The organism is Oceanobacillus sp. CAU 1775, from assembly GCF_054482815.1.
This window is the reverse complement of sequence record NZ_JBTLRO010000004.1, coordinates 56,977-114,647: the sequence shown is the minus strand read 5'-3', so window position 1 is coordinate 114,647 and position 57,671 is coordinate 56,977. Positions and strand designations below refer to the sequence as shown.

Below are 57,671 nucleotides of genomic sequence, written 5' to 3'. Positions count from 1 at the left end.
GAATTGTTTAAGATAGAGAAGATTGAATATTCGGAGGTGCTAGTTTGATGGAACTTACAGTTTATTTAGCTGGTCAAATTCATGATGATTGGCGTGAACAAGTAAAAACAAAAGCAAAAGAAAAAAACCTACCACTAACATTTGTGGGACCACAAGAAAGTCATGACCTTTCAGATGATATCGGAGAAAACATACTAGGGGAACAGCCTGGTAAATTCTATAAAGATGATGCTGCTTCAGCAGTAAACAACTTAAGAACTCAAGTTTTAATGCAAAAATCAGATGTCGTTATCGCTCTATTTGGAGAAAAGTATAAACAGTGGAATACAGCAATGGACGCTTCTGCAGCAATTACGATGAATAAACCGACTATTATCGTTCGTCCAGTGGAATTAATTCATCCACTAAAAGAACTTTCTAATAAGGCAAATATCACTGTTGAAACGGTGGACCAAGCCCTAGAAGTTTTGGCTTACATTTACGAATAATAATGAAGGAGCACAGTTCAAATCTGCGCTCCTTTTCTATTATACTCCCACTGGCCTCGAAGTAATTTTACAACGTGCGTGAACATTTCACTTCGATCAACAACGTCATTCGTAAATATTCCAACGGCTCCTTCTTTCGACCTTACATTTTCTTTTTGAGCAAACACTGTCATTAGATCTCCAAGCTCTTTCCCATACTTTAAATCTTTAAGAAAAGCCTGGGGTAAAACAATTCTTGCACCACTCGCTGTATATATTTTTCCTTTTGGAGAAACCAATGCTCCCCAATTACAGAGATAAAGTTCATTCTCAACTATCATAACTCCTCCCTCGAGACCAATGCCTAAACCATTATCGTTTAACTTTGCAGAAGCTACCGCTCGGTTGATCGCACCTTGCCTCGTTTCTTCATCCGATAATGGTTGGGGAGATACGTTTGATGCAACAGATGCACGTCTCACGTCGAATTCAGGAAATACTACTTCACAAGCATTTAACTTTGTCGGGTTATTTGAACCAACTACAATCTCTATGACAATCACCTCAAATTAGAAAAATTGCTGCCACTTTTATAGTAGCAGCAATTTTCTTTAACTATTTTTACGAATCGAGTCAACTGTGCTTTGGTCTGTTGATTTTACTAGTTTAACCAATAGTTCCTTAGCAGCAGCGTAATCATCTACATGAATAATTGATGCAGAAGTGTGAATATAACGTGAGCAGATGCCAATTACAGCACTTGGAACCCCATCATTGGAAATATGAATTTGACCTGCATCTGTTCCACCTTGTGAAATAAAGTACTGGTATGGAATGTTATTGGTTTCAGCTGTATCAAGAATAAATTCTTTCATTCCGCGATGCGTAATCATCGAACGATCTAAAATTCGAACGAGAGCACCTTTACCTAATTGTCCAAAAGCATCTTTATCTCCTGAAGCATCGTTAGCTGGAGAAGCATCAAGAACATATGCGATATCAGGCTGAATCATATTAGCTGCAACTTGAGCGCCGCGTAAGCCAACTTCTTCTTGAACAGTAGCACCAGAATATAACATATTTGGAGTTGTTTCATTTTGTAATTCCTTTAATAATTCGATGGATAGCCCACAGCCGTAACGGTTGTCCCAAGCCTTAGCTAGGATTTTCTTCTCATTTGCCATCGGCTCAAATGGAGTATTTGGCACAATAGAATCACCTGGCTTAACACCAATTTTTTCTACATCTGCTCGATCATCTGCACCAATATCAATTAACATATTTGTAATTTCCATTGGTTTTTTCCGTTGAGCTTCTGTTAATAGATGTGGTGGGATAGAAGAAATCACTCCAATAACTGGACCATTATCCGTCATCACTTGTACACGCTGTGCCAACATAACTTGGTTCCACCAGCCACCAAGTGGTTGAAAACGAAGCATTCCGTTTTTAGTAACCTGAGTGACCATAAAACCAACTTCATCCATATGGCCAGCTACCATAACTTTTGGACCGTCACCTTTTTTTACACCAAATATTCCACCAAGATTATCTTGGACAATCTCATCAGCATATTTTTCTAACTCTTTTTTCATAAATGCTCGGACTTTATGTTCGTTTCCTGGAGCACCTTGTAACTCTGTTAAATTCTTGAATAAATCTAAAGTATCCGTATTCAAATCGATTCCCTCCACCAAATTGTATTTATATTATATCAATTGAAAACAATCCGTTTATAGTATAACGGATAATTAGGGTAACTTTCCAGTTTACAGTTGTAAGCTCTTGTTTTAAATTTAAGCTTAAGTAAGGTATACTAAACTTAGTTGAATAGATATTTCATTTGATAAGGAGTGTTAATGGTGAAGAAGAGAAACCTCGTTCTTGCAGTAGGTATTGGACTTGCAGTAGGTTATTTAGTTAAATCACAGTTAGATTCAGAGAAGAAAATTACGCCAGAAAAGGCATTGAGCAATGCAAAAGAAGCATTTAAAAAGAATGGTCCTATAAGTGGTTCCTGGATTTACATGAAACCTGAGGAGATCGAAAAGAATGGCCTCATTTTCAACGCTTATCGCGGTGGAATTACAAGAAATGTAGACGGTACGAATAAACAATATGAATTCTATGTAGATATTGAAACTGGTGGCGTAGTCTCCAGTATTCAAACAGCATAGAACTTACTTGAATTTTATCTTATAACACATTTTCAGGTTTTACCTTTTAGCAAGTGAATGAATAAAAAATTCGCTTGCTTTTTTTGTTATTGGCTATGTTAAAGCCTATTCTTGATATATCAACCAGTAAGAAATAAGAAGTGTAAATTGAGCTTCGGAAATATACGAAGACTCCTGCGGGAAGAAAGGCATAGGTGAGACCCCACAGCATCGCGAAGCGTGCGAGGAGGCTCACCAGCCGCCCGCGGAAAGCGTAGTATATTTCCGAAGCGGGGTTATCCTCAAAACAACATTAAGCTTTAACTGCGCCTTATTATTAAAAAAGTTCCATCAAGCAATTTGACGGAACTCGTGTTTATTAAATGATTTGTACAGCGAAAGAACTAAACCTTGAAAGGCAGTCTTTTTTAGACTTTACTTTAATCCTCATATTCATAACGTTCTCTTTTAACTTCTGCAATTTTCTCGCCCGTTTCATTGAAGCGCACTGCCCGATAATATGCATCATGGTAAAATGTGTACCAAACTTGTTTTTCATATCCAAAATTCATCCAAGCTTCTTTTTCGTGGACAGATACCACAGGATAATCATCATACGCCAAAGCCCATAGCTTATTTTGGTGAGCATGTGTTGGCATTAAATCACCCATATGCACAAATGAATCATCGCCATCTTCAAATACAATAATAGAATGGCCCTCACTATGACCGCCAGTATGAATCATTCGCAGTCCTTTGACTATTTCAATTTCATCTACAAATGTTTCAATCTGATGTTTAATTGGACGCCAATTTATCTCCCAATATGTATTGACCGATCGAATATTGGGATTGCGCATTTCTTCCCATTCTAGTGCACTCGTATAGATGACCGCATTAGGGAAAATGGATTTATAATCATCTCCATTATATTTAGACAGTCCACTTGCATGGTCAAAGTGAAGATGTGTCATTAGAACACCTTCAATCGATTCAAGTGAGATATCAAGCTGCTTTAGTGAATCCTCTAAGAAAGAAAGCTCTTTTACTCCAAAATTTCGAATTTGTTTTTCATTTAATTTATCTGTCCCCAAACCAGAATCAATTAAAAAGTTTTTTCCATCGACTTGTAAAAGGATTGGATCTGTTCTTAATTCTATTTGATTTTTTTCATTAAAAGGATATTTTTTTGACCAAAGTGCTTTTGGTACAACTCCAAACATTGCCCCACCATCTAGAAAGTTCACGCCACCCTTTAGCCAAGTTAATTTTACCCTACCAACTTCTAATGTTTCCATGCCCTACTCCCCTTTGAACAATAATAAATAACTGCCTTTATTCTATCATCATCAAAGGGATAGTCAAAAACCAAATCATTTTTTCGGCGTATGGTTATTTATATCTGATTCTCTTTTCCATTTCTTCCTAGTAGCTAAATAGATAAACACCCCTGCCAAACCGATGATGAATAATACAGGGAAATTCCCTCCAACAAAAATGATGATACTAGAGAATGCTGTGACTAGAAAATTAATACTTCTCTTGAATTGTTTCTTCGTTTCTTCCCACGTGTTCAATTCGTCATCGCCGATTGTTGATAACGTAATATTATCTTCACTGATAGAGATTGTGACTGTTGCATAATCAGCTCTATTTTGTAAATAATTCATTCGTCCAATTATCACTTCAATTTCTTCTTGAACATTTGCTAAGTCCTTTGAAATTGTTAACAGATCCTCTGTTTTTTCAGCCGATTCCATGAAGCTTAATAGTCTCTCTTCTACTGTCCGTTTAGAGGTTAATCTAGACTCTAAGTCAATAAACTCCTCTGTTACGTCTTGCCCTGCTATATTTTTCTCAATAACTTTTTCACTTTCTGATTCTACTAGCTGAATAAAACGATTGAAATCTTCTTGCGGAATTCGAACAATAATCATGCCACTCCGACTATTTTCTGTACTGCCGTTATACATAGAGGATTCAACAACATACCCGCCTAGCTTAGCAGTCTCGCCTTGAATACTTTTTAAAGTTTTTTGGTAATCATTCGTTTCTATATATAAATCGGCAGTATAGATAATTTTACGATTTTCATCAGAAATAGTTGTGTCTTCATTTGTCATGCTTTCAGAATCTGTATCAGCATCCTCAGTTCCCTCATTACCTCCCGACCAGCTCTCTTCCTCACTGTCTTCAAAGCTCATTTCACCTCTGTCTTCCGTTACAACTACAGAATCATTAGAAGCAAAGTCTTCACCTGCATCTTGATTACTACATGCACCTAACATTATGATACTAATTAAAAGTAAAAAGATTTTCATTTTCATAATTGACCCTCCAATTTTAAACTTATCTATATAACTAACTGTCGAATACTTTAAATGAAAGTTTCATCAATTTTATAATTATTGTGGATTAAACATAATTATTCTGGTAATATAAGTTCTGTGTTTTAAAAAAATAAGTATAAACACTATTCTCTTTTATGTGATTTTTTTCACAATAATAGGAGAATAATCTTTAGGAGGAGTTTCATGAGAAGGAATGAAGGGGTATTTGCAGTCATTATTGGTCTTTGTATTTTAGCAGCATTTGTGATTCCTTTCACTGCACTTACTAACGTAGAAAAATGGTATGGTAGCTTTTTATTTTGGACTGTACTAACAATGATTGTGATTGGTATTAACTATCTACTAATTAAGAATTGGGGTAAAGAGGAATGAGTACATCTTTTGTTTGGTGGGCAATCGCGATTTATACAGTAGTGTCATTAATTATTGCTTTTATGTCGCGTAAAGGTAAACAGAGGGATATGGTGGGTTATTTTCTTGGAGATCGTAAGCTAGGAGGTATCGTATCTGCACTTAGTTACAGCGCAACAACGTTTAGTGCATTTATGCTCGTTGGATTGGCAGGGCTTACATATAACGGTGGAGTTGGAGCACTGGGGTTTGAATTAATTTACCTGATGGGAGTTACACTTATTGTCTTTTTTGGACCAAGGTTTTGGGTTGTTGGAAAAAGATATGGATATGTCACACCATCTGAAATGCTAGGGGATCGATATCAAAATAAAAAAGTAGCTGTAGTTGTAGCTATTACTAGCTGTCTATTTCTCATCCCATACAGTGCCGTTCAATTAACAGGTATTGGTTATCTACTTTCAGGTGTTACAAATAACGGAATTACATTTACAACTGGTGTTATTTTTGCAACAATCTTAGCAGTATTATTCTCTTATATAGCAGGAATTCGGTCGGTCGCTTGGACAGATTCTCTTCAGGCACTATTTATGATTGTAACTGCTACAATTGTAATTCTTGTGTTAATAAATGGACTTGGTGGTTTTAGTGGCTTCTTTCACACTTTAGAAACAGAACACCCCCAGTCATTAACTGTCCCAGGAAATGGATTCTTTAGCTTTTTAACCTTTATTGGATTGACAATTCCTTGGTTATTTTTCAGTCTTTCCAATCCACAGGTTAGTCAACGATTATTTATGCCTTCTTCATTGAAAAATTTAAAAATTATGATTATGGGCTTTATGGTTTTTGGTCTTATTTATACATTAGTAGCAATCTTATGGGGATTCTCAGCAACAATTATGTTTCCTAACCTAGAGAATGTTGATTTAGCAACACCAATGATTTTATCATCTGACCTTGTACCGCCAATTCTTGGTGTGATAGTGATGGTTGGAATTATGGCTGCTGCTATCTCCACAATCGATTCGATTCTTTTAACACTTGCTTCTATGTTCGCAAAAGATGTATACGGTAACTTAAAAAAACGTCCGAGCGATCGCATGCAACTGCAGATTGGTAAAATTGTTATTCCGATTATCGCTATATTAGCTTATCTCTTTGCTGAACTACAATTAGATCTAATTGCAGTATTATCTGTTGCTTCATCTGCAGGACTTATCATTGTTGTACCAGCAATCTTCGGAACATTTTTCTGGAAACGGGGTACAGCAACTGGAGTGTTATCGAGTGTCATCATCACAGGGACTATCGTAATTGCACTAGAATTATTCCAAGTGAAACCTTTAGGACTAGCTTCTGGTATCTGGGGTATCGTTTTATCAACGGTGATATTTGTCAGTGTTAGCTTAATGACTAAACCTCCTAAAGAAAAAGCGGATGAATTCTTTGATGTAGTTAAAACAGCATTAAAAGCTGAAAGAAGAAAATAAAAAATTGCCTCCTTCAACTTACAGGAGGCAATTTTTTATAGTTTTTTAGATTATTCTTTCGTCATTCTAACTGCTTCGTCAAATTCTGCTTCGATTTCAGGATCAGGTTTGTAAGTTAATTTACTTACAACCACACCAACAATCATTGCTAAAACAAAGCCTGGTACGATTTCGTAAAGTGTACTTGTAAGAACATCAATATTACCCCAAGTAAATACTGTTACTGCCCCTACAATCATTGCCCAGAGAGCACCTTGACTAGTGAACTTCTTCCAGTAAAGTGAAAGTAGAATTACAGGTCCGAATGATGCACCGAATCCTGCCCATGCAAATGCCACAAGACCAAGAATTGTATCGTTTTGCTCCCATGCAAAGTAGATTGCAATTAAAGCAACTAGAAGTACTGCAAGACGACCTAAGTTAACATAGCTTGAATCTTTTGCTTCTTTTTTGAAAACTACTTTATAAATATCTTCAACTAAAGCTGATGAAGTTACTAGTAATTGAGATGAAACGGTACTCATAATTGCTGCAAGAACTGCTGCTAACATAATCCCAGCAATAAATGGATGGAATAGAATTTGTCCTAAAGCTAGGAAAACTGTTTCTGGGTTTTCTAGTGTTACACCTGGGTTCTGTTGGAAATACGCTGCCCCTACAAGACCTGTTGCAATTGCTCCACCAAGTGAAAGTACTACCCAACCAAAACCAATTCGTCTAGCTGCTTTCGTTTCTTTAGCAGATTTAATCGCCATGAAACGTACAACAATATGTGGCTGACCAAAATAACCTAGCCCCCATGCGAGTAGAGATATAACCCCAGCAAATGTCGCTGTTGAAAGAACACTAAACGCATCAGGGTTAAATTCTAAAGCGCTGTTTATAGTTGCTTCAATTCCGCCTGTTGCAAAAAGTCCGATTAATGGTACAAGTATTAGCGCAAGGAACATCAATGTTCCTTGGATAACATCTGTTAACGTAACCGCAAAGAAACCACCAATGAACGTGTATAGTATCGTTATTCCACCTACAACTAGTAATCCAGTCGAATAATCATAACCGAATGCACTTTGGAAGAATACTCCCCCTGCAACCATTCCTGAAGATACATAGAAAGTAAAGTATAGTAAGATTACTGCCCCTGAGACTACTCTTAATAACTTAGCATTCCTTTTGAAACGGTTATCAAAGAAACTCGGTAGTGTGATTGAATTATTCGCAACTTGTGTATATGTGCGAAGTCTTGGCGCCACGATTTTCCAGTTTAACCAAGTACCCGCTGCTAAACCAATCGGCATCCAGATTTCAACTAACCCTGCCACATATAATGCACCAGGTAGACCCATTAAGAGCCACTGTGACATATCTGAGGCTCCTGCACTTAATGCAGATGTTACTGGACCTAATGACCGACCTCCAAGCATATAGTCATCGAAGTCTTTCGTTTTACGGTAGGATAGGACACCAATTAAAATCATCCCAAGAAAATAAAGAATAATTGCCAGTAACTGATACGTATGATCTGACATGAAACTCTCCCCTTTTATTTATATATATTTAAAAACCTGCAAGCAAGTTTTTATTTCTCTATTATACATGAACAAGTTTAAAATACAGTTAAATGTTTTATTTCTTTTTAGTCTTACGCCCTATTAGGAAAGCAGCAGAAGCTAATGCGGCAACACCAGCAACTAATGGACCTTTTTTAATTGTATTATCTTCTGTATAGAATGTATCTTTCAATACAAGATTAACGTTTTGCGGTCTTTCTGCTAAACGACGCATGAAGTAACCAAACCAATCGTCACCAAATGGAATATAAGTACAGAAGTTGAATCCTTCTTCAGCTAAACCATACTGCATTTCTATACGGAAGCCATAAAGCATTTGAAATTCGAATTTGTCTTTATCAATATTATTCTCTTCGACGAATTTCTTCACTTCATTGATAATATTGTGGTCGTGAGTTGCGATTGATGTGAAAGCATCTCCTAGCAACCTAGTTTTTACTACTTCAAGATAGTTTGCATCAATATCTTCTTTTAACTGGTAAGCAACCTCTTCTGATTCTTTATAAGCCCCTTTTGTAATTCGTAATCTAACATCTTTTAAATCTTCTAAATCATCAAGTGTACGGTATAAGTAGCTTTGCATAACAGTTCCAACATTATCAAAGTCTTTGCGTAGTTCTTGTAAAACATCTAAAGTTTTTTGATAATGAATGTATTTTTCCATATCAAGATTAACAAATACGTTATTCTCTTTCGCTTTTTGTAAAATCTCTCTCATATTATCTAAACAAAATTCTGTATCTATATCTAATCCTAATTGTGTTAGCTTTACAGAGATATGACTATTTAAGTTTTCTGTCTCTATTTTTTCAAGTACTTCTAATACTTGGTCCTTCGCTTCGGTAGCTTCCGCACGATCCTCTACAAACTCCCCTAGATTATCAAGTGTTGTGCTAATGCCATGTGCATTTAATTCTTTAATTACATTTACAGCCTCTGTAATGTTCGTACCAGCTACAAACTTCTCTGCACCTAAACGAAAACCATATTTCTTAGCATTCGTATTTAATATTTTATTATTTGATAATGCGATGAAAAAATCTCTTGTTAAATTTGCCATTAAGTTGACTCTCCTTTTCCCTCTAGTTCTTATGTTGTTTGAAATGTAATGTTTCTAAATAGTAATATGAGTAGGTGAAAGGGCTTTCATTATATATAAAACATTACTTCTCTTACTATATTATAGCAAATACTGTGCCAACTATTAGATTATATGCTTGTTTTCTAATAAAATGTTGAATTAGCAAGATGAAAAAAGTTTTCTTATCGGTAGATGAACTTGTCTCCTAAGCGGAAAATACAATTCGTTTTACAAAAGTGTTTAATAATTATACAATTGCTTTACAGTATGTTTACAGATTAGAGGTTTAATGAGATGGACTTAAATAAATATATTTTGGAAGCTGTTTTAAACACGGAAGATGATGCAATAACCGTAATTAATACAAAGAAAGAAGTTGTTTACTGGAGCAATGCAGCAGCTTCTACATATAATATACCTAGCTCTGAAATTGTTAACCAACCAATTACAGACTTTTTTGAAACGGAAAATTTAATGGTACTAACCGTTCTAGAAAAGAAAGAGGCCGTAAGAAACATCTATCATAAGCCAAGGCCTGATATGCATGTACTAGTTAACTCTTCACCTATATTCGACAACCACAATAACTTAATTGGAAGTGTTTCTATTGAAAGAGACATTACACATATTGTAAAGTTAAACGCTAATTTAGAAACAACTTCAAAAGAGTTAGACGAACTTCGTATGAAAGTTAAAACAGTTAATGAAGAATCCCCTTTCTCTAGTTTGCAGGGAAAGAGTCAAGAATTATTAGATACCATTCAAACCGCAAGAAAAGCGGCAAAGACAGATGCTACTACATTAGTCCTTGGTGAAAGCGGTACTGGTAAGGAAGTTGTTGCACGGGCAATCCACGAAGCTAGTAATCGCAATCACAAATCATTTATTCCAGTTAACTGTGGCGCTATTCCGCCAGCATTGTTTGAAAGTGAGTTATTCGGATATGAAGCAGGTGCATTTACTGGCGCTTCAAAAGAAGGAAAAATTGGGAAGATTGAAGCTGCTAATGGAGGTACTTTATTTCTAGATGAGATCGGAGAATTACCACTAGACATGCAGGTAAAATTATTACGCGTTTTACAGGAAAACAAAGTTTATCGTATTGGAGACTCTGTAGGGCGGGAATTAAATGTTCGCTTTATCGCTGCTACAAATCAAAATTTAGTAGAAATGATGTACAATAATAAGTTTCGTTCAGATTTGTATTATCGGTTAAACGTTATTCAATTAACAATGCCTCCTCTCCGAAATCGAGTAGACGATATTCCATTCTTAGCTAAGTTCTTTCTCGATCAGTTTGCATTGAAGTATCAAATACCAGTACCTGAAATTGATCCAACCGCCTTCTATTTTTTATTAAAATACGAATGGCCGGGAAATGTTAGAGAACTAAAAAACATGATGGAAAGATTGATTATTCTTGCGGAAAAATCCTTCATTACAACAGAAGACCTTGAACAATACTTTCCAAACCTATTTCATTCCATCCCTCAACAGCCTGTATCTACAACTACACTTGCTGATGAAAAAGAAAACGTAGAAAAGATATTGATTCGCGACACGCTGAAACTTACAAACGGAAACAAGTCTGATGCAGCAAGAAGGTTAGGTATCTCAAGAGTAACACTGTACAATCGAATGAAAAAATATGATTTATCATAGATCCATTTAAAAACCCGCTGACAAAAGATTGTCAGCGGGTTTTTATACGTTATGTAAGTTTTACATTTAAAACATGCGGTAACCACTTTTTCTTAATAATTTTATAACAAAACCTGACACTACTGTACCAAGAAACCCCGCACCCATGATGATATAGTCAACAAGCGTTAACTTTGAAAATGTTTCACCTAGCATTTGGAAAGATTCGCTTGTGTTTGTAAAGTAATCAAAAAACGGTATACCATCAATAATTATAATTGCAACAAATGGGTATAAGACAGACATTAACCACGTTCTACGTAGGAGCATGTTAAGAATAAATGCTACTCCAAAGAACATGACGAAATATAATATGACAGAAACTACTAATTGTATCACTGAGGTGACTCCCTTCGCTCTCACTAAAATATATCCAAAATCTATTTTATATGAAATGCAACGAAAAGCAAAGGTAAACAGCCTTCCCTCCATCTTTTCATTGCTAGCCCTCATCAATATGTATAGAAAAATCAAGCTAGATTCTTAACGAATGAAGGTGATTTATGATAGGATTAGTACTGGATGCATATATACTGAGCGAAAAGAGGGAATTTCTGTGTCAGAAGAACTTTATGATATTACGATTATAGGTGCTGGGCCGGCTGGTCTTTTTACCGCTTTTTACGGTGGTATGAGACAAGCAAAGGTAAAATTAATTGAAAGTCTACCCCAAATAGGTGGCCAATTAGCAGCACTTTATCCAGAGAAATATATATATGATGTTGCAGGTTTTACTAAAGTTAAAGCAGTAGATCTGGTTAAGAATTTAGAAAAACAGGCGAAATATTTTGATCCAACAATAGTACTTGAACAAGCTATCGAAACGGTTGAGCGTCAAGATGACGATACATTTAAAATGATCGCAAACAATGGTGAAATTCACTATACAAAAACGATTATTATTACAGCGGGTAATGGTGCATTCACACCACGCCGTTTAAATATCGATAATAGCGAATCATTTGAAGGCATAAATTTACATTATCATGTTACAGACATGAATCGTTTTAAAGATAAAAATGTCGTGCTTTTAGGTGGCGGAGATTCTGCTGTAGATTGGGCTTTAATGCTTGAAAAAATCGCCAAAAAGGTGACACTTATCCATCGTAGAGATCAATTTAGAGCGCATGAGCATAGTGTAGAACAGTTAAAGAATTCAACTGTCGATTTACTTACACCTTATGCAGCTTCTGGGATTACAAGTTCAGATAAAATTAACCAGCTTTTAATCCAAGAAGTTAAAGGTGAAAAGCAAATCACTGTTGAAGTAGATGATATCATTTGTAACTACGGCTTCATCTCTTCTCTTGGTCCAATTAAAGACTGGGGACTCGAGATTGAAAAGAATAGTATTGTCGTTAACACAAAGATGGAAACAAATATCCCGGGGATTTATGCAGCTGGTGATATAACAACATATGATGGTAAAGTTAAATTAATTGCCATTGGATTCGGTGAAGGTCCAACGGCTGTGAATAACGCCATGCGTTACATGGATCCCAAAGCAAGAGTACAACCTAGACATTCCACAGATATGGATATGTTCTAGAATACAAGACAGACTAAAAAGCTAAGAGAATCTTATTCTCTTAGCTTTTTAATATATTATGATAAACATAATTCTTAGAGACAAATTTCTATCTCTTGGTAAAGCATCAAATCAAAATACAAAATCCCTACAACTAATAAAAGCTGTAGGGATTACTTTATAAGTCTTAGACAATTGCGGATTCACCTTATGAGATGGTTCATAGCGGGTGAAAAAAGAGGTCAATATTTTTTAAAAAATAATATCAGATGGATTTCTTAAATAGGGGACACCTTTCATCGAACAAACCTATAAAAAGTTTGAATGATTTAGGATAATACTATTCGTTTCTCAGTGAGAATTGACATAAATTTGCCCTTTAATGTTTCATTCATTCCTTCAACTACTTTTAATTCACTTAGAAGAAACTCTTTTGATTGATTTAACAACGTTTTTTCAGTGGAATTAAGTTTGTCCTCTTTTTGCATGCGGAATAAACTATGCACAACTTCTACACAAGCTTTCAGTTTACCAGATTTAATCTTGTCCACATTTGCTGTGTTTCGCTTTTTCCACGTTAAATTTTTGTCTGATTCTTGAACCTCAAAACTCTTTGCAACTTCCTCTACTTCATCTAAATCCATAATAGGACGAATATTCGAGTTTGCTATTTTGTTCATAGGAATCATCACTTGCATATTACCGATCAACATATTAATAATATAATATGCTTGAGTTTCTCCTCGAATTTCTTTCTCTTCTATCGCTTTAATCTTGCCCGCTCCATGCATTGGATAAAAAATATAATCATCAACTTTATACAATCTATCGCCTCCACTTTTCATTATATTAAGTATAACACAAAGACCAAATTTAGTCAAATATAATATTATAACATGAAATAAAATATGTTGTCAACACTTTATTTTATATGATTCAATATTCCGTTAATTGTGGGTTTTCGATTTTATTTCTTTTTATTAATTCTATATTTGAACCTACTCTACGGGTATAAAAATTAAATATCGCCATGCATTCTAATTGAATGGCATAGCGATAGAAAATCAAATAACTTATTTATTCTGCAATACTTGCTTCTTTTAATGCTTCCATGTTTAAAATATTTATGTTGCGATGACCGATCTGCTCTATCCATCCTTTTGATTGGAAGGTAGACAGTCTTCTACTAATGGTTTCTTGAGTCGTTCCCAAGAAAGATGCCAACTCTTTCTTGCTCATCGGTAAAACAATCTCAGATACTTCACTTTTTTCAGCGAGTTCTACAAGATATGTTGCGGTTCGCATTTCTACGTCTTTCGAGCTTAATTCTCCAACAAGTTTTTCTGTCATATCCAGACGATTACTAAACTGCTCTAGAATCTTAATTGCAATTGTTGGATATTCATTCATCAAATCTTGCATGTCATCTCGGTGAATCGCACAGATTTGTGTTTTTTCCATTGCTTCAGCATAGCTATCCATATCTTTTTTCGTAAATAACGCCATTTCACCCAAGAACTCTCCTGGATCAAGAATGCGTAATAATTGTTCTTTTCCCGAACTAAAAATTTGATATATTTTAACCCTGCCTTGATGAACAATATACAAATAATCTAGTGGATCTCCATCATGAATGATGATTTCACCTTTTTTAAAGTTTTTATGTGTACTTTTCATGGTGATTTTCATCATTTCATCGTAATCTAGGTGATTAAAAAACGGGACTTTGGCTACACATAAGTGATTAATATCAATTCTTTCTGTTTCTTCCAACACCTTCACCCTTCTCAAATTACAATGTGCTTTATTTCTTTAGCATTTTTCTATAGGGCCTGAGTAATCTTTTGGACGGAAAGATGATCCACAACCACATGATACGATAGCATTCGGATTGTCTATACTAAACCCTCCACCCATCATGTTCTGTTTGGTCAAACGCCCTTAAAGGTTAGTGTATCAATGTTAAACGAGGTATTATTATTAGTTGATAGCGATTGTTAATCACGTTGAGGATTGTTATTCTTGACCTTCTTAGTCAATAATGTAATTAACTAAATCATACCCAACATTTGAGTATAATGCAAGAGATTTAAGCTTAATTAAGCAGGATTTGGAATCCAACCCATAGTAATTATACGTATACCTGACTGCAACAAATCAATACCTTCCACTTTATAACGGTTATTTAATATTTGATGTTCACTCATCATTTCAATTGATTGAGTTGCTTCATTATCTTGGACAATAACAGTGAGTTCATCTTGTAGAGTTACAATTTGATTGGTAGATAATGCTGTAGTGTTCTGATAAGCAATACAAGGAACTTCAACAGTAACCTCAGTAGGTTCTTCAATCCACACTTTATTGCCTAACCTATCATACTCATAGACGCCTTCTGTCATATAAGTAGATGTAATAATATTCTCCATAGGACGTATCAATGACTGATATTCATGACCACGCTTATTCTTAACATCAGAATATACAAGATATTTAATATCATCATAAGTGAATATATCCCCACGCTTAATTGGGAAATCAGTATGTGCTACTCTATCATCAAAGTTTACTTCCATTTTAGATATGCCACGACTAGATAACAATACTTTTCGTGGTGTAGTTTCAGCATTAAGATACATTGACGTACCAAATTCCTCTATCATTTCAATGAATGATTCTTCTATCATGTAATCACCACCCTTATTTATCAAACAACATGAATGTATTAGAGTTTAATTGTGCTTGTTCGTCTGTCCTTAACATTCTTATCTTATATTCCAATTGGTCAATCCTATTCTGAATGTTAGTAGCAAAGTCAGTCACAGACATATCCTCATGCTTTACATTCTTGAGTGTTTTAGGTGAGTTAGCAATTGATTCTAATACAGACAATGCAGAACGATATATATTACGCTTATTTGTAGCCGATTGAGGATTGTATTGTTCATGTGGAGATAGTTCATTCTCCTGTAAGTAGATAACCAATTCTGATTGATCTAGCTTCATTCCTTTTGTTTCCATTTCTAATCTTTGGATATTATTAATTGTGAAAACCTCCTTATTTTAGCCAATAAAAAAAGCCACCAATTATAGATGACTTAGGTTTGAAACGTATCATTATTTCACTTTATTATTTATACATTCTAAAATCGTCGCTTGTACCGTACATATTTACAATTATAAAAAATCCTAAGAATAATACGACGGGGATAATTGCTAATATAGTAGCTACCCAATTCATATTTTCATTCTTCTTTTTAGCGTCACTATAAGACGCTAGAATAATTAACGTTACTATTATTAAAAGGACAAAGATTAAGAATGAAGTCATAACACCCCTCCTATATTTTGCAAAGTTTCATAAAGGATAGTATGTCTATGGTGTCATGACTATTTTACCACAAACAACAATTTATTGATAGAATACTAAACAGATATAGTCATTATTGTTTTTTTCTGGGCGATACAAATTTGGTATGCTAGGGGTCAAACTTGCAATAGGGGGTTAGAATGTTATATAATCACTACAACCTATCTAATAGCCCCATATAGCTGTTTCCATGCGTTTACTCCACTTTCCCTACTACATATTCTCAACATGTGCATAACAGAACTCCCTAAATATCGCTGGCTTTTTCCAATCATCATAAAAATAAATTGGAAAATCAGATAATTAACTGCCCATAATCGTGGTTATGTTTACTAACTAATAGTAACCATGTATTTTTACCTAATTTATGGTAAATATCACTGTGATAATAAATAAATATATGTCCATATAATTACTCTTATATAGACATTGCTAAATTGTACCTAAATTACACTAGAATACAATGGCTCTTGTGTAAAATTATATTTTTCTAATTGAGAATCATTATCACTAACGTAACAGGCAAAAAAGTTTCAACATTACTTTTCCATCACTCTATCCTTGATAACTCTACACTTATCTTTAATTCAATACATTCAAATATCCATTAACAGCAAGCATGAAATATCGCTAGGTTTATTCCCCACTATCCTCTGGCTTACCACCCTCACTTGCCAAGCGTTCCAACTCACTCACCTTGTCAATGAAGCTTACATTATCCAATATAGATTCCTTACTGATTGAATCCATAGCATATAACTCTTTCATAATCTCAGTTAATTCCTTCATGTTCTTAGGCATGTTAGGACTGAATACGAACGACACTGATTCAAAGTCCTCATCATCAAACGTAACACCTTCCATCTCTAACACATCTCTCATTTTTTCTAATCTTAATTCAAATCCATCTTTAAGATACTTACTGTTCAAATTAGCTTTGATCAATGCCAAGTAGAAGATACTCTCAATGGCTACATCACCAACGTTACTGATTGTACTGCCACCATTCATCAACACGTTAGGTAAACTACTTATATCTCCCAATGCTGATTTTAACGTCCCATAGAGCTCCTTGAATGCTGAATGACTGAATGGATTGGTAACATACTTGAAGTCCCCGTCGTCATCTAATGCTAATCCTACACCATTATTTCCATGTTTCGGAATATTTACATTTGTGAGATTCTGACCAATACTAACAGGTGTACCCATGATATGTCTGTAATAGCCATCTACAGCTTTACTGAGTAAATGCTCCATTGAATCAATAATTGTTATGTAATCATTCAACTCACTGAACCCACGTGTACTATCCATTTCATTCTCTGTTTTATAGTGAATAGGTAATCCAGTAAAGTTAGGATATTGACTAACTAATGCTATATCTTCCCCTTGTGAATTATTGTATTTTCTGACCAATTCATCTGTATACACAACATAGTAGTCCGTATAATCACTATGATAGTATTGAATAAAGGCAATCATTTCGTTTGTTTCTGGTGAATATATAGGAAAAGCTTCACTAGGATCAATAATCTGGCTTAATACCTTCCCATTTTTATAATATACGTACTCAAACGTTTCCCCATAACGAATCATGTCATTGAGAATCTTATAGTCCGTTTTACTATATTTCCCCTTCTTGTATAAGCGATTAATCTCCTTAACAACATCTTCCTTACCTGCTAATTTAACTGGACTTCCACCTAACAAGAAATTCACGCTAAAATGTATAATTGTCTTAGCATAATTAAGTGTAATCCTCTCAACCTCAATATCTTGACCGTTAAATGTTTCATTAGGACGTGTATTAACCTTATGTAGATTCTTACCTAGATACTCTTTAATACCGACAATATCTCTTATGTGTGTTTGTGCAGAAACACGATTTACTTCTTCTTCTACAAACTTCTTAAACTGTCCATCATATCTACCATTTATATACTCTTGTAATTCCACTATATCAACCCTTTCTATCAATTTATGTGTCACTAAAACGCCCTAGAGCACAATTACAAACGACTTTGCGTACAGTTGTCTGTCTTGTTTCGTTCTAGGACGCTTATATGTACCACTTGTTACTGTCTTTGGCTAAATTGGCGAGTGCAGCACTAATAACTTTGTCATCATGATTACCCTCACCTTGCTTGTTACCCATCTTATTGTTCACATTCTGGTAGATTTGCATTTGTTGTAGCGTTTCCACGTCATTAATAAGGATATAACCTAACTCAAATGCTTCTTTAAACTTCTCCAATAACACTGGTTTACTTGTATGTGACGTGGTGAATCCTAACTGGCTACGTCGCTTACCCTTTTGGTCAAATAACTTCTCCTTATACAAGTTCATGTAGTGGTATTCATCACGTAATTTCTCGATAGCCACGATTCCTACGTTGTTACGTTCAATAGCACACATGGGTTGTCCATACCACATGAGTAAGTCATAGAGAACATCAACAAACTGATAAACTGGTAATTTGTTACTTCCAAATGAAGCGACTTCCACACCTTCCTCGTTAATGATTGTGATAGTACTTGCGTCACCGTTTCCAGAACCATGTGCCACGTCCACACCTGCATAATAATATTTGATCTTAGGATTGAACTCATGGAATATCTTTAACTCTTTACCTATGTACTTCTGCAAGCTATCAGGAACAACGTCTAACTCTTTCAATGGAATATCAGGCATAACATAATCAATACGCTCTAATACCTTCTCTTGTGAGAACACTGATTTATTTGTGCTTATAAATGACTGCATATCATTACTCGGAAATTCTTGAAAAAATTCCTCAATCTTCATATCCTGTAGCTTGTAATCTCTCCACATTAATTGCCTTAAATCAGCACCTTGTTCATGCAGACGCTTATCATCACCTTCTAAATCCCTCTTAGCCAATCGTTTACCATATTTAGCTCTATACCATTGCTCAGCTTCATCATATTCACCCTTCTTACTTTCACGATAAAATGGGTGATACCAAGGAACAAAGTAACTCTTATACTTAGAATTACCACGCTTAGCTTTCTGATATAACTCATAATAATAGTTACCGATACCATTAGAAGTTGTTTCAATACTGATACGACCATTATCTACAAGTGCCTGTTCAATGGATAATAGTTGTTCTTCCTGACTACCATTCCAGAACGCAAACTCTGATAAGTGCGCCCACGTTATACTCATACCACGTCCAATATCCTTGTACCCTGCGACAGTTGATACGATTCTTGACCCATTCCAAAACAGCAATTCTGACTTATTGTCACGTCTAGTTTCTGCAAACAGATCAGGGTATTTATCCCTCGGTAAATTATCATTCATAGATTTTAGTATGTTAAATAACGCTTTAGCACTATCACCCTCATAAGATACAATAATAATAGATTGGTTTTCCTTTGTAACAGCTTCAAACAAAGCTTTTGCAAGCATTAGAGTGGATATTCCTGCTCTACGTGCCTTATTTATGATTGTATACCTATTACTATCCATCAACTCAGTAAGCTCTTGCTGTGCCAAGTTTAGCTTCATAGGAACAGTTTCATTCTGCGTATTTACGATATAAATAAAGTTCTTAGCAAAGAGTTCGAACGATTGAGTTATTTTCTTTAACTTCTGTTTTGTTGTCAATGCGACCATTAATTATCACCCGATTCTTTATAATACTAATCCGTCATCTTCCACTGTTTCTTCCTTCTTAAATATATCCTTGACAATCTTGTTGTTGTCCTTGATTTCTTTTCTTAGTTGAAGAAAAAGTTTCACGTCCTTATCCTCGCCATTTTCCTTAGCACGACTTGAAACCAAATTATAAATATCTTCAAAGTCCTGAGTAGATTTATAGTCCAAATACAACTGTAGAAGTGCCTTATATTCGTGACTTCTCTCCCATGAAATAAAGCTATTCATAGTTTTCACTTCACACATTTTCATTAATTCTTCTTCCGTTTTCTTAGGAATACGTTGGTCATAGCGAATATCAAATTTCCACTTAAAGTATTCAGATTTTTTCCAACCAATTTGTCGTAAAGCGTCCTCCAATAAAAGCATTATCTATCACCAACCATTGATATTATTTTATTAGTAAAATTATTTAACTTCTCTTTAACAGTAATTGGTTTGTTTAAGTTATGTTGTGCCTGTACATGTAATTCTTCAAGTAGCATATATCTCTCAAGTTGCTTAGACCTATCTTTTATGATAATTTCTTTTTGATTTTCCATTGATTATCTCTCCTATTTTTGATTAGTTTTTGACAATAAAAAAAGCCCCTAACCTAAGTTAAGGACTTCTCTTTTCGCTTATATCGTTTTAGAAACTTTTTGACATCATTTTCTTTTTCTTTTTTAAATATTTCAATCTGATTGTGTGAACGGACTGGTGTATGGTAGAAACTAACCTTTTTACCAAGGTGTCTAGGGTTAGTGACTAGCAAGTAGTTCTCATTCAACGTAATCAAGATGTTTATGATTGTATCATTGCTAAAACCTAACCACTCTTTCATAGTATTGATGTTAATGAACGCTTCTTTTCTACCACCATTCGATAGCTTTAACATTAACAAGTAGACGGTCATCTCCTTAGACGACAAGCCAAGATCATTGTAAATGTAATCAACCATGTTGAAGTTTACTGGAATGTACCAATCCTCATTCTCATCAACTGGCTTATCTACATCTTGACCATTTTCATTCTTACCAATGTGTGTCTGTGGAACATCTGTAGCTTGTAACACAATGATATTATCTGCTTTAACCTTTCCATCATCATCTAACAAATAGCTCCAACGTGAAGGTTTATGTAGTTTAATAACACCTGCTTTAGACAATAACTTCAACAAATCTAACACTTGATGGTTACGTAACTTACTCTTGTAACCAATCTTAGTATACTCTTTCAACTCACCAATAGTTACACGAAACACATGATTCTCATAGTTCCCCTTCTGACTACCCATCATCTGATGTTGTCTAAATCTAAACAACTGAATATACAGATTCAAACCCTCTTCTTTACCCATTTGTTGAAAAACAGATTGCTTTCCACCTTCAAACCAATTGGACTTAACCTTCATACTTGACAATGCAAAATTATTTAATAACATATTCCGATTCTCCTTCTTTTAAAATAATATATAATAGACAACAACAGACAACAGCACATTGGTCTTGAACTTGACCTACTCTTTTGACTTTGAACTAAAGGTTTACAAGTAACTAACCATTGGGTAAAGTGGTACACTTGCACCAACGAATATTACTTTCATTTATTAATCTTATTAATTTAATTAATTATATACCTATATGGACACATTTCTACAACATAAACTGTCATTAAACTAACTATTTTACACATTTCTGCAATGGCGTTTATACACTAAAATAACTATAAACCTTTATATATAAAGGTTATTGGTTAATAATGCGACTTTATCTATATATACCTATTCATGCACATTTCTGCAATGGTAAAGAATGTTTCTATACCTATATACACACATTAATGCACGAGCACTGATATGAAACTGTATAATATACACAATATAATTAACTTTACAACATAAACCTTGTTATGTCAAGGTTATCAACGTTCCTATATACACACATTTCTGCAATGATTTACTTATTACTTTCCTCTTTATACTTATCTAAGCAATTTTGTAAAAGTGGCGACTTGCTATATAACGAAAAAGTACGACCTGACTTCGGATTAATCGCTACTGTCAACGGTACGATTCCTGAATTGTGATAAATATAATCACTCAATTTTTTACTGTAACAATAGAAAAGCATTTCATTTTTTACTATCATATATATTCTCCTTAACTAACTGTATATTTATAAAAATTCTTATTGGTCAATGCGAAACTGATTACACTGTCATTCAACTTATTCCCTTCATTACCCTGTACACGTCTACCTATGTTCTTGTATTCTTCTTGTAGAGAGAATGTATCTGTAGGCAATTTCAACTCTAATTCTAGTATCTCTGACAGTTCTGTAAGTGGTAATTCTGTTTGTAACTGACCTTTATCATCTAACTCTATATGACTATACAATTTATACTCTTTTATAAGATCATAATAATCTTGTATATCTGTTTCATTCAGTAGGTTAATTAATTCGTCATACCCTAATAGTTGTAGATAACGAGAATGGACTTCCTGAAAACGTTCGTCATAGTGACCTTTAAATCCAACGTCAATGGATAGTAAAACCATCTTTCCTAAAGTGGTAGATGGTAATGGTAAATCATATAGCGACCACATCATAATAGCTGTAGACATAGTAAATTTCTTGAAGTAATTATCTCTTGACACGTTCAAGATTGAGTTTAAGTTTGCAGATTCAGGATTTACGTGTCCACCTCTTCTGATACGTGTCACATGATTGTCAAAAACCTTTCCATCTGTCCATGCTAAATCAATGCCGAGTTTCTCTAATTCATTATCCTTGTCTTGAACATACATTGCTTCAAAGTCATAGAAATAATTGACCTTGTTACCTTTAACCTGTTCTTCAATCGTACAACCTATTAAACTATCAATATCATTGGTTAATACTGTTGCATATTGCTCATCTCCTGAACACCATTCAGGGAACATACCTCTTAATTTCTTATTCATAATTTATGTGAAAGAATCAATCTTCACATTTCCAACTTACTCGGCTAACTTCTTAGTATTCTTCCTGCCATTCCATGACCTTAGTTATGTTCAGCATTGCATTTTTATTTACTGAACGGTCAAGGAAATGGTTTATGATGTATTTTTCACATCTTCACCTCTACTTTCTGATTATGTTTTTAATTATTTATTATCTATATATTGTTTATACTTCTCAATCTTGTTGTCTGACATGGTACATTCATCTTTTTCATAGCGACTAATAAGTGACTGTGAACATGACAATATTTCCGACAACTCAAATTGGCTAATTTTCTTCCGTCTACGTTTGATTAGATAAATCTCCTTTTCATTCATTTCTTAAATAGCTCCTTGATTAAATTAACTAAGAGGATACCCACAATGGATACCCTCAAAGTTATTTATTTTTAATTATGCTACTGTAACAACACCAACAGCTTTAGGTGATTTAACAGCTAGTGTACTCTCTGCAACCACTTGACCTTTAACACTGTCACCAGTTTTAGCAAGTGGCTCAAATGAAGGTTCACGTAGGTAAGCTAGGTCTACATAGCTATCATTAAATACTGCAATCTTATCAGCAGGAACGTGCTTAGAAAGAATAAAGTTTACTACACCATAGTTAGTGTTTACACTGTCTGCGATAGCACCAAAGTTAGTAGTAACATGGTTGTAGTTGTAACGATCTTTGTAGATAGCGTCAATTTGCTCTTTAATATCAGCATTTACTAATGCGTAAATCTCACCAGTAGCTAAATCTTGATTCCAAAGTTTACGTGCCATTTCCTTAATCGTATCTTCTGTAACATCACCAGTAACAGCAACGTCATTTGTTTCATCTCCTAGAGAAATCAAGCCAGCCATCTTACGAATACCTGATACTGAACCATCATCTTTAACACCGTTGATTAGTGCTCTTTCCATATTTACCTTTAATTCAAGCAATCTATCAGCTACCTCTGAATCTAATTGACCTGATTTCATAGCTTGAGCCGAACCTGAGATAGATACACCTTTTTTGAAGATTTGAAGTACGTTGTTTAACTCACGTCTTGCACTAGCTGTAAATTCAGTTGTGTCTGCACCTTCCTCAGCAGAAATATCTTCATCATGTGACAAAGCTTTCTCTCTGAATGTGTAAATTGTAGAAGTTGCTTTCTCTACGCCTTTTGCCATTAATAAGCTTGTAAATGGTGTATTTTGTTGACCAATTTTAGCGATTTCCTGAGCCAATGAAATTTGTTCTGCGTTTGTAAAGTTATTTGATGTAAACATTTATATATTCTCCTCTAGCGTTAGGTCGCTACCCAATATTTTTGTGTTTTATGTATAATCAGTGACGAATAGCCACGTATTATTTGAATAAGCTTGCTAATTTACTTCCAATCATTCCTGAAACGTTACCTTCTTTTTCAAACTTGTCATATTCGTTATCTTTCAAGTGATTGTCTGGAACATAACCAGAATCTAACTTCACTTGTTTAACGATTTGACCTAGAGCTTCAACAACAGTATTCAATTCTTCCTCATTCTCCACTTTGATAACGTCTTTGAAAGCTGTTAAGCCACTCTTTTGTAATTCAAAGTCAACTTTCTGAGTAAAGAAATCTGCTTGTTGTTGTTCAAAGGCAATCTGTTCATCAGTTTTATCCTTTGGCTTATACTGTAAAAGATCATCACGCTCAGTAATAAGTGGATTCAACTCTTGTGTTTGCCATTCTGTCTTAGCGTTCTCCAATTGCTCCTGTACCTGTTCGGCTGTAAAAGTTTCTTGTGACATAATTCAAATCTCTCCTTTGATTAATTAAATTTAATTTGTAATGTGTTTCTAACAATAATTGGGTTGCTGTTATGTATACCTTTGTACTCAAAAACCACTGTATCCTTGTCTGTAGGTGTCACATAGTCGTAAAAGTAAACACCCACCTCTGACCGATTATCTTCATTAAGTTCAAATTGCTCAATAACTTCTTCGGTAGTGTCATAAATCGTTAAGGTTACATCAGTAGGGTCAACAGATTGACCTGTGATTGATTTAAAGTACACTTTCAACCTAACCGTATCTCCCGAATAAATCATTCAATCACCTCTATACTTGTTGGATTCTTAATATAAACCGTATGTGATTTATTCTTATCAATAAATGTCATAGATGGATTCTCAATTACACTCAAATAAGCCACAACTGGAATTGTAGCCACTGAGGAATTAATATCTAATTGTGTATGAATAGGATTGACAAAACTTAGTGCTTGCCTAGTGACAAATACTGGTTGTCGTATGATTTCTGTAACAACATTGCTACTTATCACATTAATATGACTAGAAATATGACGTATCTCTTTATTAGCCCCTGTCATGCTCACTACGACGTTTGAGTAGATTCGTGAAGAATTACCCTCGACATTTACTAGAGTGGACACATGACGATTACTAGAACCCAATATTGATGATAGGTGGCTATTTACTTCAACATTTATAGATTTTGGTGGTAATAATGGTAATTCAATTTCTAATTGAGAATGAATCTCATTTACATGTGAATTGACTTCTCTTGATTCCTGTTTAGATGGAATTTCAGGAGGTGTAGGAATACCTATTACTTGCAAATAAGGATAATCATTCATTGCCCAAACAGTATCAAAATCCCAACCTGCATATGTTGATTGATCTTGCATTTCTGCTGTTGTCTTACCTGTTCCACCATGTGATGTATCCATACCACTTGTTTCAATATCCCAATAAGAATTAGTTACATTATCAGAAGTTCCACCATTACCTATCAATCCACCAAAATACGTCGAATCTCCCTCAATTACCACACTTCCAGTTGAGTAAGAGTTTTTCACACTCGTGGAATCAGAAGCTAACATTCTTCCTATTAGTCCTCCACCAATACTTGCGTTGACATTTGCGTTAGAATAGCAATTTTCTACGTTACCAGCATATATATATCCACCTAATCCACCGACGTTGTTTACCCCACTTACTGTTCCAGTGGTATAACAGTTTGAAACAACACCGTCCCTTCCATTCCAATAACTAAACAAGATACCTGTATGATTATTACTACTTTCCGATAGAGCGTTTTCTACACCTAGATTTCTAATTTTAGCGTCACTCATATAACCAAATATACTGTTATAAGAATGATTTTGAATCGTAATATTTTTAATACTGTACCCTTTACCGTCAAAATCTCCACTAAATCGTTGACTTGAACTAGAGCCACCAATAGGTGTCCAATTACCCCATTCACTCATATCAATGTCATTGGCTAGTTCAAACGTTCCTGATTTATTATTCCTAACATTATGTAAATCCTGCGGTGTACGAATTAAGGTTGCCATTTAAACCAACCCCCTTATACTTTCACCTTTGGAACTTCAACGCTATGGACAATAGTAATTTGATCGTCTGCCTGCGTCATAGAAAATGGTTCAAATGCTTCAACAGAAAAATCTTCCGTATCACTAGACAATACTGATTGTGCGAATGTAACTGGTAACGTTAAATTACTATCTGACCCCTTAATCACCATTTCTAATTGCAATGTATCTGTGTCAGGAATAGTACTATAGATTTGATTACCCAAATCGTCCCAACCTGTTTGAACCTCTTTGGTAGGGTGAATCCATGTAAATCTGTCATCAGTTGCTATTGGACGATTTAATATCTGTTCTCCTGATTCATCTTGTAATTCAACTCTAGTAATAGTTTCAACAAGATGTGCTCGTATACTTTCATACGCCTTTTCTGTAATTTCTGCCATAATTATCTCTCCTCTCTTTCAAATACTGTTAATCTCGTATCAATGCTTTCAACTTTAGTATTAACATTTTCCATACGTGAAGATAATACATCTAATGTCACTGTTGTTTTTGCCAAATGATTCATTAATTTATCTTCTCGTTGTTTTGCTTCTTTTCGACTATCCATAAATAGCCATATAAATAGTAATGCGAATACACCTTGAGAAATCCATATATCAATTGGAACACTTGCTAAATCCACATTTATCCACCTCCTTGAATCAGGTAATATATATGAGTAATAAATATGAGTAAAAAAAATAAAAGAGTAGCCAAATTAATGACTACTCAATCAAAAAGTAGAGGTCAAGACGTGAATCTCGACCAAGGTTTATAATTTAAGGAGGATAACAATAAAATACGATTCTATTATTATCAGGGTAACAAGCCCCTGTAAATATTCAATAAATTTGAATACTTAAAGCGAATTGTTACACACCTATTAAGAAACATATCACCTAAAGCGTTACATCTCTATATTTCCTAACTCTTCCCCTAATGACTATTATCTCACGAACTCTGATAAGCCATATGACACCTAGCTTTACAATGGTTATTACAGAAAATGAAACGCCCCTCACTTACCTATTCCCCTAATGTACTTTATCTCGACCATTAAATAACTACCTATTAGTCAATGGTAGCAACACATTTAAGAGTTCACTTAAAACTATGTCACACCCATCAGAAACTTTCTTCCCCTAATGTGGTATTATCTCGACCATTAAATTTAACTGTCATAACCTTAGACATATCAACGGTTCTCACGATTTTTTAAAATATATGTTAAGCTCTATACATTTCCTTCCCTAAATGACTATTATCTCAGTGAATAAAATAACTATCTTTAACCCAGTGATACCAACTGATTCCACGTTTCTGATTTTTTATTTCCGTACGAACACACCTTATTAAGAAACATAAGTCCAATTGTATGACGATTACACTCTACCATTAGGGAACTTATCTTTCATACCCTAAACGTTGTTATATCAACACATTTGAAAACTGTCACCTTACACAAAACGAACTTACCTACTAAGAAACATAAATCCTATTTGTCCACATTTCCCTTCACTATATCAATCATAATAACAAGCGAATCTTCAACACTGAAAAGCATTGGTATGATTAAGGTAATAGCATGTTTCAATTTCGCTACTCTCTTTCTCGCTATACATCCATCCTATTAAGAAACATAACCATTTCATTGTCGTTTCCCTTCAACTATATCTAATTAACCTGAGCAACTACAACTCAATGGTGTCAATGGATTTCACGATTCTCTAAATCAAACATGACTTCTTTCCTCTAATGTCTATTAACGCAGACATCAAATATAACGTCTGCAACCATTACCTTAGTTGATCTAAGAGTACTTGTAGTAAAAAAATCTAGCAATCTTGATTTGAATATATTCAATGGTAAAGTTTCTCTCTCCACTATATCTAATTAACCACAAAGCCCAAACCTCTTGTGGCAGTGGGGGTTTAGAGTTTTTCTAAACTTCTAGTTGTGTTCCCTGACCACCATTTCCATTCTCTCTTCGTTATATCTAATTAACCACACGTCGTATAACAATTGGGAGAGTAGGGGTTTAGCGTTTCTTTAAATAGGTAGCACTACTATTAAGATAAATATCATCCTATTTCGCTAGTTTTTTATATTTAACCTATAGAGCTAGTTATCTTCCAATACGGACTTCACATGACCTAATCTGAACGCTTAAGTTTCAATAATGAATAATCCCCTTCAAAACAAAGAAACGCCTGTAAAGTGGTTCTCAGACGTTTAAAGAGTAATTATTATATTATTTTAAAAGATTGTTTAATTCACCTAAACTATTCTGCACTTTTGATAACTCAGGAAGAATAACCCTATATACACCTAATGCGAACTGTATCAATTCTTCATCAGATTTCTCTTTCCTATTAGGGTAAACAGTTCCATATAAATCCTTACACTCTTGAAGCAAATCTTTTGTCAAGTCGTTAAATTGAAAACCAGAGTTTTTAGTGCTATCAGTATTTGTACTTTCAATAACATTTTCCAGTCCTTCATCTTTGTAAAGTTTTTCAATAATCTCTAGTACTTCTTTAACCTTATCCTCTTTTAATACCAATGGTAAATCATCAGGTATAATTAATCTTTTCATTTTTCATGCCTCCTTTAAAAGTTTATTGAATAGATTATCTCTATTATAACACGTTATCTGAATATTCCCTATACTATATATAGTATAAACTCGGGTGTATTGCTATATTTTTTAATATCACCTTTTATTCAAATTATGAATAGGAGAAAACTCATCATGGCTTTTCCTCATCTGCTTCGTATCCATTTGAATATAACGTTGCATAGTTGATTGATCTGACCAACCACCCATTTTCTGCAACGTATAAGGGTCAACGCCTGCTTTAACCATCTCAGTTGCCCAAGTATGCCTGTAAGTGTGAGCTGTGACACGTTTCTTCCTAGGGTCAATCCCTGCCTTTTCAGCGTAATATTTTAAACGTTTATTGAATTGATTCTTACCTAGTGGTTCCCCATAAGATGATAAAAATAATCTTTGTGTTTTGAAGTGTTCTTTATTTTCTTGTATTAAGTGTAAAATTAATTTAGTAACATGACTGGATATTGGTACTAACAAAGCTTTTCTACCCTTTGCTTTATCAGCAGGTATATTAATAAATCTTGATTGAAAATCAATATTCTCTACCTTCAAGTCAATTAAAGAATTAATTCTCAAACCTGAATCTAACAATATATTCATCATGACATAATCTCTAAAACCAACATAATCCTTTTGATTTGGTTGACGCAGAATTTCTTTTACTTCTTCAATAGTAAAACCTGAATGAACATTATCCTTATCTTGTTTAATCAACTTTACCTTTTCAATAGGGTTTACTTCTAAATAATCCTCTCGGTATAGATAATTAATTATCGCTTTTAACACCCTTAAATTTATATTAATTGTTGTATCTGATAAGCCAATTGATTGATTTTCCGAACTAATATACTTATGACCACTATATTTTTGCTTATCATATTTCATGTAATTAATATAGTTACGAAATACATTAGCTTCTAAATCATTAACATATTCAATTTCATAATTCTCATGTAGCCACTTTGTGAAGTAGCCCCACATCTTATGATAATCTTTTATTGTTCTCTCTCGTACACCTTCAACTCTTTTTCCACTGACAACAATGTCAATAGCTTGTTCAAATGTTAGTTTTGGATAATCCTTACTTGAACCAATCCTACCTACTACACGTTTTTTACGGATATGCTTAGCCATAACAAAAAACCTCCCTAGTTTTTTTACATTTAACTAAGAAGGTTTCTGAATTAACAATCCTTAAACACACTATTTAGGGTTGTTTTTAATCTAAACAAGGATTAACAATTACCATTTTTACTACCAAATTAACAACCCATCAATTTTGATACACATTAACAAGGATTGATTTCCCCTGAGTAATCTTTTGGACGGAAAGATGATCCACAACCACATGATACGATAGCATTCGGATTATCTATACTAAACCCTCCACCCATCATGTTCTGTTTGAAATCTATTGTTGTTCCTTCTATTAATGGGATATCTTGGTTTGAAAGAATAACTGGGATGCCATTAATTGTTTGAACGACTTCTAATTCCTCATTCACAATCGTATCAAAACCTAAAGAATAAGATAAACCACTGCATCCCCCTCCTTGAAGGGTAAAACGCAAGTTTACATCCGCTTCTTCTTCTGCCTGCATCATCTCTATGATTTGGGTCTTTGCGTTATCTGTTAATATAATGCTCATTCAATTGGCCTCCTTTTAATTTAACTAAATATTGCTTATAATAATTATACAAACTAGATGGAGAATATACAATACATCTGTTTTGATTGTTTCCTTATATCAACTATATAATGAAGCGATTTCATTATAACACTAATTTCTAGTTATTTTCATTTTACAAATTCATCATACAAGGGTACAATATAATTAAATGAGAACGATTCTTAATGTTTTCTTCTAATTTTTTATTGCTGTATTTTTTAATATACACGGGAAAGGAGAAATTTTCATGCAGGAACAAGTACAAGAAGTTTTAAACAAACTACGCCCATTCTTACTTAGAGATGGTGGCGACGTAGAACTAATAGATGTGGACGAGGAAGGTATTGTTCTCCTTCGTCTAATGGGTGCATGTGGTAACTGCCCAAGCTCAACCATTACTTTAAAAGCTGGTATCGAGCGTGCACTAATGGCAGAAGTACCTGGCGTTAGAGAAATCGAACAAGTATTTTAATAGAATTTACGAAAAGACAGAGCTATTGCTCTGTCTTTTTTTTATTTTGGTTTAAGTTCAAGCTTTTTGTAGATATTTTAACCATTAAAAATATGAAGATTAAATTGAGCTTCAACATACTTATTTATTCAAAGCCAATCTACTTCGACTAAACCATAAGAGGTCTTATTTATGCCTACCTTTTCATAAAAATTTTGGAGCCTTACCTCGTAATTTGCTTGCAGCTCAATTAATCGGTATAAGGTTTTAAAATGTTCATTTGTGGTATTCTCATGTAAGCAATCTTCTATAACGTCAAACAAATGAATGGGATAAAGTAATCTTGCATAAAGTAATCTTAAACTAAAAATGGATAGTGGTCTGACATTTTGATAATCAGTTAAGAATTCATGTACTTGATGATCAGAATAATTATTTAAAAACAGAAAACGAATATATTCTGCCAAATCTCTTACAGGATGATCATAAACAAATTGATCAGGCCAAATAACTTCGTCAAGTGAATCTTTATAAAAACGTAAAAATGTCACTGTCCCTTGGTCTGACTCTAAATAGCGAGTTTCCTCTTCTTCTGTTTCACTTAGGTATTGTATTGCATTTTCGCTCATACCTATAATGTACGGGAGAATTTGTACAAGAATATCGTTTCGAGGACTTCCAGCTGTTTTTGAAAATGCGAGAATACTTTCTTCTATATATGTTAACTTTTGTATCCATAGCTTTTTCCATTCACCATAACTTGAAATAGATTTTGGTTCATATGGATACGAGCTGCCAAGTTTATGGAGTGTAGCCAAACTAGTACCTAACTGTTCACTGTCTGACACAAGTTCATGTACTTCATAAACAAAGAATCTCTCCCCATTCACATCAGAAAACCAAGATTCATTTAGATTCTTTATCGGTAAAGCGACTTGTTTATACCCATTTTCAGCTAGATAATACGCAATAACCGTCTGTTCCATGTGAATAGTTTCAATATTTTCGACATTAGTGGTAAAATAAAACAAACCATTGGATAGGTAACCTTTTCTTTCTTTAATCGTTAGCTGTTCTTCCAATGCAAGTCCATAGAATTTATCTAAAAGTTGCTTGTAAGACAAAAGTATACCTCCTCTTCGAAATGTATATCTATATAAGCATATGTACGAATAAGAGGTTTCTTAACAAATTCTTTTAAAAAAGGTGATGTAAATGAGTAAACATGTAGATATTGATGTTTTAGAAAAGAAAGCCAGATCTTTATTAAAAGAACGTGGAGTGAAATTAGAAGATATAGCAGAGCTTGTTTTTTATCTTCAATCGAGTTACCATGTAGAACTTTCAATGGATGAATGTCGTCATAATGTCGATCGAGTGCTATCGAAACGTGAGGTTCAAAACGCTGTAATTACAGGGATTGAACTGGATATCCTAGCAGAAAAGAAAATGCTTAGTGAGCCACTTCAAGAAACAATTGCATCTGACGAAAGTTTATATGGAGTAGACGAGATTATTGCTCTATCCATTGTGAACGTGTATGGTTCGATTGGTTTAACGAATTATGGTTATATTGACAAACAAAAGCCAGGTATTTTAAAACGCTTAAATGACAAATCCACTGGGGAAGTTCATACTTTCCTCGACGATATTGTCGGTGCAGTCGCCGCAGCAGCATCAAGTCGCCTAGCACATTCTACAGAAGATCATGCAGATATAGTAGATTAAAACCACGTAAACAACCTAAACAAAAAACCAACACGTATTCCTTTCTAATCGAATACGAGTTGGTTTTTATTTAGGCTATGTTAAAACTTTTCTATCTGGCATTATTAGTTAATAAATCAGAAGAGCCATATCAGCTTCGGAAATATACGAAGACTCCTGCGGGAGGAAAGGCAACGGTGAGATCCCGCAGCACGCTTGCGTGCGAGGAAGCTCACCAGCCGCCCGCGGAAAGCGTAGTATATTTCCGAAGCGGGTTTTTCCTCTTAAAAACTTCGAACTTTTACATAGTCATAATAAAATATACTTACTCTACACTAGGAGCTTTAATTAGCCACTTACAAACTTGGGCACCTGTAGTGATATAATTTTGTGGAATTACTTCACTTGAATCAAACAGGTTATTATATATCGTCTTCTCATTTTTACATACCTGACGATAATGGTATGCGATATTAGAAATCGGACAGTTAAAATTTGTTAATTTGAAGTCGCCCTCTGGCGTTTCCTCAATTTCGACCATATAGCCTTTATTATTTTGTAATTGTACAAGTGTTTTAATCTTTTCTTCAAAATTCTCTGCTTCTGCAAGTTGTTCCCTAAGTTCTTCTTCTTCCCTTAGCCTTCTTTGGTCTAACAAAGCATGAACAGCATCAGGTCCTTGGAGTTCTGCTAAATCATCAAGTAATTCTACAGGAAGGCTTTCGTATTGATTTGGAAACAAACCATGGCCCTTTTTTGTTAATTCGTAGGTATAATACGGACGACCAATTTTTTGTTTCTGTGCATGTTTTTCTATAATAGCTTGTTTTTCCATTTCCGTAAGATGCTTTCGGATAGCAGGTTCGGAAATAGAAAAGAATTCCTTGATCTCTTCAAAAGTAATTCCAGAATGTTTCTTTATAAGCATGAGCAGTTGATCTTTGGTTGTTTTTGTACTTATCATTTTTCTCACCTTTTTTCAATCATTTATACGCTCTAAAATGCTTGGAATCTTCTTAGATCGAATATAGAATGTTGTATTTACTCTTTATCTGGGATAAAGGCATTTGCCACCCCTAATTCATTGTTCAAATACGTATTAATTTTTGTGCGGAATGTTTTTAATGTCTCATGATATTCTCTAAGATTTGCTTCTAGACGAACATGGTCTACAGCTTGATACTCTGTAACAAGTTCTTTCCGTATTCCAATAAATGCTTTATACGTTCCTTCTTCTTCTTTAGGTATTACTTTTTCATCTACAAGAATATCAATGATGTCTTCGTAACTTCCTGGGTCACGCATGATAAAACCATCAATCATCATATTTCCTACATCAAGTGTCGATTCGATTAATACATGTGCAATTCTTTCTAATGCTAATTTATCCGTATTCGAGTTAAATTCATTTGTTTCGAACGTGTTTAGTAATTGATCCATATATGCTAAAATTTCCTCAATTTTTTTTCGGTCAATAAAGTACATATGTCTTCTCCTCCATTGTCTTCTATAGTTAATGATATCACATTTGTTATGAAATTAAAGAAAAAGATGCTATAGTAAAGTTAAGTAAATTCTTGAGGGGAGGAATTAAAATAGATAATGTAATTTTAGATATGGATGCAACGGCAATAGCCGAAAAGTTACGAAAAAAAGAATTAACAAGTGTTGAAGTTGTAAAAGCATATATTAATCATATCGAGAAAGTAAACCCACAAATAAACGCCCTCATCGAAAATCGATTTGACGAAGCTTTACTAGAAGCTGAGCAATTTGATTTAGAAAATCAATCCAGTTCTAAACGTAAAGGCTCACTGGCTGGAGTCCCAATAAGTGTAAAAGAAGCATTCAATGTTGCAAATATGAAAACTACTGGTGGTCTTGAGCATCGACAAGATTTAATCGCAAGAGAAGATGCCACCGTTATTACTAAATTGAAAAATGAAGGAGCAATTATCCTAGGGAAAACAAATACCCCTGCACTTTCCTTCTGTCAAGAAACTGATAATAAATTATATGGCCGAACAAATAACCCATGGGATCTAAATCGAACGGCTGGTGGTTCTACAGGTGGAGAAGGAGCGTTACTCGCAACTGGTGGTGCTGCGGTAGGACTTGGTTCTGATATTGGAGGATCTATACGTTTTCCAGCTCACTTTAATGGTGTCGTAGGTTTTAAACCAGGTAAAGAACAAGTTTCAGGAGAAGGCCATTTTCCAGAAGTAACTCATTCTTTACAACAACGAATGTTCGCTATTGGACCATTAGGGAAATCAGTAAGAGATATGGAACTAATGCATCAAATTATTTCTGATAAAAGAAGTTCAACAACTTCTTTAGAGGAATATAAGATAGAAATTTTATCTGATCGTGTGAATTATCCACTTTCGGAACATACAAAGAAATGCATAAGCTCTATTGAGGCTTTCTTAGATCAGTTAATTTATACGAAGCGAGGCGTACCACCTTTATTCGATGAAAGTGCTCTCTTGTGGCAAGAAATGATGTCAGCTGACGGAAGTGCGCTTATCGAGCAGGAAGCATATAATAATGATCGTTCAAATGTATTCCAATCATTTCTAAAGGAAAAACTAACGCAAAGAACAAAAGTACATCCTTACTTATCATGGGCAATTATTGGTTCTAAAATGTTTAAACCATCTAAAAGAAGAATTAAAGAAATTGAAGAAATAATTCTACAAGGTGATGAATGGATTTCTGATTACTTACGAAACCGCCTACTTGTATTCCCTGTCTATCATACGGGAGCTCTTCCTCATGGTGAAGTATTTAAAGAAATTTTCTCAATAAAGAAAACCTTCCTGGAATATATGCCTTATACTGCATATGCAAATGTATGGGGATTACCATCATTGACCTTACCAATTGGGAAAGATGAAAATAATATGCCAATAAGTATTCAAATTATTAGTGCAAGCGGTAATGAATCAGCTATCTTTCGATTGGGTAAAATTATCGAAAAGAAATTCCGTGGGTACCAACGTTGTAAAAGGTTCGACTAAGCTCTTTAGGTAGCTTACAACCTTTTTCTAAATAAATTTTAAATGCTTATACAACTAAAAAGCATAGTTGTTCAGAAACACATGAACAACTATGCTTTATTTTGTTACTTTTTTTAATACAAAATAGGCGCAGCCAAAATTGCAATACTCTAGAAGATAATCTTCTAGTGTGCTTATTTTAGCATCAATTGGAGCTTTTGCATTACGATCCTGATAAAATCCACGCATGCGCAACTGGTCATATCCCCAGTCACCAACTATATAATCATATTTCCCTAAAATATCGGAATATCGTTCGTTAATTGCATCTTCTTGAAAACCCTCTTTAACATCTTCAATAATTTCATATTGCTTACCATTTAACTCAAACAATCGCTTCCACCCCCAGTATTCCTTTATATAGTTTACCATATGTATGAAAAGAGTGAAATATTTCTGCGTATGTTTTTCATTGCTTTATGCAAACTAAACGCAATAGGATTTTAAATCAAATATTTTTATCTTATGATGGAGGTAATTTCAGTGCTTGTCAGAAGCCTATTCAGTATATTAATTGCTGCATTTTTTTTATATTCAACGGCAAACGAAACTTATGCGGAAGAATCAGATATACATGAAATAAGAAAAGCATTATTTCTAAAGAACGAAGCTGTTACTTCTATTCCCTGGTACTATTTTGCAGCGATTGATAATTATGAACGGAACAAGCAAACTGCAACTGGAGAAGAACCAATATTATCGATTACTTTTTCAGAAAGTGAATGGTATGGAATAGGTAACCATGTTAGCAATTCACATCCGGATATTATAGGACTATTTCAAGGAATAGGTCAAGATGGGAATGGAGATGGAATTGCTGATTTAAACGATGCGGAAGATGTGTTATATACTCTGGGAATGCAAATTCTCAAAGAAGGTTTAACAAGAGAAGATATAAAAATATTCTTGTGGAAGCATTATCAAAGAGATTTATCTGTAAAGTCGATCATGAATACTGCAAGAGTTTTTCAGTACTTCGATGATATATATTTAACAGATCGAGCGTTTCCAGTAGATACAAATTATAATTATAGTTACCGAAATACATGGGGTGATCGCAGAGGTTATGGAGGACTCAGAATTCATGAAGGAACCGATATTTTTGCTGGTTATGGAACTCCTATTCACTCCACGACTTATGGTGTAGTTGAGATGATGGGCTGGAATAGATACGGTGGTTGGAGAATCGGGATTCGTGACATCTATAATATTTATCATTATTATGCACATATGAGTGGATTTAAGGAAGATTTAGAAGTTGGCCAAATTGTTAAGCCTGGAGATGTCTTAGGTAGTGTCGGTTCAACTGGTTATGGTCCACCAGGGACTTCAGGAAAGTTTCCCCCACATTTACATTATGGAATGTACAAAGATGATGGACGGAATGAATGGTCTTTTGATCCATACCCCTATTTAAGAAAATGGGAAAAAATGAGTAAAGAAAAATAGAGCCCAGTCATTGAGCTCTATTTTTTCTTGCTATATTTTGTTATTCCATCACTTTTGACTTTCTTTGGTTAATGCGATGAATAATCAATCCAATAGCAATGATCAATGCCAACGTTATAAGAAGTGGTAATACAACTAAATCCAAGATTCCAATTAGTAAATATCCTACAATTGAAACACTAGCAACAATTAGTGCATACGGCAACTGAGTAAGAACATGATCAATATGATTCGCTCCTGCCCCTGTCGCTGAAAGGATCGTCGTATCTGAAATTGGGGAACAATGATCCCCAAATACTGCTCCTGCTAAAACAGCTGCAAGTGATGGTAAAAGCATATTCGTATCTATTGTCATTGCTACTTCAGCAGCTATCGGTAACATAATTGTAAATGTTCCCCAAGAAGTCCCTGTGGATAAAGCCATTAACCCAGCAATAATAAAGAATAATACTGGTAGGAACGCCGCCCCTATAGATGCGCCATTTAAAAGTTCTGCTAAATATGCGCCAGTCTCAAGGTTCGAGATAATAGAACCAATCATCCAAGCTAGAATTAAAATGTATATAGCGGGCATCATTGACTTCGTACCTTCTATAAGAACTGTACCCATCTCAGCTTTTGGTTTACTCTGTGATAGAAAAATAACTAGACCTGTTAATACTGCTGTCAATCCACCAATGAATAATGACAGATTTACATCTGTATTAGCAAACATAGAAAGGATGGAGACTTCACCTTCTGTTGCATTTGCACCAGTTATTAACATTGAAGTTACAGTCACAACTATTAAAACAACAATTGGAAGAATAAGATGATATATTTTCCCCTTGCTATGTGCTGTAATCGCATCACTTAAATCACCAGGTACTTTACTGTTTTCTGGATCTATTAAGTCCCCAGTCTCTATAGCACGTTGCTCATGCGTCTTCATTGGTCCTATATCTGCTTTAAAATAAGCAACAATAAACACCATCAGAATAGCTGAAATTGCATATAAATTCATTGGTATCATTTGAACAAATGCTTCAATCGGCTGAATGGTAGTAATTCCATTTGCGATAAATATAGATCCAAGAACACCTATAATATATGCTCCCCAACTTGATACAGGGGATAATACAGTAATTGGAGCCGCAGATGAATCAATAATATAAGCTAACTTGGCTCGAGAAATCTTTTGCCTATCCGTTAATGGTCTTGCTATTTGTCCAACTGATAAACTACTGAAGTAATCATCGATGAAAATTATAATACCAAGTACTGCAGTCATTAACTGGGCACCGGTTCTTGTTTTAACTCGTTTTAACATCCATTCACCAAATGCTCTGCTTCCACCAGATGCTTGGAGAAATGCTGTCATGATTCCTAGTAATAATAAAAATAAAAGCAATAAGATATTACCTAGATTAACCGCGCCATCATCAATAAATATCCCATAAAACACTAGCCATATTTCTTGTAATGAATCCAATACCGCAAATTCGTGAATAAAGAAAGCACCTAACACTATCCCAATCCCTAAAGAAAGCAGTACTCTTTTTGTAACAATAACTAAAATCAGCATAACTAATGCGGGTATAACTGAATAAAACGTACCTATCATAGTGTCTCACCTCCCAAAATAATATACTAGATTATTCACCTCCATGCAAATTATTTTGAAAATCTTCTCTAGGGACAGCAATCGATGGTCCCATACCGCCACCATAAAATTCTGGAACTTCTCCCATGATAGCTCCACCATCAATATAAATATCTGAAGTAACAGTAGTTACCTCTGAAGTAAAAGGAATGATGATTTGTACATCTGCTTCTACATGTAAATAAAAGGAGACCCAAGCACTGTTGATTCCAAATTCAGAGCGATCTGGAACAATGTTCGTTCTCACCGTTCCAATTACCTCTAGATTTATCGGGATACGTGGGCCTAAATTAGCTAAGACAGTATTTCCAGTCACTTGACCAAGCGGAATTTCAATGAGTGTTGGATCTTCCAGTATTCTTTCTTCTGCTCCATCGGGATAATCATACAATTCATTTCCCGAAGAATCATGCGTAATCGGATCACCATGGTTAATTCTCGCAAAGAATTCCTCCACGCGATTTGTTGCCTGACGATTTATCTCATTAATAGCAGAAAAGTTTGGCCTGTAAACTGCGACATTTCCACCATTATCATATGTAATATTGGCAATATCATTAAAATCATATTCTTCCGCAAAACGAACGGCAGCGTTAATCCCTCTAGTGGCATATGCAGTTGTTTTTTCTTTTGCAATTTCCATGAGAGTCGGCTTAATTCCTCGATCAATAATAATAATACTTGCACCGACACAAAGAATGAAGATAATAATCGTAAATAGCAATATTCGTTGGCCTGGAGGTGATAATAGTCGTTTTTTTCTCAATACAAAAACCCCCTCAAGCTATGTTTATGCATAACTCAAAGGGGTTAGAATACTTGTTTACTTCTTAATCACACCTGTGATAGTAACATTTAAACTTGTACCAAGATCAATATCATATGGCTCTTTTAATGCTTGGCCTTCTTCTTCAATAATACGAACAATCGGACGATCTGCTAAACCAGAATTTTGTTCTATTACTATCCCGACACGCTTATCATGTAAAACTACAGTTAATCCTACAGGATATGCAATGATACTTTTTCGAAATGCTTCAACTATCTTGATATCGAATAGTGTTGCAGCACCAGCATAAATTAGTTCCAACCCTTCATGTGGTAACATGGCATCCCGATAGACACGATTACTCGTTACTGCATCGAAAACGTCTGCAATCGCAATAATTTTAGCTTGCAGGAGGATATCGTCTCCTTTTATTGCTCTAGGATAACCAGATCCGTCTAATCGCTCATGATGCTGGTAGGCACAATGTGCAATGACAGAAGAATATTCCATTTGCTCTCTTAAAAAATTATACCCAAGTTCCGCATGTTTTTTTATAATGAGAAAATCTTGCTCTGTAAGCTTCTCTTTTTTGTTTAAAATGCTAGGATCAATAAATATTTTACCAATATCATGTAGAATTGCTCCAACTGCAAGTTCTTTTATTTTTTCTGCAGGTAAATTTAATTTTAATCCAATAGAAGTGGAGTAAATCGCCACATTTAAAGAATGTTGAAAGATGTAATCATCCGAGATATAAATATCGGTTAGTAATGAAACGGATTTCTTTTTTACTAATATACTATCGACAATATTTCCAGCGATGTCGCGAAATTCAATATATTTATCGTCTAATAAATAAGATCTAGTCTCTGAATGACTTGCTTTTCCTATTTTTGTAAATGTATCTTTAATTGTTTTCGAAGCATGCATTCTTAATTTCTCTGGAATAATTGGTTCGACATCTACGTCCTTCGTAAACTCATCCTCTATGTATATGTATGTAATTCCTTGTTGAATCAGTCTTTTAAGCATACTCTTATTTATTTCAATGCCTCTAGCCAATAATACGTTGCCACGTTCATTATATATAGATTGCGCTAGCTTCGTACCAGGCTCGATGAATTTAGTTGCTGCTAGCCTCATAGTTTTGCCCCTTTAATAACAAATTGAACTGTAAATTCTATACCTAATTGTAACAGAAATAGACGCGGTTAACTACATTATTTATGCCATGCCCATATCTGAGAACTTTCTTGTTCTCAGATATGGGCATTAATATTAAGATATCTTTAATAAAGCTTCTCTTCCAGTCATCCCAACTTCCCATCCGTACTCCTTTGAGGCATCTGTAATCTTCTCTAACGGCGCATGAAGAAGCTGATCAATCGTTCGCACTCCTAAGGCGCGACCTGCTACAACATTTCGTTCTTTTAATTTTGGAATTTCATTAAAAATATCTACATCTAGTGCAGCGCACATAATATAGCCTACTTCGTTTGATATCGTAAGTAATGTTGTTTTAGGGAGTTCCACACTTACAGCAGTAAATTGCATCCCATCAATTTCTATTGGGTTTATTGTAATCATCCCCATACCTCCTTTTCCTTCGCATAATATACCTATGCAAGAGGAAAGGAGTTGGTCACAGGGGCATTCATTCATCTTAATTCGTCTTATCTTTTAAAGCTTTCACCAAGACATCTCTTATGAATTCTGGGAGAAAATAATGCTTATATTCGGAGCGGGCGATTTCTGGGAGTAACCTTCCAAATGTAAATTTGTCAGCAGTTGCAATTCGATATGTTTTATCGCGGTTAATCGTTTCTCCATTCGAAGTTGTTACGCTCGTGACTTGTTCATTACCATCTGACTGAATTTTTGTTTTTACATCTAATCCAGAAAAATGCATTCTGCCTATAACTTCTCCCCTAAATCCAAATCCTTTTAATTGTAGCTCCATGAAGTCACTTTTAAAGGAAGCCCTTGCGACTTCGATTAACTCGTCTCCACGCAGTTCAACTACAACAGGATTAATTGGATGTGGACAGATGCGGTGCACATCTGCATAGGACACATCACCTTTAGGGAAATCTTCTAGTAACAGCCCTGCATTTAATAAAGCAAAGTCAGCATTTGTCCAAGATTTTAATGTATCAGTCAATTTCTGTGTAATTTCGTTTTGCTCATACCAATTTACTGCCAATGGTTTCTCAAGATGTGTCACTGTATCTTTTAATTTACTTTCAGCTGCATCCCTAAGCGATTCTACAAGTTTAAGAGCACATTTATCTTTCTCTGCTCCGGAGATATCTGTTACATAAGCTTCTTTTTTCACCAATTTCTTTTCTTCATGATCCCAAGTAATAATCACTTCACCAACATGCATGCAATGCTTTCCAGCTGCAGTAATAATTGTATTATTAACTACCTCACCTGTGCGTAGTAAATGATGTGTATGTCCACCAACAATTACATCGATATCAGAAAAGTTTCTAGCTAGTGCTTGGTCTTCATTAATACCTAAGTGAGAAAGTAAAACAATAACATCAACTTGTTTCTTTAACAGTTGTATTTGTTTTTCGAGCTCATCTTGTGGAATGGTTAAATCCCAGCCCAATAATTCATAAAATGCATTAAAAGGTGCCGTAACTCCTAGAAAGCCTATACGAACTCCAGAGGAAGTCTCTTTTATGGCAGATTCGAGTAACCAGTCAGGAGGATTGTTTTCCATATGTTTAAGATTTGAAACAACAACAGAGAAATTTGCTTGGTCATATAACTCGTATAAATCATCATGTGCAAGTGTGATTCCTTCATTATTTCCAATCGTTACAACGTCATATCCGACATCGTTCATAAGCTCAATATTTCCTTTTCCCATAAAAGCCTCTGAAACGATATCTACCCGGTCCATATGATCTCCACTATCCAATAGAAAATGAGCATCCTGACGCCTTTCACGACGATTCTTTACTTTTTTTAAATAGCCTGCTGTCCTTGGCCATTGTTCAAAATCACTGTGTAAATCGTTTGTAAAATATAAATATATATTTTCCTCCATGAATCATACTCCTTAACCCAATCCTTGAATAATCATTCGAATTCCTATGATAATAAGCAGTCCACGTAATATCCACTCTAAAGTATTACCTGATAATCTCTGGTTTAGTTTTGCTCCTAACTTCCCACCAAACCAAGCTCCAGGAATGAAGAATAATACATATTCCCATGGAATGTGTCCTAAGGCGATATGTGTAATCGAACCAAATATACTTACAAAAAAGATCATAAACATCGAAGTTGCAGCGGCAATATGAACAGGGAATCCAAATAATAAAATCATAGCTGGTACCATAATCGAACCGCCACCAATACCAAACAATCCTGAAAGAGTTCCCACGACTAACGCTAAAGAAATTGCTGCTACTTTATTCACTTTATACGTATATTCTATTCCATTAAATTCAAAATGACGTATACCACTGCCTGTTAATTCTTTTTTTACAGGATTCTTTTTCTTAAAAAATAATAAAATAGAGATGAAAATCATTAAAAAGCCAAAGTATAGCTGAAAAGAATCAACATCTACAAATTGATTTAGCCATGATCCTATGACCCCACCAGGGATACTACCGATTAAAAATAATAACCCCGTCTTATAGTCTACTCTCTTTACTTTTAAATAAGCCAGTGTTGAAGATAATCCAGTAAAAATCATTACAATTAAAGAAATTCCCACTATTGCCTGGGGGGTTGCCCAAGAGAATGAATCAAAAAATGATGCCATTAATAATAAAACCGGTACAAGTATTACTCCCCCACCAAGACCCATTAATGAGCCTACAAATGCAGTAAGTAATCCAATTAAAAGAGAAAATATAAATACCAAAATAATCCCTACCATCCTTAATTTCTTAATATCTATACTAACATAAATAAGAAGAAACAATAATTAAGGGCTCTTGCGCAAAAAGATTTCCTTATTTATCTATAGTTAACTATCATGGTAGAAATGAAACAAGAAAGCAAATCCCACTTCTTATAATAATAAGAAGAGGGATTTATTATTTGTACCTATTTATTTAACCAATTTCCAACTGGAGCTATTTTTACATCTGCTCGTTCTAATTCCGTTTTCACATGCCGTACAATTGCTAATGCTCCATCTGTGTCACCATGTACACAAATGCTGTCGGCTTCCATCTTAATTTCTACACCGTCAATGGATTCTACTTTTTCGTTGAGTACCATATTCAAAACTTGTTTTGCGGCTTTTTCTGGATCTTTGATTACCGATCCTTCCACTTTACGTGATACAAGTGTACCTTCGTTCGTGTAAGATCTATCTGCAAATACTTCTCTTACAATTGCAATACCTTTTTCTTCTGCCATTTTTTGAACGACAGTACCATTAATTACGAATAACTTCGTATCAGGTAGAACTTGTAAAATTGCATCTGTAACAGCATCAGCAACTGTAGGGTTAACGTACGACATATTTCCCATACTCCCATGTGACTTCACATGTTGTATTTCAACTCCGTGTTTTGTACAAAAAGCTTGGAGTGCACCAATTTGATATACAATATAATTCACTAATTCATCTTTAGCAATATCGATATCTCTTCTACCAAATCCTAATAAATCAGGATATCCCATGTGAACACCGATACCTACTCCTTGTTCTTTTGCCATCTGGACTGTTTTATCCATCACATTTGGGTCTCCAGCATGAAATCCACAGGCAATATTTGCGGAAGAAATTAATTTAATAACTTCTTCATCTCGTCCTAATGTGTAAGCACCAAAACTTTCTCCCATATCACAGTTCAAATCAATATATTTCATCGTTATTCCCCTTTCAGATTGTAAAATCTTAAAGCTTTAGAATTTTATTATTTAAATTTATTTCTCTTAATAACTTTTCTCTTTCTACTATTTTTTCCTGTGCTATCTGAATAGAAATAGGTTCAAAGTAAAGTTTGTCTCCTGGTTTCTTTTGTGCAATGTATGGGATATCTTCACTGATTATGACGCCTAATTTTGTATAACCACCTGATGTGCCACAATCTGCCATATGAATAATTGGTTGGCCATTACCTGGTACTTGGATTGTACCTACCGCAATAAAATCTGATATGATATCAGCTGCATTTTTATGTTTTAAAGTCTCACCTTCTAAACGATAACCCATCCGATCGGAAGCATTTGATACAATATAAGGCTCGCTCAAGAATTTTTCAATTGATTCTTTTTCAAACTCATTTACATGTGGTCCTAATATAAATCTGACAGGACGCTCTGTTTTAAAGTCAGGAATGTCCTGATAGCGTAATTTCCTTCCTCGTATAGCTTCTAAAAGAATGGGAGGTTTTTCTAATCGAATAATATCTCCTCGCTTAAGTGCACGACCTTCCAACCCGCCGTATGCTCCTCGCATAAATGTTGCTCTACTGCCCATTACTTTGGGGACATCAATACCTCCAGCGAATGCAATATAAACCCTTGCTCCATAATAATATTTCCCAAAACTAAGCTCATCACCTGGTTTTACATGAATAACCGACCACATATCGATTGATTCGTTATTTAAAAAAGGTGATAAGTTCCCACCTGCAAGTGCAAATGCTGTTTCTTGCTCAAATCGTATGGTCGGTCCAACCAATGTGACCTCTAACGCTGCAGTATTCTCATCGTTACCTACTAGAATATTTGCGAGTCGGAAGGAGAGTGGATCCATCACACCAGAAGCTGAAACACCATGCTTTCTAAATGCTTCTCGCCCTAAGTCTTGGACTGTTGTTAATAATCCAGGCTTAATGATTGATAATTCCACTCTTTATCCCACTCCTTCTGACGTTCTTCCGTCCATGATTCAGCTTCTTCTATACTGATCGGAACATATTTAACATAATTACCCGCTTGTAATAAACTCGGATGTTCCCTGTAAGGATTAAACATTTCCATTGGTGTCCAACCGACTTGATGCCACCCAGTAGGTGATTCCATTGTGATGATCCCTATCTGTTTATCAACAATCATCACTGTTCCTTTTTTAACTTTTGCTCTTGGATCTTTTCTTCGTTTCAATCTCAAGCGTTCATCTATATTCCCAGCGTAAGGAAAACCAGCAATAAAACCAATCATATATACAAAATATTTTTTCTTATGCAAGGTGTCTATTACTTCTTCTGTTGTTAGATTAGTAGTTTTTGCTATGTAGTCTAAATCTTGCCCGTATTTCTTTTCAAAGGTGATTGGAATATAAATGGTCGGTTGCTCCACTGCGATCTCTACAGAAGTTTCCTGTTCAATAATTTTTAGCTCTATTAAAAGGTCATTATACTGAATAATTGTTGGGTCATAAGAAATGGTTAGGTTATTAAAAGCTGGTAGTAATTCCGTTATACCTTGGATTTGCTTGTTTTTTATCACCTGTAGAAATGATTGTATTTTTTGGCTCACTTCAATCGACATAACTTTTTCAAACTGGGCAACAATTGCTCTATCCCCCATAGGAAAGTAATAAGGATATTTTTCTTCTCTATTCTCGACTATTTCTCCCACCTCTTTATTTATATTTCTCAATGTAAGCGCAATCAAAAGTTAGAACTTTAATAATCATTTTATTCTGATTTTTAGCTATATATTTTATTATACATTATATCATATTCATCTGGGAAGTTATGTAACGATGAAGATAAAAAAACACCCTACTACTAAATAAATAGTAGCAGGGTGTAGTAATTTATTAACCGATTGAACCTTCCATTTCATGAGAGATCAATCTGTTCATTTCAACAGCGTACTCCATTGGAAGTTCTTTCGTGAATGGCTCGATGAAGCCCATTACGATCATTTCAGTTGCTTCTTCTTCGTTTAATCCACGGCTCATAAGGTAGAATAATTGTTCTTCAGAAACCTTAGAAACTTTTGCTTCGTGCTCAAGTGAGATATTATCATTTAAGATTTCGTTATATGGAATTGTGTCTGAAGTAGACTCGTTATCCATAATTAACGTATCACACTCGATGTTCGCACGTGCGCCATCTGCTTTACGGCCAAAGTGTACTAAACCAAGGTAAGATACTTTACCACCATTTTTCGAAATTGACTTCGAAACAATCGTAGATGAAGTATTTGGAGCTAAGTGATACATTTTAGCACCAGCATGCTGTAACTGACCTCTACCAGCAAATGCGATAGACATTGTGTTACCTCTTGCACCTTCACCTTTTAGAAGGATTGCTGGGTACTTCATTGTTAATTTGGAACCAAGGTTACCGTCAATCCATTCCATTGTACCATTCGCATCAACAGTCGCACGTTTTGTAACTAGGTTATAAACGTTATTTGACCAGTTTTGAATCGTTGTATAACGGCAATATGCATCTTTTTTAACAATGATTTCAACTACTGCACTATGCAGTGAGCTTGAAGTATATGTTGGTGCAGTACATCCTTCAACATAGTGAACAGATGCGCCTTCATCAACAATGATTAATGTTCTCTCAAACTGACCCATGTTTTCCGTGTTAATACGGAAGTATGCTTGTAATGGTGTAGATGTTTTAACACCTTTTGGTACGTAGATGAATGAACCACCAGACCATACAGCTGAGTTAAGTGCTGAGAATTTATTATCTGAGTAAGGAACAACTTTACCAAAGTATTCTTTGAAAAGTTCTTCGTTTTCTCTTAATGCAGAATCTGTATCCTTGAAAAGAATCCCTAATTCTTGTAAGTCTTCTTTCAAGCTTTGATAAACAACCTCTGATTCATACTGTGCAGATACACCTGCAAGGTATTTCTGTTCAGCTTCTGGAATACCTAAAGCTTCAAAAGTGTTCTTGATTTCTTCAGGTACTTCATCCCAAGTTCTACCTTGTTTTTCAGATGGTTTTACATAGTAAATAATTTCATCAAAGTCTAATTCTGAAAGATCTCCACCCCATTGTGGCATTGGACGTGAATAGAAATGCTCTAACGCTTTTAGGCGGTAGTCTAACATCCACTGTGGTTCGTCTTTCATTCTAGAGATTTCTTCAACGACTTTACGAGTCAGTCCTCTTTCTGTACGGAAGACAGAGACGTCTTTGTCGTGGAAACCATATTTATAATCATCCATTTCAGGCATGTTTTTAGCCATTATTAAACCTCCTTAGGTATTTGAAAATCAATTACCCTGTTCTTCATGCTGTATCCCTTTTTCCATAGCTTTCCACGCTAGTGTTGCACATTTAATACGTGCCGGAAAATTGGATACACCTTGAAGTGCTTGAATATCACCTAGGTCAAAGCCAGCTGTATCAATTTCTTTCCCTATCATCATATCAGAGAAAAGTTCTGACATTGCCAATGCTTCTTCGACTGGTTTATTCTTAATTGCTTGTGTCATCATGGAAGCAGATGACAAACTAATTGAACAGCCTTCCCCTTCAAATTTAGCGTCTAGTACTTTTCCGTCTTCTACATGCAATTGCAATTCGATACGGTCGCCACATGTTGGGTTATTCATTTCAATTGTTAGTGCGTCACCAGCAATTTTACCACGATTTTTTGGGTTTTTATAGTGATCCATAATAACTTGTCTGTATAGTGAATCTAAATTATCAAAAGACATCGCCAAAATACTCCTTCGCTTTCAAGAGTCCCTGGGCAAGACGATCAATATCTTCCTCTGTATTATAAAGATAAAAACTAGCTCTAGCGGTTGCTGTAACGTCAAGCCATCTCATCAATGGTTGTGCACAATGGTGGCCAGCGCGTACTGCAATTCCTTGAGTATCTAATACAGTTGCTGTGTCATGTGGATGAACATCATCTATATTAAATGTAACAAGGCCAGCACGTTCCTCTGGACCATAAATAGTTAATCCTTCGATTGCACTCATTCGTTCCATTGCATACTTCGCTAGTTTTTGTTCATGCGCTAGAATATTATCTTGACCAACTTCTTTAAGGAAATCAATAGCTGCTCCTAAACCAATTGCACCTGCAATGATTGGAGTACCAGCTTCAAACTTCCAAGGAAGCTCTTTCCAAGTAGAATCATACAGATTAACGAAATCAATCATTTCCCCGCCAAATTCAATAGGTTCCATGTTTTCCAATAGTTCACGTTTACCATATAAGACTCCAATTCCAGTAGGTGCGAGCATCTTATGTCCAGAAAAAGCATAGAAGTCACAATCCAAATCTTGAACATCAACTTCTATATGAGGAACTCCCTGTGCACCATCAACTACTAGAATTGCATCTTGCTGATGAACAATTTTAGCAATTTCTTTAATTGGATTAATCGTACCAAGTACATTTGAAACATGAGTTATTGCAACAATCTTTGTTTGAGAAGTAACCATTTCTTTTACGTCTGCAATAGAAATTGTTCCGTCTTCTTGAAGTGGTAAATACTTCAATGTCGCTCCCGTTGCTTTTGCAACCTGCTGCCAAGGAATAATATTACTATGATGTTCCATATGGGTGATTATTATTTCATCACCTGTCTTAAGGTTAGCTCTACCATAACTATGTGCAACAGTATTTAAAGATGTTGTGGTACCTCTTGTAAAGATTATTTCAGCTGTACTTTTTGCATTAATAAATCCGCGAACCTTCTCACGTGCACCTTCATATTTGTCAGTAGCGCGTGTTCCCAGTGTATGAACTCCACGATGAACGTTGGAGTTATCTTCTCGGTAATATTTATTTACTGCTTCAATAACCGAAATTGGTTTTTGAGAAGTCGCAGATGAATCTAAATATACCAGTGGAAATCCATTAACTTCTTGGTCAAGGATTGGGAACTGTGCTCGGACGGCATTAACATCCATTAGTATATTTTCCTTTCAATTACTTGTTTCAGCTGTTGTTTAACAGCTTCCACTGGTAATTGAGATACTACTGGATCAAGGAATCCATGGATAAGTAAGCGTTTTGCTTGTTCTTCCGTTAATCCACGGCTTGTTAGGTAATACATTTGAAGTGGATCTACTCTTCCTACTGAAGCTGCGTGACCAGCAGTTACATCATCTTCATCAATTAGAAGAATTGGATTCGCATCACCACGAGAGTTTTCACTTAACATAAGAATTCGAGATTCTTGTTCTGAGTTTGCTTTTGTTCCTCCACGCTCAATTTTACCAATTGCGTTGAAAATTGCTGTAGAGCTTTCAAGCATAACCCCACGTTGTAAGATGAAACCATCAGAGTTCTTCCCATCATGGTGCATAACAGAAGTGAAATTCTGTGTTTGCTTGCCTCGGCCAACTGATACTGCCTTAGCTTGTGATGTAGAATTATCTCCAACTAAACGTGTGATGTTTTCAGAAATCGTATTACCATCGTTCATTTGACCTAAAGCCCAGTCAATCGTAGCATCTCTTCCTGCTACTCCACGGCGGTTAACATATGTTGTTGTCCCAGCATCAAAGTTATCAACTGCACCAAAAGCGATTTTCGCATTATCATGTGCATAAACTTCTGTAAGGATACTAGCAACTGTTTCATTATCACTAGCTTGTGATAAGTTGTTCTCTAAATATGTTAATGAACTATTTTTATCAACAACTACAATTACATGGTTCATCAATGTTAATTCTGAATCTTCTTTCCAGAATATCGTTTGGATTGGCTCTTCGATTTGTACATTTTCAGGTACATAAAGGAAAATACCGCCATTCATTAATGCTGCATATAATGCTGTAAGCTTATGCTCATCAACAGTTATCGCATCAGTCATGTAATATTTTTGAAGTAACTCACTGTGCTCATTCATAGCCGTAAAGATATCTGTGAAAATAACACCTTTAGCTTGAAGTTTCTCACTTAAAGCACGATAAGCTACCGTATGATTTCTTTGTATAATTAAGTTCTCAGGAGCTTTATCATCATCAAAGAATTCCTGTAATTCTGCAGGAAGATCTTTTACTGAAGATACAGCTTCTCCTGTTTTAAAATCATGATTAAACTCAGTGAAGTTCCAAGTTCTAATCTTTGTTTTATCTGGTTCTGGCATATCTAAGTTTTCTGCTCGTTCAATTGCATCCAGACGGAAATTACGCATCCATTCTGGTTCATTTCTATCTTTTGAAAACTGTTCTATATAAGCCTTGTCAAATGATAGTTTTGTGTCCACAGTCATTTTACTCCTCCTAACGTTTACGCATTTTGCCCTACAGTTTCATCTTCAATTCCTAATTCTTCTTTGATCCACTCATAACCTTCAGCCTCTAAGCGTTGTGCTAGCTCAGGACCACCGGATTTTACAACACGACCTTGCATCATAACGTGTACATAATCTGGTGTAATGTAGTTAAGCAAACGTTGGTAGTGAGTAATAATTAAAGTACCAAAGTTTTGATCACGTAGTTTGTTGATTCCTTTTGAAACAACTTTCAACGCGTCAATATCTAAACCTGAGTCAATCTCATCTAAGATTGCAATCTGAGGTTTTAATAGCATTAATTGTAGAATTTCGTTACGTTTCTTTTCTCCACCAGAGAAACCTTCGTTTAGATAACGAGTCGCCATGCTCTTATCAATCTCAAGGTAATCTAATGTTTCATCCAATTCTTTAATGAATTGCATTAATGGAATTTCGTCTCCTTCCGCGCGACGAGCATTAATTGCTGTACGTAAGAAGTCAGAAGTAGTTACTCCACTAATTTCACTAGGGTATTGCATTGCTAGGAAAAGACCAGCACGTGCGCGCTCATCTACATCCATTTCTAATACATCTTCCCCATCTAAAGTAATGCTACCTTCTGTAATTTCATATAGTGGGTGACCCATTACAGCTGCAGCTAACGTTGATTTACCTGTTCCGTTCGGTCCCATTACTGCATGGAACTCTCCACCCTTTATCGTAAGGTCTACACCTTTAAGGATTTCTTTGTCTTCGATTGATACATGAAGATTCTTAATTTCTAAAACTGATCCTGACATAAACAATACCTCCAAATGCATTTTTCTATTTTGAGAAGGGTTACACATCCATTCTCAATTTATACTCATTACAATCTTATAGCATTTCAAATCAATTATCAACCAATGTGAATATGAGCTGAAAATTAGATTGCACGTATAATAGATGCCCTTATTATACACTATTTTCTATTCTCATTTAAATAATAACCATTGAGATTAGAAGATTGATTTAAGACTGTGTTTTGCTGTGAACGAATATTAGCTAATATATAAAAGAAACACTGGTAACAGTTAAGGATACCAGTGTTTCTACGTTTTTTATTTATAAAGTTGATTTTCTACATCAGCTATTATATTTTTTGACTTTTTATATTCCATATCACGTTTTCTTTCAACTTCTAATTGTTTTGATGGTTTTTCCTCATACTCTGTAAAGCTGATTCGGTGAGATTTTCTCATCGAGTTATCAATTTCTTCTTGATAATTACTTGTTGTATCACTATTAATAGTGAATCATCCTTTCTTTGTTTACATTCTAAAGTTTAGCACTATTAGGTTACCACCTCAAAAGGAAAATAAACCTTATTTTTATGATTTTTGATGATAAATCACGTTGACATGAATACTTGATGTCTACTCTTAGATTTAGACAAGTATCCTTCCATTTACATGCTTAATCGCGATTAATGTGTGATTGCATCATTTTAAACAGAAAACAGGAAAGGAGTACTGACTCCCTTCCTGTTTTCAAATTACATCCTAATACTATGAGTTGTTGCTAGAATTGTTATTGTTGTTGTCACTATTGTTTCTTTGACGTGAACGAGCTTTTCCACCTTTTTCTCCAATTTCCTCATAAAACTCTTGATCGTGATTTCTGGATGTTGCATTTCCACCTTTTTGACCGATTTCTTCATAGAATTCTTGGTCATGGTTCCTTGAGGTAGCTCTTCCACCTTTTCTTCCTGCTTCTTCACGAGACATCTTACCGTTATTGTTGTTGTTCTTAGCCATTTGTAAAAACTCCTTTCAATAATTGATAATCTTGCTCGTTCAGTATTGGGTATTCCACATACGAAATGAACTAAACATCTCTAATTGTTTTTAATGTTTTTGTAAAATAAATGTAATAATATTACATTTATTTTATTTCATTCCATGTCCGGTTTGACTGGCTTTTTGTCATCTTTTCCATTTAATTTGTTAAATATTTTTTCAGTAGGAATTTCTTTTTCTTCCTTTTCTTTCGCCTCTAATTCAAAGCCCATTCGGTCCTCATCAGGCAAACTGAAGAAAACATCTTTTTTATTTTTTCCTTTTGAGAGCATTTCTTTTCCTCCTTCATTATCATAAGCGAGCATTAATTTCCGAATTAATATAGTTTTTTCTTTTTACCCAGACAAACCCATCACCTTTTGTAATAATCGCTACATCAATTGGAGGGCCTACAGATTCAGTCGCTCTAGATACGCGGCGCTTAAATGATGTCAAACTAACTAATGTCTCCGCCATATCGGCCAATTCTTCTTTTGGTAAAGCGCGCACGACACTAAGAAGCGGCTCAATATAATTTTTTTCTTGATAATCTATTATCGTATCCTCGATAGATGCATAAACTTCCTTGCCCAAGCTATTTAATTCTTTCATTTGTTTGTCTGTAAAATTTATATCAAGCTGCTTTTGTATTTGTTCAGGATATCCTTTTAATACTTTTTTAAAAATGTCTAATATTACTTCTTCCATATTTGGTTCCATCCCACCGATAAAGGCATCTACCATTTCTCTTTGAGCAAATGCCGTAATCGATGCAGTCCCATCTTTTACACCTGTTGTATAGCTGATTTGTTTATCTTTCAATTTTTTATATTTTAGCTGACCAAATATGAATCCTTCCAGCCTGTAATTTAAAACCTGTGGAAAAATATTTTCTTCACCATAACCTGCGATCACTATCCCAGTACTTCCAACACTGAAATAATCTTTTATAGCAGTTTCATACGCAAGTTTATAAAGTTTTTCAGTAACAGCTTTTGAAGTTTCATATACGATAAGTTCTTCTTTCACTTCATTTATCACAGAAGCGAATTTCTTTTGAAACTGATCAAAGTCTACATCTATATATGTTTTTTCTTTATTTTCATATAAGTCTATATTTTTATCGATACATTCAATTAACCAAGCATTTACTTTTTTTGGTGAAATCTCTTCATTATCTGTTTTATCTATTATCTTATCTTCCACTTCGTTTACTATTCGTTTTAGGTTATCAGAGAAAATTCGGTAGATGATAATTTCTTCGACTGCTTCATTATTAAATCTCTTATCTTCTCTTATAAACTTGAAAAGATGCTCCGCATAATCCTTTAAATCACTGAATTTTTGATTGCCAAGGTTACCTCTATATGATTTTATAATTACTTCCCAAGGCACTTCCATAAAGGATGCTGCACCGTAAACCATAACTCCAATTGGGTGTTCACTTGATAGCGAGAATAATTTATTCGCCGTGTTATATATCTTCTGCACGCCTTCTCTACCGCTTGTTATCGCACTATCTGCTGCCACCGCTAAACCTCTTTTATTCATCACTACAACCTCTGCAGTCATAAGCTTCCTCCCCTTTTCTTCCTATTTATATCTATCACTTCTCACTCATTTTAAAACGCAAATGAGTAAAAGGCTGTAGATTATGAACAAAAATAAAGGGTATATCAGGATTAAAGTTATTAATATTAAATAAAGGTGGGATTTATATTGGCAACTTCAATAACAGTCAAAGTTATTATAGGTTTAGTTGCATTAATTATTGTTGTTCGCCTCTTGGGTAAAAAAGAGTTGTCTCAGGTGACTCCATTAGACTTCATTTATCTCTTGGTGCTTGGTGGATTAATGGAGGAAACTATTTATGATGAAGTAGTTCCTTTTTGGGAGATGCTTTATGCGATAGGATTATGGGCAATTTTAATTTATATATTCGAATTAATTATACGTAAATTTGATAGAACCAGAGTTTTGGTTGAAGGAAAACCCTCACTTATCATAGACGATGGAGAAATTGATACTAAAATCCTTAAGAAAAATAAATTGGAATCAGAACAACTACGAACAATGCTGAGAGAACAAGGAATATTTTCTATCCAAGAAGTGAAATATGCAATATTAGAACCAAGTGGGAAATTAAGTGTATTAAAAGATGAACATTCATCACCAGTAACACCGGACATGCTTTCTATAGAACCTAAAAAGGCAGGTTTAACTCATTTAGTCATTGATGAGGGAAGAATCGAAAAGAAAACACTAGAGCGTCTTAATAAAGACGAAGATTGGTTATTAACGGAACTCTCAAAATTAGGTTATGAAGATGTTAGCAAAATTTATTATGCAGAATGGTCTGAGGTAGATGGTTTAATAGTAAGAGGGGTTTCAGAGTAATTAACACCTGATAATTTAAAAAATGGAAGCATAAACGTAATTGTTTATGCTTCCATTTGTTTGTCTCTATTGTAGGATTAGTTCGTTCCACCAACAGGAACTACTGCACCTTCATATTGTTCTAAGATGAAGTTTTGAATTTCTTCTGATTGTAAGATTTCTACTAATTTAAGTAGTGCTGGATTATCCATATCTTCTGATCTTACTCCAATGACGTTCACATATACAGAGTTTTCGTCTTCAATGAATAAAGCATCTTCTAAAGGATTCAATCCTGCATCAATTGCGAAGTTTGTATTGATTGCTACAAGTACATCTGCCTCAGATAAATACATTTCAGGCAGAAGCCCTGGATCCACATCTGGAGAAAATGTTAAATTCTTTGGATTATCCACGATGTCTTCAATCGTTGCGGCTGATTTTTCTACATTTTCATCAAGAGTAAGTAAGCCTTGTTGTTCAAATAAAGAAAGAATTCTACCATGGTCAGGTATCGAACGACTAATGATTACTTCTGTACCATCCTCGATATCATCTAACGTTAAAATATTTTGTGAATATACTCCCATTGGTTCTACATGGATTCCATCTATATAATCTAAATCATAGCCTGTAGTCTCTACAGTTTCCTCAAGAAACGGTATATGTTGGAAGTAGTTAGCATCTAAGCTACCTTCTTCTAAATCTTCATTTGGTAATACATAATCTTGGTAAGGTTCAATTGTGATAAAGATTCCTTCTTCTTCAAGTAAAGGTTTTGCCTGTTCTAAAATTTCAGCGTGTGGTGTACTTGATGCTCCAATTACAAGCTCAACTCTTTCCTCTTCTTGTGCTTCACCATTTGTATTATCCTCTGTATCAGCACCTGTATCCGTTTCGTTATCACTGCTTCCACAAGCAGCTAACAGTAAAATAAATGACAATAAAATAAATCCTAAAATTCTTTTCATTTTTTTCTCTCCTTAAGTAATTTATATTTTATCTTTTATCTAACTTATTAGTGATATAATCCCCAATAAATTGAATAATAAAGACGATAACTAAAATAATGATCGTACATGCGAAGACTAAATCAAAATCTCTTCTCTGAAATCCATAGAAGTATGCGTAGTCTCCTAAGCCTCCCGCTCCGATTAATCCAGCCATTGCCGTATAACCAATAAGTGCGATTGTTGTTACGGTTATGCCAGAAACAAGGGCAGGCATCGATTCAGGAAGTAAAACTTTGAAAATAATCGTTCTTGTTTTTGCACCAATCGATTTTGCAGCCTCGATAACTCCTTTATCAACTTCTTTAAATGCAATTTCTACTAGCCTCGCATAGAAGGGAGCAGTACTTATAATTAGTGCTGGTAAAGCTGCGGTAGGACCTCTTAATGTCCCCAATAAGAAGTTTGTAAAAGGGAATAAAAGAATTATTAAAATAATAAAGGGAATCGAACGAAAGATATTAACAATTCCGCCAGTAGTGACATTAATTATTTTATTTTCCCAAATGCCACCCTTTGTTGTTAAAAATAAAAGTAAACCAAGAGCAATTCCAAATACTACCGTTCCTATTAAGGAAGCAAATGTCATATATAGTGTTTCGTTTGTTGCTGTAATAAGTTCATCAACTTTTAAATTTTCAAGCATTTTCTATAACCTCCAGCTCTACAGAGGTTTCTGCTTTAACAGAAGCAATTGCTTTAGAAACTTCTGCTTCATCACCAATCATTTGTACAAATAATGTTCCATAACTACCTGCTTGCGTATTCGTTATTTTACCCTGGAGAATATTTATATCGATCGCATATTGTTTTGCTAATCTACTTATTAAAGCTTGATTCGCTTGCTCTCCAATAAACTGAAGCTTCAACAATTTCCCACTTGGATTTGCACGAATAATACTATCTAAATCATTATCCTCTTCACTCATCCCCATAATCTGACCAACAAATTTCTTTGTCACATCTTGAGTAGGGTGTAAGAAAACATCTAATACGTTTCCAAGTTCAACGATTTCTCCGTTTTCCATTACAGCAACACGGTGACATATTTTACGAATCACTTGCATTTCATGAGTAATTAATATAATCGTTAATCCCAATCGTTTGTTGATATCAACTAGCAATTCTAAGATGGAATTCGTTGTCTCGGGATCTAGCGCAGATGTTGCTTCGTCACAAAGTAAGAGCTTCGGTTTATTCGCTAGTGCACGAGCTATCCCAACACGCTGCTTCTGCCCACCACTTAGTTGTGAAGGATAAGCACTTTCGCGACCAGTTAACCCAACTAGATCAATTAATTCCTGTACTCTTGTTTCTCTCTCCTGCTTATTCACCCCAGCTATTTCGAGAGGAAATGCAATGTTTTCAGCAACTGTTCGTGACCAGAGTAGGTTAAAGTGTTGAAAAATCATGCCGATATCTTGTCTTGCAACCCTTAGTTCATCGGGTTTTAGTGAAGTGATATCTTTTTCACTAATTTTAATACTACCAGTCGATGGCTCTTCTAAACGGTTGATCAAACGTACGAATGTACTTTTTCCTGCTCCACTATAGCCAATTACACCGAAGATTTCACCGTCTTTTATTTCAAGGTTCAAATCATCAACCGCGGTGATTTGCTTGTCTTTTGTGGAATATACTTTACTTAAACCTTTAATCGAAATCAATACCGTTTCTCCTCTCTAAAAAATATACTAAAAAACGCCTTCCTGTTAGAGAACAGAAAGGCGTAGGAAATTTAAATATACGCTACCGTTCCCTCATCTTTCAATAAATTGCAGGATTTGGCACCTTTCAATATAAAATTGAAGGTTGCCGCAGTTTCAAAGGGCCAGTCCCTCCACCGCTCATGATAAGAGATATTT

The 57,671-nt window shown here is 34.9% G+C and carries 64 protein-coding genes, 1 pseudogene and 1 riboswitch; of the genes and pseudogenes, 12 read left to right on the top strand and 53 right to left on the bottom strand.

Annotation, left to right across the window (positions count from 1 at the left end; genetic code table 11):
* Positions 1 to 47: 47 nt before the first annotated feature.
* Positions 48 to 488, top strand: a complete 441-nt coding sequence (locus tag ACXYMZ_RS08495; protein ID WP_458948174.1) for a YtoQ family protein — start codon at positions 48 to 50, stop codon at positions 486 to 488.
* 17 nt (positions 489 to 505) lie between these two features.
* On the opposite strand, the gene ACXYMZ_RS08490 is transcribed toward ACXYMZ_RS08495, so the two are convergent.
* A complete protein-coding gene (locus tag ACXYMZ_RS08490; protein WP_458948173.1) occupies positions 506 to 1,021 on the bottom strand; it encodes a DUF84 family protein in 516 nt (171 codons plus the stop codon).
* 57 nt (positions 1,022 to 1,078) lie between these two features.
* Positions 1,079 to 2,146, bottom strand: coding sequence for a M42 family metallopeptidase (locus ACXYMZ_RS08485; protein WP_458947963.1), 1,068 nt, complete (start codon positions 2,144 to 2,146; stop codon positions 1,079 to 1,081).
* A 183-nt stretch (positions 2,147 to 2,329) separates the two neighbouring features.
* Between ACXYMZ_RS08485 and ACXYMZ_RS08480 the strand changes: the two genes are divergently transcribed.
* Positions 2,330 to 2,644, top strand: coding sequence for a PepSY domain-containing protein (locus tag ACXYMZ_RS08480; RefSeq protein WP_458947962.1), 315 nt, complete (start codon positions 2,330 to 2,332; stop codon positions 2,642 to 2,644).
* Between the two features lie 419 nt (positions 2,645 to 3,063).
* On the opposite strand, the gene ACXYMZ_RS08475 is transcribed toward ACXYMZ_RS08480, so the two are convergent.
* Together ACXYMZ_RS08475 and ACXYMZ_RS08470 are read right to left on the bottom strand one after the other, a co-directional pair.
* Positions 3,064 to 3,921, bottom strand: coding sequence for a YtnP family quorum-quenching lactonase (locus tag ACXYMZ_RS08475; RefSeq protein WP_458947961.1), 858 nt, complete (start codon positions 3,919 to 3,921; stop codon positions 3,064 to 3,066).
* Between the two features lie 75 nt (positions 3,922 to 3,996).
* Positions 3,997 to 4,950, bottom strand: a complete 954-nt coding sequence (locus tag ACXYMZ_RS08470) for a DUF4349 domain-containing protein (RefSeq protein ID WP_458947960.1) — start codon at positions 4,948 to 4,950, stop codon at positions 3,997 to 3,999.
* 207 nt (positions 4,951 to 5,157) lie between these two features.
* Here ACXYMZ_RS08470 and ACXYMZ_RS08465 point away from each other — a divergent pair, with 207 nt between their 5' ends.
* Both ACXYMZ_RS08465 and ACXYMZ_RS08460 read left to right on the top strand, forming a co-directional pair.
* Complete coding sequence (locus ACXYMZ_RS08465; protein ID WP_458947959.1) at positions 5,158 to 5,346, top strand: hypothetical protein; 189 nt, start codon at positions 5,158 to 5,160, stop codon at positions 5,344 to 5,346.
* Positions 5,343 to 6,818 carry a sodium:solute symporter family protein gene (locus ACXYMZ_RS08460; RefSeq protein WP_458947958.1) on the top strand — a complete coding sequence of 492 codons (1,476 nt, stop codon included), beginning with the start codon at positions 5,343 to 5,345 and terminating at the stop codon, positions 6,816 to 6,818. Before ACXYMZ_RS08465 ends, ACXYMZ_RS08460 begins: the two co-directional genes overlap by 4 nt.
* Before the next feature lie 50 nt (positions 6,819 to 6,868).
* Here the strand turns inward: ACXYMZ_RS08460 and putP are convergent, their stop codons facing one another.
* Together putP and ACXYMZ_RS08450 are read right to left on the bottom strand one after the other, a co-directional pair.
* On the bottom strand, positions 6,869 to 8,347 hold the full coding sequence (gene putP, locus ACXYMZ_RS08455; RefSeq protein WP_458947957.1) for a sodium/proline symporter PutP: 1,479 nt from the start codon (positions 8,345 to 8,347) through the stop codon (positions 6,869 to 6,871).
* Positions 8,348 to 8,444: 97 nt separating this feature from the next.
* Positions 8,445 to 9,449, bottom strand: coding sequence for a proline dehydrogenase family protein (locus tag ACXYMZ_RS08450; RefSeq protein WP_458947956.1), 1,005 nt, complete (start codon positions 9,447 to 9,449; stop codon positions 8,445 to 8,447).
* Between the two features lie 315 nt (positions 9,450 to 9,764).
* Here ACXYMZ_RS08450 and ACXYMZ_RS08445 point away from each other — a divergent pair, with 315 nt between their 5' ends.
* Entirely contained in the window at positions 9,765 to 11,132 is a 1,368-nt protein-coding gene (locus tag ACXYMZ_RS08445; RefSeq protein WP_458947955.1) for a sigma-54 interaction domain-containing protein, read from the top strand.
* A gap of 66 nt (positions 11,133 to 11,198) precedes the next feature.
* Here the strand turns inward: ACXYMZ_RS08445 and ACXYMZ_RS08440 are convergent, their stop codons facing one another.
* Positions 11,199 to 11,510, bottom strand: coding sequence for a YuiB family protein (locus ACXYMZ_RS08440; RefSeq protein ID WP_458947954.1), 312 nt, complete (start codon positions 11,508 to 11,510; stop codon positions 11,199 to 11,201).
* Positions 11,511 to 11,727: 217 nt separating this feature from the next.
* Here ACXYMZ_RS08440 and ACXYMZ_RS08435 point away from each other — a divergent pair, with 217 nt between their 5' ends.
* Positions 11,728 to 12,720, top strand: coding sequence for an NAD(P)/FAD-dependent oxidoreductase (locus tag ACXYMZ_RS08435; protein ID WP_458947953.1), 993 nt, complete (start codon positions 11,728 to 11,730; stop codon positions 12,718 to 12,720).
* Between the two features lie 308 nt (positions 12,721 to 13,028).
* On the opposite strand, the gene ACXYMZ_RS08430 is transcribed toward ACXYMZ_RS08435, so the two are convergent.
* The 11 genes and pseudogenes from ACXYMZ_RS08430 to ACXYMZ_RS08380 form a co-directional block, all read right to left on the bottom strand.
* Positions 13,029 to 13,544: a CarD family transcriptional regulator gene (locus ACXYMZ_RS08430; RefSeq protein ID WP_458947952.1), complete on the bottom strand. Its 516-nt coding sequence runs from the start codon at positions 13,542 to 13,544 to the stop codon at positions 13,029 to 13,031.
* Positions 13,545 to 13,776: 232 nt separating this feature from the next.
* Positions 13,777 to 14,472: a Crp/Fnr family transcriptional regulator gene (locus ACXYMZ_RS08425; protein ID WP_458947951.1), complete on the bottom strand. Its 696-nt coding sequence runs from the start codon at positions 14,470 to 14,472 to the stop codon at positions 13,777 to 13,779.
* 39 nt (positions 14,473 to 14,511) lie between these two features.
* Positions 14,512 to 14,628 (bottom strand): annotated as a pseudogene (locus tag ACXYMZ_RS08420) (HesB/IscA family protein); the annotation flags it as partial.
* Positions 14,629 to 14,798: 170 nt separating this feature from the next.
* Positions 14,799 to 15,386, bottom strand: a complete 588-nt coding sequence (locus ACXYMZ_RS08415; protein ID WP_458947950.1) for a hypothetical protein — start codon at positions 15,384 to 15,386, stop codon at positions 14,799 to 14,801.
* A 13-nt stretch (positions 15,387 to 15,399) separates the two neighbouring features.
* A complete protein-coding gene (locus ACXYMZ_RS08410) occupies positions 15,400 to 15,720 on the bottom strand; it encodes a hypothetical protein (RefSeq protein WP_458947949.1) in 321 nt (106 codons plus the stop codon).
* A 109-nt stretch (positions 15,721 to 15,829) separates the two neighbouring features.
* The gene (locus ACXYMZ_RS08405; RefSeq protein ID WP_458947948.1) at positions 15,830 to 16,030 is read right to left on the bottom strand and encodes a hypothetical protein; all 201 of its coding nucleotides are present in this window, start codon (positions 16,028 to 16,030) and stop codon (positions 15,830 to 15,832) included.
* 675 nt (positions 16,031 to 16,705) lie between these two features.
* Entirely contained in the window at positions 16,706 to 18,028 is a 1,323-nt protein-coding gene (locus ACXYMZ_RS08400; protein ID WP_458947947.1) for a phage portal protein, read from the bottom strand.
* 103 nt (positions 18,029 to 18,131) lie between these two features.
* Positions 18,132 to 19,715, bottom strand: coding sequence for a DNA packaging protein (locus ACXYMZ_RS08395; protein WP_458947946.1), 1,584 nt, complete (start codon positions 19,713 to 19,715; stop codon positions 18,132 to 18,134).
* 18 nt (positions 19,716 to 19,733) lie between these two features.
* Positions 19,734 to 20,126, bottom strand: coding sequence for a hypothetical protein (locus ACXYMZ_RS08390; RefSeq protein ID WP_458947945.1), 393 nt, complete (start codon positions 20,124 to 20,126; stop codon positions 19,734 to 19,736).
* Positions 20,126 to 20,299 (bottom strand): hypothetical protein, encoded by a 174-nt coding sequence (locus tag ACXYMZ_RS08385; RefSeq protein WP_458947944.1) that lies wholly within the window; start codon positions 20,297 to 20,299, stop codon positions 20,126 to 20,128. The genes ACXYMZ_RS08390 and ACXYMZ_RS08385 overlap by 1 nt, the downstream gene beginning before the upstream one ends.
* Positions 20,300 to 20,352: 53 nt before the next feature.
* The gene (locus ACXYMZ_RS08380; protein ID WP_458947943.1) at positions 20,353 to 21,180 is read right to left on the bottom strand and encodes a helix-turn-helix domain-containing protein; all 828 of its coding nucleotides are present in this window, start codon (positions 21,178 to 21,180) and stop codon (positions 20,353 to 20,355) included.
* 509 nt (positions 21,181 to 21,689) lie between these two features.
* Between ACXYMZ_RS08380 and ACXYMZ_RS08375 the strand changes: the two genes are divergently transcribed.
* Positions 21,690 to 21,824, top strand: coding sequence for a hypothetical protein (locus ACXYMZ_RS08375; RefSeq protein WP_458947942.1), 135 nt, complete (start codon positions 21,690 to 21,692; stop codon positions 21,822 to 21,824).
* A 73-nt stretch (positions 21,825 to 21,897) separates the two neighbouring features.
* Here ACXYMZ_RS08375 and ACXYMZ_RS08370 read toward each other — a convergent pair whose 3' ends face one another.
* The 10 genes from ACXYMZ_RS08370 to ACXYMZ_RS08325 all read right to left on the bottom strand — a co-directional run bounded on the left by ACXYMZ_RS08370 (position 21,898) and on the right by ACXYMZ_RS08325 (position 30,356).
* Entirely contained in the window at positions 21,898 to 22,701 is an 804-nt protein-coding gene (locus ACXYMZ_RS08370; protein WP_458947941.1) for a hypothetical protein, read from the bottom strand.
* A 432-nt stretch (positions 22,702 to 23,133) separates the two neighbouring features.
* A complete protein-coding gene (locus tag ACXYMZ_RS08365) occupies positions 23,134 to 23,997 on the bottom strand; it encodes an SU10 major capsid protein (protein WP_458947940.1) in 864 nt (287 codons plus the stop codon).
* Between the two features lie 79 nt (positions 23,998 to 24,076).
* Positions 24,077 to 24,502, bottom strand: coding sequence for a hypothetical protein (locus tag ACXYMZ_RS08360; RefSeq protein WP_458947939.1), 426 nt, complete (start codon positions 24,500 to 24,502; stop codon positions 24,077 to 24,079).
* 20 nt (positions 24,503 to 24,522) lie between these two features.
* Positions 24,523 to 24,768 (bottom strand): hypothetical protein, encoded by a 246-nt coding sequence (locus tag ACXYMZ_RS08355; RefSeq protein ID WP_458948172.1) that lies wholly within the window; start codon positions 24,766 to 24,768, stop codon positions 24,523 to 24,525.
* Positions 24,769 to 24,797: 29 nt separating this feature from the next.
* On the bottom strand, positions 24,798 to 26,072 hold the full coding sequence (locus tag ACXYMZ_RS08350; RefSeq protein ID WP_458947938.1) for a GLUG motif-containing protein: 1,275 nt from the start codon (positions 26,070 to 26,072) through the stop codon (positions 24,798 to 24,800).
* 14 nt (positions 26,073 to 26,086) lie between these two features.
* Complete coding sequence (locus tag ACXYMZ_RS08345; RefSeq protein WP_458947937.1) at positions 26,087 to 26,494, bottom strand: hypothetical protein; 408 nt, start codon at positions 26,492 to 26,494, stop codon at positions 26,087 to 26,089.
* Between the two features lie 2 nt (positions 26,495 to 26,496).
* Entirely contained in the window at positions 26,497 to 26,736 is a 240-nt protein-coding gene (locus tag ACXYMZ_RS08340; RefSeq protein WP_458947936.1) for a BhlA/UviB family holin-like peptide, read from the bottom strand.
* Between the two features lie 1,608 nt (positions 26,737 to 28,344).
* Complete coding sequence (locus tag ACXYMZ_RS08335; protein WP_458947935.1) at positions 28,345 to 28,689, bottom strand: hypothetical protein; 345 nt, start codon at positions 28,687 to 28,689, stop codon at positions 28,345 to 28,347.
* Positions 28,690 to 28,806: 117 nt separating this feature from the next.
* Positions 28,807 to 29,841, bottom strand: a complete 1,035-nt coding sequence (locus tag ACXYMZ_RS08330) for a tyrosine-type recombinase/integrase (protein WP_458947934.1) — start codon at positions 29,839 to 29,841, stop codon at positions 28,807 to 28,809.
* 155 nt (positions 29,842 to 29,996) lie between these two features.
* Positions 29,997 to 30,356, bottom strand: coding sequence for a HesB/IscA family protein (locus tag ACXYMZ_RS08325; protein ID WP_458947933.1), 360 nt, complete (start codon positions 30,354 to 30,356; stop codon positions 29,997 to 29,999).
* Between the two features lie 268 nt (positions 30,357 to 30,624).
* Here ACXYMZ_RS08325 and ACXYMZ_RS08320 point away from each other — a divergent pair, with 268 nt between their 5' ends.
* The gene (locus tag ACXYMZ_RS08320; protein WP_458947932.1) at positions 30,625 to 30,849 is read left to right on the top strand and encodes a NifU family protein; all 225 of its coding nucleotides are present in this window, start codon (positions 30,625 to 30,627) and stop codon (positions 30,847 to 30,849) included.
* Positions 30,850 to 30,977: 128 nt separating this feature from the next.
* Here ACXYMZ_RS08320 and ACXYMZ_RS08315 read toward each other — a convergent pair whose 3' ends face one another.
* Positions 30,978 to 31,952, bottom strand: a complete 975-nt coding sequence (locus tag ACXYMZ_RS08315; protein WP_458947931.1) for a protein kinase family protein — start codon at positions 31,950 to 31,952, stop codon at positions 30,978 to 30,980.
* A gap of 91 nt (positions 31,953 to 32,043) precedes the next feature.
* On the opposite strand from ACXYMZ_RS08315, the gene ACXYMZ_RS08310 reads away from it, so the two are divergent.
* Complete coding sequence (locus ACXYMZ_RS08310) at positions 32,044 to 32,556, top strand: phosphatidylglycerophosphatase A family protein (protein ID WP_458947930.1); 513 nt, start codon at positions 32,044 to 32,046, stop codon at positions 32,554 to 32,556.
* A 304-nt stretch (positions 32,557 to 32,860) separates the two neighbouring features.
* Here ACXYMZ_RS08310 and ACXYMZ_RS08305 read toward each other — a convergent pair whose 3' ends face one another.
* Together ACXYMZ_RS08305 and ACXYMZ_RS08300 are read right to left on the bottom strand one after the other, a co-directional pair.
* Positions 32,861 to 33,499 carry a helix-turn-helix transcriptional regulator gene (locus ACXYMZ_RS08305; RefSeq protein WP_458947929.1) on the bottom strand — a complete coding sequence of 213 codons (639 nt, stop codon included), beginning with the start codon at positions 33,497 to 33,499 and terminating at the stop codon, positions 32,861 to 32,863.
* 77 nt (positions 33,500 to 33,576) lie between these two features.
* Positions 33,577 to 34,020, bottom strand: a complete 444-nt coding sequence (locus tag ACXYMZ_RS08300) for a DUF86 domain-containing protein (RefSeq protein ID WP_458947928.1) — start codon at positions 34,018 to 34,020, stop codon at positions 33,577 to 33,579.
* A gap of 131 nt (positions 34,021 to 34,151) precedes the next feature.
* On the opposite strand from ACXYMZ_RS08300, the gene ACXYMZ_RS08295 reads away from it, so the two are divergent.
* Positions 34,152 to 35,558: an amidase gene (locus ACXYMZ_RS08295; protein ID WP_458947927.1), complete on the top strand. Its 1,407-nt coding sequence runs from the start codon at positions 34,152 to 34,154 to the stop codon at positions 35,556 to 35,558.
* 96 nt (positions 35,559 to 35,654) lie between these two features.
* Here the strand turns inward: ACXYMZ_RS08295 and ACXYMZ_RS08290 are convergent, their stop codons facing one another.
* Positions 35,655 to 35,930 carry a YutD family protein gene (locus ACXYMZ_RS08290; protein ID WP_458947926.1) on the bottom strand — a complete coding sequence of 92 codons (276 nt, stop codon included), beginning with the start codon at positions 35,928 to 35,930 and terminating at the stop codon, positions 35,655 to 35,657.
* Positions 35,931 to 36,080: 150 nt separating this feature from the next.
* Between ACXYMZ_RS08290 and ACXYMZ_RS08285 the strand changes: the two genes are divergently transcribed.
* Positions 36,081 to 37,046 carry a M23 family metallopeptidase gene (locus tag ACXYMZ_RS08285; RefSeq protein ID WP_458947925.1) on the top strand — a complete coding sequence of 322 codons (966 nt, stop codon included), beginning with the start codon at positions 36,081 to 36,083 and terminating at the stop codon, positions 37,044 to 37,046.
* Between the two features lie 40 nt (positions 37,047 to 37,086).
* Here ACXYMZ_RS08285 and ACXYMZ_RS08280 read toward each other — a convergent pair whose 3' ends face one another.
* The 18 genes from ACXYMZ_RS08280 to ACXYMZ_RS08195 all read right to left on the bottom strand — a co-directional run bounded on the left by ACXYMZ_RS08280 (position 37,087) and on the right by ACXYMZ_RS08195 (position 53,992).
* A complete protein-coding gene (locus ACXYMZ_RS08280; protein ID WP_458947924.1) occupies positions 37,087 to 38,649 on the bottom strand; it encodes a Na+/H+ antiporter NhaC family protein in 1,563 nt (520 codons plus the stop codon).
* Positions 38,650 to 38,680: 31 nt separating this feature from the next.
* Positions 38,681 to 39,454, bottom strand: a complete 774-nt coding sequence (gene yunB, locus ACXYMZ_RS08275; RefSeq protein ID WP_458947923.1) for a sporulation protein YunB — start codon at positions 39,452 to 39,454, stop codon at positions 38,681 to 38,683.
* Positions 39,455 to 39,511: 57 nt separating this feature from the next.
* Positions 39,512 to 40,600, bottom strand: coding sequence for an HD-GYP domain-containing protein (locus tag ACXYMZ_RS08270; RefSeq protein ID WP_458947922.1), 1,089 nt, complete (start codon positions 40,598 to 40,600; stop codon positions 39,512 to 39,514).
* Between the two features lie 135 nt (positions 40,601 to 40,735).
* Entirely contained in the window at positions 40,736 to 41,044 is a 309-nt protein-coding gene (locus ACXYMZ_RS08265) for a YunC family protein (RefSeq protein ID WP_458947921.1), read from the bottom strand.
* Between the two features lie 76 nt (positions 41,045 to 41,120).
* Entirely contained in the window at positions 41,121 to 42,518 is a 1,398-nt protein-coding gene (locus tag ACXYMZ_RS08260) for a bifunctional metallophosphatase/5'-nucleotidase (protein WP_458947920.1), read from the bottom strand.
* A gap of 12 nt (positions 42,519 to 42,530) precedes the next feature.
* A complete protein-coding gene (locus ACXYMZ_RS08255; RefSeq protein WP_458947919.1) occupies positions 42,531 to 43,346 on the bottom strand; it encodes a sulfite exporter TauE/SafE family protein in 816 nt (271 codons plus the stop codon).
* Between the two features lie 185 nt (positions 43,347 to 43,531).
* Positions 43,532 to 44,305, bottom strand: coding sequence for a LamB/YcsF family protein (locus tag ACXYMZ_RS08250; protein ID WP_458947918.1), 774 nt, complete (start codon positions 44,303 to 44,305; stop codon positions 43,532 to 43,534).
* A 28-nt stretch (positions 44,306 to 44,333) separates the two neighbouring features.
* On the bottom strand, positions 44,334 to 45,293 hold the full coding sequence (locus tag ACXYMZ_RS08245) for a 5-oxoprolinase subunit C family protein (RefSeq protein ID WP_458947917.1): 960 nt from the start codon (positions 45,291 to 45,293) through the stop codon (positions 44,334 to 44,336).
* On the bottom strand, positions 45,260 to 45,973 hold the full coding sequence (pxpB, locus tag ACXYMZ_RS08240; protein ID WP_458947916.1) for a 5-oxoprolinase subunit PxpB: 714 nt from the start codon (positions 45,971 to 45,973) through the stop codon (positions 45,260 to 45,262). The genes ACXYMZ_RS08245 and pxpB overlap by 34 nt, the downstream gene beginning before the upstream one ends.
* A gap of 235 nt (positions 45,974 to 46,208) precedes the next feature.
* Positions 46,209 to 47,606 carry a Fe-S cluster assembly protein SufB gene (gene sufB, locus ACXYMZ_RS08235; RefSeq protein WP_458947915.1) on the bottom strand — a complete coding sequence of 466 codons (1,398 nt, stop codon included), beginning with the start codon at positions 47,604 to 47,606 and terminating at the stop codon, positions 46,209 to 46,211.
* A 27-nt stretch (positions 47,607 to 47,633) separates the two neighbouring features.
* On the bottom strand, positions 47,634 to 48,080 hold the full coding sequence (gene sufU, locus ACXYMZ_RS08230; protein ID WP_458947914.1) for a Fe-S cluster assembly sulfur transfer protein SufU: 447 nt from the start codon (positions 48,078 to 48,080) through the stop codon (positions 47,634 to 47,636).
* The gene (locus ACXYMZ_RS08225; protein ID WP_458947913.1) at positions 48,070 to 49,290 is read right to left on the bottom strand and encodes a cysteine desulfurase; all 1,221 of its coding nucleotides are present in this window, start codon (positions 49,288 to 49,290) and stop codon (positions 48,070 to 48,072) included. The genes sufU and ACXYMZ_RS08225 overlap by 11 nt, the downstream gene beginning before the upstream one ends.
* Positions 49,290 to 50,600: a Fe-S cluster assembly protein SufD gene (gene sufD / locus ACXYMZ_RS08220; RefSeq protein ID WP_458947912.1), complete on the bottom strand. Its 1,311-nt coding sequence runs from the start codon at positions 50,598 to 50,600 to the stop codon at positions 49,290 to 49,292. Before sufD ends, ACXYMZ_RS08225 begins: the two co-directional genes overlap by 1 nt.
* A 17-nt stretch (positions 50,601 to 50,617) precedes the next feature.
* Positions 50,618 to 51,403: a Fe-S cluster assembly ATPase SufC gene (sufC, locus tag ACXYMZ_RS08215; protein WP_458947911.1), complete on the bottom strand. Its 786-nt coding sequence runs from the start codon at positions 51,401 to 51,403 to the stop codon at positions 50,618 to 50,620.
* Positions 51,404 to 51,703: 300 nt separating this feature from the next.
* Positions 51,704 to 51,844: a hypothetical protein gene (locus ACXYMZ_RS08210; RefSeq protein ID WP_458947910.1), complete on the bottom strand. Its 141-nt coding sequence runs from the start codon at positions 51,842 to 51,844 to the stop codon at positions 51,704 to 51,706.
* A gap of 306 nt (positions 51,845 to 52,150) precedes the next feature.
* Positions 52,151 to 52,399, bottom strand: coding sequence for a KGG domain-containing protein (locus tag ACXYMZ_RS08205; protein WP_458947909.1), 249 nt, complete (start codon positions 52,397 to 52,399; stop codon positions 52,151 to 52,153).
* 137 nt (positions 52,400 to 52,536) lie between these two features.
* Positions 52,537 to 52,713 (bottom strand): hypothetical protein, encoded by a 177-nt coding sequence (locus tag ACXYMZ_RS08200; protein ID WP_458947908.1) that lies wholly within the window; start codon positions 52,711 to 52,713, stop codon positions 52,537 to 52,539.
* A gap of 19 nt (positions 52,714 to 52,732) precedes the next feature.
* Positions 52,733 to 53,992, bottom strand: coding sequence for a hypothetical protein (locus ACXYMZ_RS08195; RefSeq protein WP_458947907.1), 1,260 nt, complete (start codon positions 53,990 to 53,992; stop codon positions 52,733 to 52,735).
* A gap of 147 nt (positions 53,993 to 54,139) precedes the next feature.
* On the opposite strand from ACXYMZ_RS08195, the gene ACXYMZ_RS08190 reads away from it, so the two are divergent.
* Complete coding sequence (locus ACXYMZ_RS08190) at positions 54,140 to 54,817, top strand: DUF421 domain-containing protein (protein WP_458947906.1); 678 nt, start codon at positions 54,140 to 54,142, stop codon at positions 54,815 to 54,817.
* A 77-nt stretch (positions 54,818 to 54,894) separates the two neighbouring features.
* On the opposite strand, the gene ACXYMZ_RS08185 is transcribed toward ACXYMZ_RS08190, so the two are convergent.
* Genes ACXYMZ_RS08185 through ACXYMZ_RS08175 form a run of 3 tightly spaced genes read right to left on the bottom strand, consistent with a single transcriptional unit; the run spans position 54,895 to position 57,473 of the window.
* On the bottom strand, positions 54,895 to 55,767 hold the full coding sequence (locus ACXYMZ_RS08185; RefSeq protein ID WP_458947905.1) for a MetQ/NlpA family ABC transporter substrate-binding protein: 873 nt from the start codon (positions 55,765 to 55,767) through the stop codon (positions 54,895 to 54,897).
* A gap of 28 nt (positions 55,768 to 55,795) precedes the next feature.
* Positions 55,796 to 56,452, bottom strand: coding sequence for a methionine ABC transporter permease (locus ACXYMZ_RS08180; RefSeq protein ID WP_458947904.1), 657 nt, complete (start codon positions 56,450 to 56,452; stop codon positions 55,796 to 55,798).
* The gene (locus ACXYMZ_RS08175; RefSeq protein ID WP_458947903.1) at positions 56,445 to 57,473 is read right to left on the bottom strand and encodes a methionine ABC transporter ATP-binding protein; all 1,029 of its coding nucleotides are present in this window, start codon (positions 57,471 to 57,473) and stop codon (positions 56,445 to 56,447) included. The genes ACXYMZ_RS08180 and ACXYMZ_RS08175 overlap by 8 nt, the downstream gene beginning before the upstream one ends.
* Positions 57,474 to 57,563: 90 nt before the next feature.
* Positions 57,564 to 57,665, bottom strand: a riboswitch (SAM riboswitch).
* Positions 57,666 to 57,671: the final 6 nt, after the last annotated feature.

Bases quoted from the DNA above. Each gene is read 5' to 3' on its own strand.
- ACXYMZ_RS08205 (WP_458947909.1), bottom strand. From the start codon at position 52,399: ATGGCTAAGAACAACAACAATAACGGTAAGATGTCTCGTGAAGAAGCA.
- ACXYMZ_RS08210 (WP_458947910.1), bottom strand. From the start codon at position 51,844: ATGAGAAAATCTCACCGAATCAGCTTTACAGAGTATGAGGAAAAACCA.
- ACXYMZ_RS08430 (WP_458947952.1), bottom strand. From the start codon at position 13,544: ATGAAAAGTGGAGGCGATAGATTGTATAAAGTTGATGATTATATTTTT.
- ACXYMZ_RS08350 (WP_458947938.1), bottom strand. From the start codon at position 26,072: ATGGCAACCTTAATTCGTACACCGCAGGATTTACATAATGTTAGGAAT.
- ACXYMZ_RS08415 (WP_458947950.1), bottom strand. From the start codon at position 15,386: ATGATAGAAGAATCATTCATTGAAATGATAGAGGAATTTGGTACGTCA.
- ACXYMZ_RS08405 (WP_458947948.1), bottom strand. From the start codon at position 16,030: ATGACTTCATTCTTAATCTTTGTCCTTTTAATAATAGTAACGTTAATT.
- ACXYMZ_RS08305 (WP_458947929.1), bottom strand. From the start codon at position 33,499: ATGATAAGTACAAAAACAACCAAAGATCAACTGCTCATGCTTATAAAG.
- sufC (WP_458947911.1), bottom strand. From the start codon at position 51,403: ATGTCAGGATCAGTTTTAGAAATTAAGAATCTTCATGTATCAATCGAA.
- putP (WP_458947957.1), bottom strand. From the start codon at position 8,347: ATGTCAGATCATACGTATCAGTTACTGGCAATTATTCTTTATTTTCTT.
- ACXYMZ_RS08225 (WP_458947913.1), bottom strand. From the start codon at position 49,290: ATGGATGTTAATGCCGTCCGAGCACAGTTCCCAATCCTTGACCAAGAA.
- ACXYMZ_RS08470 (WP_458947960.1), bottom strand. From the start codon at position 4,950: ATGAAAATGAAAATCTTTTTACTTTTAATTAGTATCATAATGTTAGGT.
- sufB (WP_458947915.1), bottom strand. From the start codon at position 47,606: ATGGCTAAAAACATGCCTGAAATGGATGATTATAAATATGGTTTCCAC.
- ACXYMZ_RS08445 (WP_458947955.1), top strand. From the start codon at position 9,765: ATGGACTTAAATAAATATATTTTGGAAGCTGTTTTAAACACGGAAGAT.
- ACXYMZ_RS08320 (WP_458947932.1), top strand. From the start codon at position 30,625: ATGCAGGAACAAGTACAAGAAGTTTTAAACAAACTACGCCCATTCTTA.
- ACXYMZ_RS08270 (WP_458947922.1), bottom strand. From the start codon at position 40,600: ATGAGGCTAGCAGCAACTAAATTCATCGAGCCTGGTACGAAGCTAGCG.
- sufU (WP_458947914.1), bottom strand. From the start codon at position 48,080: ATGTCTTTTGATAATTTAGATTCACTATACAGACAAGTTATTATGGAT.
- ACXYMZ_RS08360 (WP_458947939.1), bottom strand. From the start codon at position 24,502: ATGTCACAAGAAACTTTTACAGCCGAACAGGTACAGGAGCAATTGGAG.
- ACXYMZ_RS08345 (WP_458947937.1), bottom strand. From the start codon at position 26,494: ATGGCAGAAATTACAGAAAAGGCGTATGAAAGTATACGAGCACATCTT.
- ACXYMZ_RS08300 (WP_458947928.1), bottom strand. From the start codon at position 34,020: ATGTACTTTATTGACCGAAAAAAAATTGAGGAAATTTTAGCATATATG.
- ACXYMZ_RS08295 (WP_458947927.1), top strand. From the start codon at position 34,152: ATGGATGCAACGGCAATAGCCGAAAAGTTACGAAAAAAAGAATTAACA.
- ACXYMZ_RS08410 (WP_458947949.1), bottom strand. From the start codon at position 15,720: ATGGAAACAAAAGGAATGAAGCTAGATCAATCAGAATTGGTTATCTAC.
- ACXYMZ_RS08365 (WP_458947940.1), bottom strand. From the start codon at position 23,997: ATGTTTACATCAAATAACTTTACAAACGCAGAACAAATTTCATTGGCT.
- sufD (WP_458947912.1), bottom strand. From the start codon at position 50,600: ATGACTGTGGACACAAAACTATCATTTGACAAGGCTTATATAGAACAG.
- ACXYMZ_RS08200 (WP_458947908.1), bottom strand. From the start codon at position 52,713: ATGCTCTCAAAAGGAAAAAATAAAAAAGATGTTTTCTTCAGTTTGCCT.
- ACXYMZ_RS08250 (WP_458947918.1), bottom strand. From the start codon at position 44,305: ATGAAATATATTGATTTGAACTGTGATATGGGAGAAAGTTTTGGTGCT.
- ACXYMZ_RS08310 (WP_458947930.1), top strand. From the start codon at position 32,044: ATGAGTAAACATGTAGATATTGATGTTTTAGAAAAGAAAGCCAGATCT.
- ACXYMZ_RS08325 (WP_458947933.1), bottom strand. From the start codon at position 30,356: ATGAGCATTATATTAACAGATAACGCAAAGACCCAAATCATAGAGATG.
- ACXYMZ_RS08260 (WP_458947920.1), bottom strand. From the start codon at position 42,518: ATGGAGGAAAATATATATTTATATTTTACAAACGATTTACACAGTGAT.
- ACXYMZ_RS08370 (WP_458947941.1), bottom strand. From the start codon at position 22,701: ATGAATAAGAAATTAAGAGGTATGTTCCCTGAATGGTGTTCAGGAGAT.
- ACXYMZ_RS08380 (WP_458947943.1), bottom strand. From the start codon at position 21,180: ATGTTATTAAATAATTTTGCATTGTCAAGTATGAAGGTTAAGTCCAAT.
- ACXYMZ_RS08465 (WP_458947959.1), top strand. From the start codon at position 5,158: ATGAGAAGGAATGAAGGGGTATTTGCAGTCATTATTGGTCTTTGTATT.
- ACXYMZ_RS08195 (WP_458947907.1), bottom strand. From the start codon at position 53,992: ATGACTGCAGAGGTTGTAGTGATGAATAAAAGAGGTTTAGCGGTGGCA.
- ACXYMZ_RS08385 (WP_458947944.1), bottom strand. From the start codon at position 20,299: ATGGAAAATCAAAAAGAAATTATCATAAAAGATAGGTCTAAGCAACTT.
- ACXYMZ_RS08185 (WP_458947905.1), bottom strand. From the start codon at position 55,767: ATGAAAAGAATTTTAGGATTTATTTTATTGTCATTTATTTTACTGTTA.
- ACXYMZ_RS08450 (WP_458947956.1), bottom strand. From the start codon at position 9,449: ATGGCAAATTTAACAAGAGATTTTTTCATCGCATTATCAAATAATAAA.
- ACXYMZ_RS08280 (WP_458947924.1), bottom strand. From the start codon at position 38,649: ATGATAGGTACGTTTTATTCAGTTATACCCGCATTAGTTATGCTGATT.
- ACXYMZ_RS08375 (WP_458947942.1), top strand. From the start codon at position 21,690: ATGATTTACTTATTACTTTCCTCTTTATACTTATCTAAGCAATTTTGT.
- ACXYMZ_RS08265 (WP_458947921.1), bottom strand. From the start codon at position 41,044: ATGATTACAATAAACCCAATAGAAATTGATGGGATGCAATTTACTGCT.
- pxpB (WP_458947916.1), bottom strand. From the start codon at position 45,973: ATGGGGGATAGAGCAATTGTTGCCCAGTTTGAAAAAGTTATGTCGATT.
- ACXYMZ_RS08475 (WP_458947961.1), bottom strand. From the start codon at position 3,921: ATGGAAACATTAGAAGTTGGTAGGGTAAAATTAACTTGGCTAAAGGGT.
- ACXYMZ_RS08395 (WP_458947946.1), bottom strand. From the start codon at position 19,715: ATGGTCGCATTGACAACAAAACAGAAGTTAAAGAAAATAACTCAATCG.
- ACXYMZ_RS08335 (WP_458947935.1), bottom strand. From the start codon at position 28,689: ATGAAAAGATTAATTATACCTGATGATTTACCATTGGTATTAAAAGAG.
- ACXYMZ_RS08330 (WP_458947934.1), bottom strand. From the start codon at position 29,841: ATGGCTAAGCATATCCGTAAAAAACGTGTAGTAGGTAGGATTGGTTCA.
- ACXYMZ_RS08460 (WP_458947958.1), top strand. From the start codon at position 5,343: ATGAGTACATCTTTTGTTTGGTGGGCAATCGCGATTTATACAGTAGTG.
- ACXYMZ_RS08180 (WP_458947904.1), bottom strand. From the start codon at position 56,452: ATGCTTGAAAATTTAAAAGTTGATGAACTTATTACAGCAACAAACGAA.
- ACXYMZ_RS08390 (WP_458947945.1), bottom strand. From the start codon at position 20,126: ATGCTTTTATTGGAGGACGCTTTACGACAAATTGGTTGGAAAAAATCT.
- ACXYMZ_RS08495 (WP_458948174.1), top strand. From the start codon at position 48: ATGGAACTTACAGTTTATTTAGCTGGTCAAATTCATGATGATTGGCGT.